This window comes from Nocardia sp. NPDC004068, from assembly GCF_042874315.1.
Taxonomy (GTDB): Bacteria; Actinomycetota; Actinomycetes; order Mycobacteriales; family Mycobacteriaceae; genus Nocardia.
In genome coordinates, this window is the sequence record NZ_JBIAMW010000013.1 from 1 (window position 1) to 56,614 (window position 56,614).

The 56,614-nt window shown below is 69.5% G+C and carries 52 protein-coding genes (1 of these 52 cut by a window edge); 34 read left to right on the forward strand and 18 right to left on the reverse strand.

The window, feature by feature from the left end:
* Positions 1-382 precede the first annotated feature (382 nt).
* The 3 genes from rnc (at position 383) to ACFYTQ_RS28385 (ending at position 3,353) form a co-directional block, all read left to right on the forward strand.
* Complete coding sequence (gene rnc / locus ACFYTQ_RS28375) at positions 383-1,096, forward strand: ribonuclease III (protein WP_387367541.1); 714 nt, start codon at positions 383-385, stop codon at positions 1,094-1,096.
* Between the two features lie 68 nt (positions 1,097-1,164).
* Positions 1,165-1,899: a response regulator transcription factor gene (locus ACFYTQ_RS28380; protein WP_387367544.1), complete on the forward strand. Its 735-nt coding sequence runs from the start codon at positions 1,165-1,167 to the stop codon at positions 1,897-1,899.
* Positions 1,896-3,353, forward strand: coding sequence for a sensor histidine kinase (locus ACFYTQ_RS28385; protein ID WP_387367547.1), 1,458 nt, complete (start codon positions 1,896-1,898; stop codon positions 3,351-3,353). Before ACFYTQ_RS28380 ends, ACFYTQ_RS28385 begins: the two co-directional genes overlap by 4 nt.
* Positions 3,354-3,379: 26 nt before the next feature.
* Here ACFYTQ_RS28385 and ACFYTQ_RS28390 read toward each other — a convergent pair whose 3' ends face one another.
* Positions 3,380-3,805 (reverse strand): HIT family protein, encoded by a 426-nt coding sequence (locus ACFYTQ_RS28390; RefSeq protein ID WP_387367550.1) that lies wholly within the window; start codon positions 3,803-3,805, stop codon positions 3,380-3,382.
* Between the two features lie 37 nt (positions 3,806-3,842).
* Here ACFYTQ_RS28390 and purD point away from each other — a divergent pair, with 37 nt between their 5' ends.
* Positions 3,843-5,120 carry a phosphoribosylamine--glycine ligase gene (purD, locus tag ACFYTQ_RS28395; protein ID WP_387367553.1) on the forward strand — a complete coding sequence of 426 codons (1,278 nt, stop codon included), beginning with the start codon at positions 3,843-3,845 and terminating at the stop codon, positions 5,118-5,120.
* Between the two features lie 5 nt (positions 5,121-5,125).
* Here the strand turns inward: purD and ACFYTQ_RS28400 are convergent, their stop codons facing one another.
* Positions 5,126-6,394, reverse strand: a complete 1,269-nt coding sequence (locus ACFYTQ_RS28400; RefSeq protein WP_387367556.1) for a M23 family metallopeptidase — start codon at positions 6,392-6,394, stop codon at positions 5,126-5,128.
* Positions 6,395-6,507: 113 nt separating this feature from the next.
* Between ACFYTQ_RS28400 and ACFYTQ_RS28405 the strand changes: the two genes are divergently transcribed.
* The 5 genes from ACFYTQ_RS28405 to ACFYTQ_RS28425 all read left to right on the forward strand — a co-directional run bounded on the left by ACFYTQ_RS28405 (position 6,508) and on the right by ACFYTQ_RS28425 (position 11,537).
* Positions 6,508-7,674: a pyridoxal phosphate-dependent aminotransferase gene (locus tag ACFYTQ_RS28405; RefSeq protein WP_387367559.1), complete on the forward strand. Its 1,167-nt coding sequence runs from the start codon at positions 6,508-6,510 to the stop codon at positions 7,672-7,674.
* 177 nt (positions 7,675-7,851) lie between these two features.
* Complete coding sequence (locus ACFYTQ_RS28410; protein ID WP_387367562.1) at positions 7,852-8,538, forward strand: TetR/AcrR family transcriptional regulator; 687 nt, start codon at positions 7,852-7,854, stop codon at positions 8,536-8,538.
* A gap of 11 nt (positions 8,539-8,549) precedes the next feature.
* Positions 8,550-9,971 (forward strand): adenylosuccinate lyase, encoded by a 1,422-nt coding sequence (gene purB, locus ACFYTQ_RS28415; protein ID WP_387367564.1) that lies wholly within the window; start codon positions 8,550-8,552, stop codon positions 9,969-9,971.
* Between the two features lie 8 nt (positions 9,972-9,979).
* Complete coding sequence (locus ACFYTQ_RS28420) at positions 9,980-10,411, forward strand: HIT family protein (RefSeq protein ID WP_387367567.1); 432 nt, start codon at positions 9,980-9,982, stop codon at positions 10,409-10,411.
* A 166-nt stretch (positions 10,412-10,577) separates the two neighbouring features.
* On the forward strand, positions 10,578-11,537 hold the full coding sequence (locus ACFYTQ_RS28425) for an alpha/beta hydrolase (RefSeq protein ID WP_387367570.1): 960 nt from the start codon (positions 10,578-10,580) through the stop codon (positions 11,535-11,537).
* Positions 11,538-11,593: 56 nt separating this feature from the next.
* Here the strand turns inward: ACFYTQ_RS28425 and ACFYTQ_RS28430 are convergent, their stop codons facing one another.
* Positions 11,594-11,809: a DUF397 domain-containing protein gene (locus ACFYTQ_RS28430; RefSeq protein WP_387367573.1), complete on the reverse strand. Its 216-nt coding sequence runs from the start codon at positions 11,807-11,809 to the stop codon at positions 11,594-11,596.
* Positions 11,810-12,378: 569 nt separating this feature from the next.
* Here ACFYTQ_RS28430 and ACFYTQ_RS28435 point away from each other — a divergent pair.
* The 3 genes from ACFYTQ_RS28435 (at position 12,379) to ACFYTQ_RS28445 (ending at position 15,624) form a co-directional block, all read left to right on the forward strand.
* Positions 12,379-12,591 (forward strand): hypothetical protein, encoded by a 213-nt coding sequence (locus ACFYTQ_RS28435; RefSeq protein WP_387367576.1) that lies wholly within the window; start codon positions 12,379-12,381, stop codon positions 12,589-12,591.
* A 71-nt stretch (positions 12,592-12,662) separates the two neighbouring features.
* A complete protein-coding gene (locus ACFYTQ_RS28440) occupies positions 12,663-14,798 on the forward strand; it encodes a S9 family peptidase (protein ID WP_387367579.1) in 2,136 nt (711 codons plus the stop codon).
* Positions 14,799-14,922: 124 nt separating this feature from the next.
* Entirely contained in the window at positions 14,923-15,624 is a 702-nt protein-coding gene (locus ACFYTQ_RS28445) for a DUF2334 domain-containing protein (RefSeq protein WP_387367582.1), read from the forward strand.
* A 349-nt stretch (positions 15,625-15,973) separates the two neighbouring features.
* On the opposite strand, the gene ACFYTQ_RS28450 is transcribed toward ACFYTQ_RS28445, so the two are convergent.
* The gene (locus ACFYTQ_RS28450) at positions 15,974-16,936 is read right to left on the reverse strand and encodes a LysE/ArgO family amino acid transporter (protein ID WP_387367585.1); all 963 of its coding nucleotides are present in this window, start codon (positions 16,934-16,936) and stop codon (positions 15,974-15,976) included.
* Positions 16,937-17,009: 73 nt separating this feature from the next.
* Between ACFYTQ_RS28450 and ACFYTQ_RS28455 the strand changes: the two genes are divergently transcribed.
* Entirely contained in the window at positions 17,010-17,897 is an 888-nt protein-coding gene (locus tag ACFYTQ_RS28455) for a LysR family transcriptional regulator ArgP (RefSeq protein WP_387367588.1), read from the forward strand.
* Between the two features lie 142 nt (positions 17,898-18,039).
* A complete protein-coding gene (locus tag ACFYTQ_RS28460) occupies positions 18,040-19,410 on the forward strand; it encodes a dipeptidase (protein ID WP_387367591.1) in 1,371 nt (456 codons plus the stop codon).
* On the opposite strand, the gene ACFYTQ_RS28465 is transcribed toward ACFYTQ_RS28460, so the two are convergent.
* Complete coding sequence (locus ACFYTQ_RS28465) at positions 19,407-20,051, reverse strand: MBL fold metallo-hydrolase (RefSeq protein ID WP_387367594.1); 645 nt, start codon at positions 20,049-20,051, stop codon at positions 19,407-19,409. The two genes, ACFYTQ_RS28460 and ACFYTQ_RS28465, sit on opposite strands and share 4 nt — an antisense overlap.
* An 87-nt stretch (positions 20,052-20,138) precedes the next feature.
* Here ACFYTQ_RS28465 and purS point away from each other — a divergent pair, with 87 nt between their 5' ends.
* Both purS and purQ read left to right on the forward strand, forming a co-directional pair.
* Positions 20,139-20,372 (forward strand): phosphoribosylformylglycinamidine synthase subunit PurS, encoded by a 234-nt coding sequence (purS, locus tag ACFYTQ_RS28470; protein ID WP_387367597.1) that lies wholly within the window; start codon positions 20,139-20,141, stop codon positions 20,370-20,372.
* Positions 20,369-21,046 carry a phosphoribosylformylglycinamidine synthase subunit PurQ gene (gene purQ, locus ACFYTQ_RS28475; RefSeq protein WP_387367600.1) on the forward strand — a complete coding sequence of 226 codons (678 nt, stop codon included), beginning with the start codon at positions 20,369-20,371 and terminating at the stop codon, positions 21,044-21,046. The genes purS and purQ overlap by 4 nt, the downstream gene beginning before the upstream one ends.
* A gap of 54 nt (positions 21,047-21,100) precedes the next feature.
* On the opposite strand, the gene ACFYTQ_RS28480 is transcribed toward purQ, so the two are convergent.
* On the reverse strand, positions 21,101-22,171 hold the full coding sequence (locus ACFYTQ_RS28480; RefSeq protein ID WP_387367603.1) for a substrate-binding domain-containing protein: 1,071 nt from the start codon (positions 22,169-22,171) through the stop codon (positions 21,101-21,103).
* A 47-nt stretch (positions 22,172-22,218) separates the two neighbouring features.
* On the opposite strand from ACFYTQ_RS28480, the gene ACFYTQ_RS28485 reads away from it, so the two are divergent.
* Both ACFYTQ_RS28485 and ACFYTQ_RS28490 read left to right on the forward strand, forming a co-directional pair.
* Entirely contained in the window at positions 22,219-22,656 is a 438-nt protein-coding gene (locus ACFYTQ_RS28485) for a MarR family winged helix-turn-helix transcriptional regulator (RefSeq protein ID WP_387367606.1), read from the forward strand.
* A gap of 316 nt (positions 22,657-22,972) precedes the next feature.
* On the forward strand, positions 22,973-24,253 hold the full coding sequence (locus ACFYTQ_RS28490) for a M18 family aminopeptidase (RefSeq protein ID WP_387367609.1): 1,281 nt from the start codon (positions 22,973-22,975) through the stop codon (positions 24,251-24,253).
* 250 nt (positions 24,254-24,503) lie between these two features.
* Here the strand turns inward: ACFYTQ_RS28490 and ACFYTQ_RS28495 are convergent, their stop codons facing one another.
* Positions 24,504-25,808 (reverse strand): glycosyltransferase 87 family protein, encoded by a 1,305-nt coding sequence (locus ACFYTQ_RS28495; RefSeq protein WP_387367612.1) that lies wholly within the window; start codon positions 25,806-25,808, stop codon positions 24,504-24,506.
* A gap of 144 nt (positions 25,809-25,952) precedes the next feature.
* On the opposite strand from ACFYTQ_RS28495, the gene purL reads away from it, so the two are divergent.
* The 4 genes from purL (at position 25,953) to ACFYTQ_RS28515 (ending at position 31,311) form a co-directional block, all read left to right on the forward strand.
* The gene (purL, locus tag ACFYTQ_RS28500) at positions 25,953-28,244 is read left to right on the forward strand and encodes a phosphoribosylformylglycinamidine synthase subunit PurL (protein ID WP_387367615.1); all 2,292 of its coding nucleotides are present in this window, start codon (positions 25,953-25,955) and stop codon (positions 28,242-28,244) included.
* A 57-nt stretch (positions 28,245-28,301) separates the two neighbouring features.
* A complete protein-coding gene (locus tag ACFYTQ_RS28505) occupies positions 28,302-30,059 on the forward strand; it encodes an alpha/beta hydrolase (RefSeq protein ID WP_387367618.1) in 1,758 nt (585 codons plus the stop codon).
* Positions 30,060-30,171: 112 nt separating this feature from the next.
* A complete protein-coding gene (locus tag ACFYTQ_RS28510) occupies positions 30,172-30,861 on the forward strand; it encodes a CPBP family intramembrane glutamic endopeptidase (RefSeq protein ID WP_387367621.1) in 690 nt (229 codons plus the stop codon).
* A gap of 63 nt (positions 30,862-30,924) precedes the next feature.
* Positions 30,925-31,311, forward strand: coding sequence for a sterol carrier family protein (locus tag ACFYTQ_RS28515; RefSeq protein WP_387367624.1), 387 nt, complete (start codon positions 30,925-30,927; stop codon positions 31,309-31,311).
* A gap of 6 nt (positions 31,312-31,317) precedes the next feature.
* On the opposite strand, the gene ACFYTQ_RS28520 is transcribed toward ACFYTQ_RS28515, so the two are convergent.
* A complete protein-coding gene (locus tag ACFYTQ_RS28520) occupies positions 31,318-32,637 on the reverse strand; it encodes a YhgE/Pip domain-containing protein (protein WP_387367627.1) in 1,320 nt (439 codons plus the stop codon).
* A gap of 112 nt (positions 32,638-32,749) precedes the next feature.
* On the opposite strand from ACFYTQ_RS28520, the gene purF reads away from it, so the two are divergent.
* The 5 genes from purF to ACFYTQ_RS28545 all read left to right on the forward strand — a co-directional run bounded on the left by purF (position 32,750) and on the right by ACFYTQ_RS28545 (position 39,943).
* Positions 32,750-34,354: an amidophosphoribosyltransferase gene (purF, locus tag ACFYTQ_RS28525; protein WP_387367630.1), complete on the forward strand. Its 1,605-nt coding sequence runs from the start codon at positions 32,750-32,752 to the stop codon at positions 34,352-34,354.
* 166 nt (positions 34,355-34,520) lie between these two features.
* Positions 34,521-36,104, forward strand: a complete 1,584-nt coding sequence (locus ACFYTQ_RS28530; protein ID WP_387367633.1) for an ABC transporter substrate-binding protein — start codon at positions 34,521-34,523, stop codon at positions 36,102-36,104.
* An 86-nt stretch (positions 36,105-36,190) separates the two neighbouring features.
* Positions 36,191-37,201: an ABC transporter permease gene (locus ACFYTQ_RS28535; protein WP_387368038.1), complete on the forward strand. Its 1,011-nt coding sequence runs from the start codon at positions 36,191-36,193 to the stop codon at positions 37,199-37,201.
* Positions 37,201-38,190, forward strand: coding sequence for an ABC transporter permease (locus ACFYTQ_RS28540; RefSeq protein WP_387367635.1), 990 nt, complete (start codon positions 37,201-37,203; stop codon positions 38,188-38,190). The genes ACFYTQ_RS28535 and ACFYTQ_RS28540 overlap by 1 nt, the downstream gene beginning before the upstream one ends.
* Positions 38,183-39,943 carry an ABC transporter ATP-binding protein gene (locus ACFYTQ_RS28545; protein ID WP_387367638.1) on the forward strand — a complete coding sequence of 587 codons (1,761 nt, stop codon included), beginning with the start codon at positions 38,183-38,185 and terminating at the stop codon, positions 39,941-39,943. The genes ACFYTQ_RS28540 and ACFYTQ_RS28545 overlap by 8 nt, the downstream gene beginning before the upstream one ends.
* 170 nt (positions 39,944-40,113) lie before the next feature.
* Here the strand turns inward: ACFYTQ_RS28545 and ACFYTQ_RS28550 are convergent, their stop codons facing one another.
* Together ACFYTQ_RS28550 and ACFYTQ_RS28555 are read right to left on the reverse strand one after the other, a co-directional pair.
* Positions 40,114-40,716 carry a TetR/AcrR family transcriptional regulator gene (locus tag ACFYTQ_RS28550; protein WP_387367641.1) on the reverse strand — a complete coding sequence of 201 codons (603 nt, stop codon included), beginning with the start codon at positions 40,714-40,716 and terminating at the stop codon, positions 40,114-40,116.
* Complete coding sequence (locus ACFYTQ_RS28555) at positions 40,703-41,569, reverse strand: alpha/beta fold hydrolase (protein WP_387367644.1); 867 nt, start codon at positions 41,567-41,569, stop codon at positions 40,703-40,705. Before ACFYTQ_RS28555 ends, ACFYTQ_RS28550 begins: the two co-directional genes overlap by 14 nt.
* Positions 41,570-41,737: 168 nt before the next feature.
* Here ACFYTQ_RS28555 and purM point away from each other — a divergent pair, with 168 nt between their 5' ends.
* A complete protein-coding gene (gene purM / locus ACFYTQ_RS28560; RefSeq protein ID WP_387367647.1) occupies positions 41,738-42,829 on the forward strand; it encodes a phosphoribosylformylglycinamidine cyclo-ligase in 1,092 nt (363 codons plus the stop codon).
* Positions 42,830-43,064: 235 nt separating this feature from the next.
* Here purM and ACFYTQ_RS28565 read toward each other — a convergent pair whose 3' ends face one another.
* From ACFYTQ_RS28565 to ACFYTQ_RS28580, 4 genes are all read right to left on the reverse strand, one after another.
* On the reverse strand, positions 43,065-43,277 hold the full coding sequence (locus tag ACFYTQ_RS28565; protein ID WP_387367650.1) for a DUF3073 domain-containing protein: 213 nt from the start codon (positions 43,275-43,277) through the stop codon (positions 43,065-43,067).
* 175 nt (positions 43,278-43,452) lie between these two features.
* Entirely contained in the window at positions 43,453-44,415 is a 963-nt protein-coding gene (locus ACFYTQ_RS28570; RefSeq protein ID WP_387367653.1) for an asparaginase, read from the reverse strand.
* 107 nt (positions 44,416-44,522) lie between these two features.
* Positions 44,523-45,200 (reverse strand): MOSC domain-containing protein, encoded by a 678-nt coding sequence (locus tag ACFYTQ_RS28575; RefSeq protein WP_387367656.1) that lies wholly within the window; start codon positions 45,198-45,200, stop codon positions 44,523-44,525.
* A complete protein-coding gene (locus tag ACFYTQ_RS28580; RefSeq protein ID WP_387367659.1) occupies positions 45,197-46,312 on the reverse strand; it encodes a YgfZ/GcvT domain-containing protein in 1,116 nt (371 codons plus the stop codon). Before ACFYTQ_RS28580 ends, ACFYTQ_RS28575 begins: the two co-directional genes overlap by 4 nt.
* A 203-nt stretch (positions 46,313-46,515) precedes the next feature.
* On the opposite strand from ACFYTQ_RS28580, the gene ACFYTQ_RS28585 reads away from it, so the two are divergent.
* From ACFYTQ_RS28585 to ACFYTQ_RS28610, 6 genes are all read left to right on the forward strand, one after another.
* Positions 46,516-47,397: an aminodeoxychorismate lyase gene (locus tag ACFYTQ_RS28585; RefSeq protein ID WP_387367662.1), complete on the forward strand. Its 882-nt coding sequence runs from the start codon at positions 46,516-46,518 to the stop codon at positions 47,395-47,397.
* 109 nt (positions 47,398-47,506) lie between these two features.
* Positions 47,507-48,955, forward strand: a complete 1,449-nt coding sequence (locus tag ACFYTQ_RS28590) for a cytochrome ubiquinol oxidase subunit I (RefSeq protein ID WP_387367665.1) — start codon at positions 47,507-47,509, stop codon at positions 48,953-48,955.
* 11 nt (positions 48,956-48,966) lie between these two features.
* Positions 48,967-50,049, forward strand: coding sequence for a cytochrome d ubiquinol oxidase subunit II (cydB, locus tag ACFYTQ_RS28595; RefSeq protein WP_387367668.1), 1,083 nt, complete (start codon positions 48,967-48,969; stop codon positions 50,047-50,049).
* 2 nt (positions 50,050-50,051) lie between these two features.
* The gene (gene cydD / locus ACFYTQ_RS28600; RefSeq protein WP_387367671.1) at positions 50,052-51,725 is read left to right on the forward strand and encodes a thiol reductant ABC exporter subunit CydD; all 1,674 of its coding nucleotides are present in this window, start codon (positions 50,052-50,054) and stop codon (positions 51,723-51,725) included.
* Positions 51,722-53,305, forward strand: a complete 1,584-nt coding sequence (locus ACFYTQ_RS28605; RefSeq protein ID WP_387367674.1) for an ATP-binding cassette domain-containing protein — start codon at positions 51,722-51,724, stop codon at positions 53,303-53,305. Before cydD ends, ACFYTQ_RS28605 begins: the two co-directional genes overlap by 4 nt.
* A gap of 322 nt (positions 53,306-53,627) precedes the next feature.
* Complete coding sequence (locus tag ACFYTQ_RS28610) at positions 53,628-54,209, forward strand: Uma2 family endonuclease (protein ID WP_387367677.1); 582 nt, start codon at positions 53,628-53,630, stop codon at positions 54,207-54,209.
* A gap of 3 nt (positions 54,210-54,212) precedes the next feature.
* On the opposite strand, the gene ACFYTQ_RS28615 is transcribed toward ACFYTQ_RS28610, so the two are convergent.
* The 4 genes from ACFYTQ_RS28615 to ACFYTQ_RS28630 form a co-directional block, all read right to left on the reverse strand.
* Complete coding sequence (locus ACFYTQ_RS28615) at positions 54,213-54,869, reverse strand: FABP family protein (RefSeq protein ID WP_387367680.1); 657 nt, start codon at positions 54,867-54,869, stop codon at positions 54,213-54,215.
* A 158-nt stretch (positions 54,870-55,027) separates the two neighbouring features.
* Positions 55,028-55,333: a DUF1416 domain-containing protein gene (locus tag ACFYTQ_RS28620; protein ID WP_387367683.1), complete on the reverse strand. Its 306-nt coding sequence runs from the start codon at positions 55,331-55,333 to the stop codon at positions 55,028-55,030.
* Positions 55,334-55,338: 5 nt separating this feature from the next.
* Positions 55,339-56,172, reverse strand: coding sequence for a sulfurtransferase (locus ACFYTQ_RS28625; RefSeq protein WP_387367686.1), 834 nt, complete (start codon positions 56,170-56,172; stop codon positions 55,339-55,341).
* Between the two features lie 30 nt (positions 56,173-56,202).
* Positions 56,203-56,614: the 3' portion of a DUF4395 domain-containing protein gene (locus ACFYTQ_RS28630; protein ID WP_387367689.1), read on the reverse strand. Its footprint extends 89 nt past the window's final position; only the last 412 of its 501 coding nucleotides appear in the window; its start codon lies beyond the right edge, outside the window; its stop codon occupies positions 56,203-56,205.

Genomic DNA, 56,614 nt, shown 5'->3' on the forward strand with positions numbered 1-56,614 from the left:
GGGCCGGTTGACTCCGATCGAATTCGAAACCATCATGTCCCCAGCAGCCCGACAGGCTGCCTAACCACTGTCACCCAAACGTGCAGCAGCCCCCTCCGCGGCCGTGCGCTGGATTGTTCTTGCTACCGATGGTGCATACAAACCTCTTGCATCCCTTGGCATTTCGTGGCGTGAGGTTGCTGGCTTCGACTCCGCCGATCTCTCCCAGCTCCTGGCTCGGTGCCACCGCTGGGAGGCTGATGCCGACCCACACGGCGTGATGATGCCTCGCTCCAAGCGACACGACGACAAGACCATCGTCGTTGCCCGTCCCTAGTCGGCCTCAGGACAACTCACGGCCGCGAAAATATTATGGGCTCAGAGACGGAAAGGGGGGATTGTCGTGACCGAGGAGCAGCCCGATCGAACCGGCCTCATCGAGGCATTGGGTGTCCCCGTCGAGGACGAGTTGTTGACGCTCGCGCTGACACACCGATCCTTCGCCTACGAGAACGGCGGTGTGCCGACCAATGAGCGGCTGGAGTTCCTCGGGGATTCTGTTCTGGGACTGAGCATTACGGAATTCCTGTATCTCCGGCATCCCGAGCGGACCGAGGGGGAGCTGGCGAAGATTCGGTCGCGGGTGGTCAATATGCATGCGCTGGCGGAGGTGGCTCGGGGGTTGGGGGACGGGGGGCTCGGGCCGCATCTGCGGTTGGGGCGGGGGGAGGAGTTGACCGGGGGGCGGGACAAGTCGAGCATTCTCGCCGATGGGATGGAGTCGCTGTTGGGGGCGGTGTTCCTCGAGCACGGGATCGAGGTGGCGCGGCGGGTTGTGCTGCGGTTGTTCGCGGATCTGCTGGAGCGGGCCGCGAAGATGGGGGCGGGGCTGGACTGGAAGACCAGTCTTCAGGAGTTGACCGCCGAACGGGGGCTCGGGGTGCCGAGTTACGAGGTCACCTCCACCGGGCCCGATCACGACAAGGAGTTCACCGCGAGGGCCGTCGTCGGCGGGGTCGCCTACGGTAGCGGGGTCGGGCGGTCCAAGAAGGAGGCCGAGCAGAACGCCGCCGGGGCCGCGTATGCCGCGCTTTCCCCGGACGGCGGCGAGCCGTAGCGACGCTCCCAGGAATCTCCCAGCGTGTGCTCAGCCGGGGTTGCGGTGGGGCGGGGAGGATGAAGGCCATGAACGCTGTGCCTGATCGGGCGCCCGAGGCTCGGGTGCTGGTGGTGGATGACGAGCCGATGATCGTGGAGTTGTTGTCGGTGAGTCTGCGGTATCAGGGGTTCGAGGTGGCCAGTGCGGGGAACGGGGCCGAGGGGTTGGATCGGGCCAAGACGTTTCGGCCGGATGCGCTCATCGTCGATGTGATGATGCCGGGGATGGACGGGTTCGGGTTGTTGCGGCGGCTGCGGGCCGATGGGATCGAGGCGCCCGTGTTGTTCCTGACCGCGCGTGACGAGGTCGAGGACAAGGTCACGGGGCTGACGTTGGGGGCCGACGACTATGTGACCAAACCGTTCAGTCTCGAGGAGGTCGTCGCGCGACTGCGGGTGATTCTGCGGCGGTCGGGACACGCGGTCGACGAGCGGAAGTCCTCGCGATTGACATTCGAGGACATCGAGCTGGACGACGACACGCACGAGGTGTGGAAGGCGGGGGAGCCGGTGTCGTTGTCGCCCACCGAGTTCACGCTGTTGCGGTACTTCATGGTCAACGCGGGCACGGTGCTGAGCAAGCCGCGCATCCTCGATCACGTCTGGCGCTACGACTTCGGCGGGGAGGTCGGGGTCGTCGAGACCTACGTGTCCTACCTGCGCAAGAAGGTCGACACGGGCCCGGATCGGCTCATCCACACGCTGCGCGGCGTGGGCTACGTGATGCGCGCGCCCAGCCGCAGCAAGTCCTCGGCCAAATGAGCGATGTGCGGCGGGCGGTCGCGCGTCGTCTGGCGTCGGTGCCGCTGCGCGTGACCCTGGTGGTCGCGTTGGTGTGCCTGGCGGGGCTCGGGCTGCTCGTGTCCGGCATCGCGGTGACCTCGGCGATGCAACGGGTGCTGCTCGACAGCGTCGACCGGCAGATCGTCCAATTGGCCAGGGGCTCGGCCGATTCCAACCGGCCGCCGCCACCGCGACCGTCGTTCGATCGCAACTTCATCCCGTTCTACGTCGACGTCAAGGACGCGTCGGGCAACCAGATCCGGCTCGAGGCGCCCGACCGCAACTCCACTCCGGAGATTCCGGCCGACCTCGATCGGCACCCGAGAACCGTTGGCTCCGTGGGTGATTCGAGTATGCACTGGCGCGTGGTGCGGGTCGTCTCCCCGCAGGGCACGACATCGACTGTGGCGCAACGCCTCAACGAGACCGAGAACATCGTGGACCGGCTGATCGGCCTCCAGGTCGTCGTCGGCGCGATCGTGCTGGTGGCCCTCGCCGCGGTGGCGCAACTGGTGATCCGGCGCAGCCTGCGCCCGCTGCGCGAGGTGGAGAAGACCGCCGCCGACATCGCGGGCGGCGACCTGGATCGGCGAGTTCCCGTGCGCAACACCAACACCGAGGTCGGTCGACTCTCGCAATCGCTGAACGGCATGCTCACCCAGATCCAGCACGCCTTCGCCGCGACCGAGGCGTCGGAGGAGGCGGCCCGCCGGTCCGAGGCCAAGATGCGCCGCTTCGTCGCCGACGCCAGTCACGAACTGCGCACGCCGCTGACCACGATCAAGGGTTTCGCCGAACTGTATCGGCAAGGGGCGCTTGACGATCCGGCCATGTTCTCCGACCGCATCGAACGCGAGTCGAACCGAATGAGCCTGCTGGTCGAGGATCTGCTCATGCTCGCGCGCCTGGACGCGCAACGTCCGCTGGAGCGGCGTCCGGTGGATCTGCTCGCGCTGGCCAGCGACGCCGTGCACAACGCGCGGGCGGTCGACACCGCGCAGCGACCCGAGGGACCCGGACGTCCGATCGATCTCGAAATCCGTTCCGGCCCAGGCACTCTGGAGATTCCGGGCGACGAGCCGAGGCTGCGGCAGGTGCTGGCCAATCTGGTCAACAACGCCCTCATCCACACCCCGCCGAGCGCGTCGGTGACCGTCCGGCTGACCCCCGACGAGGACCACGTCCTGGTCGAGGTCGCCGACACCGGCCCCGGCCTGCCGCCCGATCAGGCCGAGCGCGTCTTCGAACGCTTCTACCGCACCGACACCTCCCGCAGCCGCGACAGTGGCGGCACCGGCCTGGGCCTGTCCATCGTCCAGGCCCTGGTCGCCGCGCACGGCGGCACGGTGTCGGTGACCAGCGCCGAGGGCGCGGGGACCACCTTCACCGTGCGGTTGCCGCGCCGCGTCGAGTCGGGTACATCGGTGGCGTAGCGGTTGCCGCGGCGGGCGCCCTCGGCTCAGTCCGGCACGTTGGCCCCGTAACCGAGATCCCGCAGCGCCTGCTTGATCTTGGCCTGCGCCTCGTCGAGGGATTCCTTGCTCGGCTCGGGATCGGCGCCGGAGATGTCGAAGTCGCTCAGTTCGAACGCCGGGAAGACGTGCAGGTGCAGATGCGGCACCTCGAGTCCGGCGATGAGCAGGCCCGCGCGGGGCGCGTCCCACGCGGCGCGCACGGCCCGGCCGATCTTCTGCGCGACCGCGGTCAGCCGCGCGAACGTCTCCGGGTCGAGGTCCTGCCACTGGTCGATCTCCGCACGCGGCACGACCAGGGTGTGACCCTGGGTGACCGGGGCGATGGTGAGGAACGCGACGAACTCGTCGTCCTCCCAGACGAACCGTCCGGGCAACTCGCCCGCGATGATCGCACTGAAAACAGAAGCCATGGGGCGAGTCTATGGGCCTACCCCTAAGCTGTCGTGCGTGCGCGTACTCGTCATCGGTTCCGGAGCCCGTGAACACGCCCTGGTGGAGGCCCTGCGCCGCGATCCGGGGGTGAGCGCGATCTGCGCGGCGCCCGGTAACCCGGGGATCGCCCAGCACGCCGAGGTGCGCGCGGTCGATCCGTGCAGCGGCCCCGAGGTGGTCGCGCTGGCCCGCGATTTCGCCGCCGATCTGGTGGTGATCGGACCCGAGGTGCCGCTGGTGCTGGGTATCGCCGACGCGGTGCGCGCGGCGGGCATCGCCTGTTTCGGGCCGTCGGCCGACGCCGCGCGGATCGAGGGGTCCAAGGCGTTCGCCAAGGACGTGATGGCCGCGGCCGGGGTGCGCACCGCACACAGCGAGATCGTCGACCACCCCGGCGAACTCGACGCCGCGCTGGACCGTTTCGGCCCGACCTGGGTGGTCAAGGACGACGGGCTGGCCGCGGGCAAGGGCGTGGTCGTGACCGCCGACCGTTCGGCCGCCCGCGACCACGGGGCCGAACTGCTCGAGCAGGGTCATCCGGTGCTGCTGGAATCGTTCCTGGACGGGCCCGAGGTGTCGCTGTTCTGCCTGGTCGACGGCGAGACCGTGGTGCCGCTGCTGCCCGCGCAGGATCACAAGCGGGTCGGCGAGGGCGACACCGGGCCCAATACCGGTGGGATGGGCGCGTATACGCCGCTGCCGTGGCTGCCCGAATCGACGGTCGCCGAGATCGTCACCGACATCGTGGAACCCGTTGCGGCCGAACTGGTTCGGCGCGGGGTACCGTTCTCCGGGCTGCTGTACGCCGGGCTCGCGATCGGGCAGGCCGGGCCCGCGGTGGTCGAATTCAATTGTCGCTTCGGCGATCCCGAGACCCAGGCCGTGCTGGCGCTGCTGGACAGCCCGCTCGGCGCGCTGCTGCACGCCACCGCCACCGGCACCCTCGACCAGGCCGAGCCCCCGCGCTGGCGCGACGGCGCGGCCATCACTGTCGTGCTGGCCGCGGAGAACTACCCGGCCCACCCGCGCAAGGGCGATCTGATCACCGGCACCGAGGCCGCCGAGCCGAATACCGAAGTGCTGCATGCCGGTACGGCCCTGCGCGAGGACGGCGCCCTGATCTCCGCGGGCGGCCGCGTCCTCAATGTGGTGGCCACCGGCGCCGATCTCGCCGAGGCCCGCGCCCACGCCTACGACCGCATCGAGCGAATCAAGTTGCCCGGCAGCCATTTCCGCGGGGACATCGCGCTGGCGGCGGTCGAGGACCGCATCTCGGTGCCGACCCGGGCGTAACGCGGTCAGCCGACGCGGATACCGTGCACGGCCAGCCAGGGCTGCGGGTCGACGTGCTGGCCGTTGATGAGGACCTCGAAGTGGAGGTGCGGGCCGGTCGAGTCGCCGCGATTGCCGACGCGGGCGATTTGCTGGCCCGCGCGGACGCGTTCGCCGACCGAGACCGAGAAGTCGTACATGTGGCCGTAGACGGTGATGCTGCCGTCGTCGTGGCGGATGCGCACCCAGAGGCCGAAGCCCTGGGCGGGGCCCGCGTCGATGACGGTGCCGTCGGTGACGGCGTAGATGGGGGAGCCGATGGGGGCGGCGATATCGATGCCGTAATGGAAAGTGCCCCAACGCTGTCCGTAGCCGGAGGTGAACATGCCGATGGCCGGGAGCGCGAATCCGCCGCCGCCGGGCAGGATCGCGCCGGGCGGGACGCCGCCGGGTAGCGAGGTCGCCGGCCCGCTGAGCCACGGCTGCGGGGTTCCGGCGATCGCGGCGGCGGCCTCGGCCTTGGCGCGGTCGAGGGTCGCGCGCGCCGCGGCCGCCACCACCTGGGCCTCGCGCAGCCGCTCGCCGTTGTTGATGGCGTTGAGGTAGCGCTTGGACGATTCTGCGGACGCCCGCACCTGGAGCGGGTACGCGACGGGAACCAGTTGCGCGCTACCGGGAGCGGGTGAGTCCGAGACCGGTCGGGGCGCGACCCCGTCGGCCGCCGCGAACAAAGCGACCACGGCCACCCCGGCCACCAGCACCCGATGTTCCGCGACCCATGCCCGTGACCGAACGGCGGACTCCCGCAAGGCCGGTCGTGGATCGCTGAGAATCCGCTCGCGCCAATCGATTTCGGCGACGCGACGACCGCCCGCGCGAACCCACGCCGACGCGCGCGTCACGGCCGCCGCAGCGGCGTGGGAAGCCCGTCGAACCGGCATGTCCTGTCGATCTTCTCGGCGCACATGCCGCTCGGGTTCCCCGCCCCCGCCCGATTCATGTCCCGCCTCACCGTCCGGATCAGGCCCGCGGTTCGTGTCCGTGTGCGAGTCGTCGGAGGTGTCGGCCTGGACGCTCGTGTTCTCATGCGAGTCATCGGAGGCGTCGGCCTCGAGGCTCGTGTCCACGCCCTGCTCGTCGGAGGCGTCGGCCTCGAACCTCCTGCCCGCGCTCGGGTTCTCGGATTCGGGCCGCCGGGGGCGCCCATCGGTCCGGCGCAGGGTGGTTCGCCAGTCGGGCCGGATCACGATCCAGCCCCCCTCGTACGGCCTCGCGCGGCGTGCCCGGTCAGGCATTCTGCCGACGATAACAGGACAATTGCCCAATACGCAGGAGGGGCGGGCAGAACTCAGGGTGGTCTCAGGAATAGTTCGGGCGCGTCGCCGCCGGGTGTTTTACTGTCGTCGGAGTGCGTAGTGAATCCCGACGGTCGACCGTGCCCACCTTCTACGTCATGGACGTGTGGAAGGCCGCCGCCGAACGCGCCCGCACCCACGGCGACGTCCTCGTCCTCGCCGCCGGTCAACCGTCCACGCCCGCACCCGTTCCCGTATTGCGCGCCACCCGGTCCGCGCTCGAGACCGAATTGCTCGGCTACACCGAGACTTTCGGCATCCTGCCGCTGCGCGAGGTGATCGCCGAGCATCACCGCCGCACCTACGGCTACGCCGTGCACGCCGACGACGTGGTGGTCACCACCGGCTCCTCGGGCGCGTTCACGCTGATCTTCCTGGCCGCCTTCGACCCCGGCGACACCGTGGTGGTCGCGCGCCCGGGCTACCCGGCCTACCGAAACACCCTGGCCGCGCTCGGCTGCCGCGTGATCGAACTCGACTGCGGCCCCGAGCATCGCTTCCAGCCGACGGTCGCCATGCTCGAGGCCCTCCCCGAACCGCCCGCGGGCCTGATCGTGGCCAGCCCGGCCAACCCCACCGGAACCATGATCGCCCCCGCCGAACTCGCCGCCCTGGCCCGCTGGTGCGACGCGCACGGCACGCTGCTGATCTCCGACGAGATCTACCACGGCATCGTCTATTCGGGCGTCGACACCGAACCCACCTCCTCGGCCTGGCAGACCTCGCGCGAGTCGGTGGTGATCGGCTCGGTGTCGAAGTACTTCTCCATGACGGGCTGGCGCCTGGGCTGGATGCTCGCCCCGCCCGCGCTGCGCCCGGCCCTGCAACGGCTGGCCTCGAACATGACCGTGTGCCCGCCCGCGATCTCGCAGTACGCCGCGCTGCACGCCTTCGGCCCGGAGGCGCGCGCCGAACTCGACGGGCACGTGCGCCGCTACGCCGAGAACCGCGCCCTGCTGCTCGAGGGCCTGCCCAAACTGGGCATCACCGATCTCGCGCCGGCCGACGGGGCGTTCTACGCCTACGCCGATATCGCCCACCTGACCGACGATTCGACGCGCTGGTGCGCGGATCTGCTGGCGCACACGGGCGTGGCCCTGGCACCCGGCATCGATTTCGACACCCGCAATGGAAACCATACGGTTCGTATCTCTTTCGCGGGTGCGACCGCCGAAATCGAGGAGGCACTCGCCCGCCTTGGCCGATATCTCGAGTCGTGAGCCCGGCTGTCGCGCAAAGACTTTCCGGTCTCGCCCACCCGCGTCGCCGGAATGCGGTAGAAAAACTAAGGTTGCGTTTTCAACCCCGACGGCGTTGTCGGCTCCGGCGCACTTGAATTCCCATGGATCGCACCGATTTGGCACGGATGAACCGATGATGACTGGCACGATGACACGGTGATCACCGCGACGACCCCGAAAGGCGAAAGGCGTCGCCAGGCTCTGGTCGCGGCCGCGGCCGAGTTGTTGCTCGAGGGTGGTTTCGAGGCGGTCCGGCACCGCTCGGTGGCCACCCGCGCGGACCTCCCGCTGGCGTCCACGACGTACTACTTCGAATCGCTCGAGGATCTGATCGCGCGCGCGGTCGAGTTCAGCGGCAACGCGGAGCTCGAGGCCATGCGGCGACGGGTGGGCGAGGTGACCCATCGCCGCCGCGGCGCGGAGGCGACCGTCGATCTGGTGCTCGACCTGCTGGTCGGCGCCGACGGGCACGACGAGCGCGGCCGCCTCATCGCCCGCTACGAACGCTCGGTGGCCTCGGCCCGGCACCCCGAACTCCGCGAGGTGCAGCTCCGACTACGCAGCCAGCTCGACGAGCTGCTGGCCGAGGTGCTGCGCCGATCCGATCGGGCGGTTCGGATCGAACAACTCCGGCGGCTGGTGGCCGTGGTGGACGGCGCGGTGGTCGCCGCCCTGACCGAACAGGATCCCCAGCCGCGCCGGGTCGCCCGCGGCGCGCTGCTCGAGTTGATCGACGTGATCGCGCCCCCCGCGCGCGGGCCCGAGCCCATCGGCGCGAGCGCCGACGGCGGCCGCGGCCGACCGCTGACCTCCGACTCCGGGGGCCCCTCGTACTCCCACTAAACTGGCTGCCCGTGAGCCCAGTCCCGAACGTCCTCGCCACCCGTTACGCCAGCCCCGAATTGGTGCGGCTGTGGTCGCCCGAGCACAAGATCGTGCTGGAACGGCGGCTGTGGCTCGAGGTGCTGCGGGCGCAGGCCGACCTCGGGGTGGACGTGCCCGCGGGCGTCGTCGAGGACTACGAACGGGTGCTCGAACAGGTCGATCTCGCCTCGATCGCCGAGCGCGAGCGGGTGACCCGCCACGACGTGAAGGCGCGCATCGAGGAGTTCAACGCCCTCGCCGGGCACGAGCACATCCACAAGGGCATGACCAGCCGCGATCTCACCGAGAACGTGGAACAGCTACAGATCCGGCTCTCGCTCGAGCACGTGTACGCGCACGGCGTCGCGGTCGCCGCGCGGCTGGCCGAGCGGGCCGCCGAGTACCAGACGCTGGTGATGGCGGGCCGCTCGCACAATGTCGCCGCACAGGCCACCACGCTGGGCAAGCGATTCGCCTCGGCCGCCGACGAATTGGTGATCGCGCTGACCCGGCTGCGCGAGCTGATCGACCGATACCCGTTGCGCGGCATCAAGGGTCCGATGGGCACCGCGCAGGACATGCTCGATCTGCTCGGCGGCGACGCCGCCAAACTGACCCAGCTCGAACAGCGGGTGGCCCGGCATCTGGGCTTCGCGTCGGTGCTGACCAGCGTCGGGCAGGTGTACCCGCGCTCGCTCGATCACGACGTGCTCTCCGCGCTGGTCCAGATCGGCGCTGGCCCTTCGTCTTTCGCGCACACCGTGCGGCTGATGGCCGGGCACGAACTGGTCACCGAGGGTTTCCAGCCGGGGCAGGTGGGCAGTTCGGCCATGCCGCACAAGATGAACACCCGCTCCTGTGAGCGCGTCAACGGCCTGCAGGTCGTGCTGCGCGGTTACGCCTCGATGGCCGCGGAACTGGCCGGGGCGCAATGGAACGAGGGCGACGTGTTCTGCTCGGTGGTGCGCCGCGTCGCGCTGCCGGACGCGTTCTTCGCCGTGGACGGCATGATCGAGACGTTCCTGACCGTCCTGGCCGAATTCGGCGCCTACCCGGCCGTCATCGACCGCGAATTGGCAAGGTACCTGCCGTTTTTGGCGACCACGCGCATTCTCATGGCCGCCGTGCGCGCCGGCGTCGGCCGCGAGACCGCGCACGAGGTCATCAAGGAGCACGCGGTGGCCGTGGCGCTGGCCATGCGCGAACAGGGCCGCGAACCCGATCTGCTGGACCGGCTCGCCGCCGACGACCGGTTGCCGCTCACGCGCGCGGATCTCGATGCGGCCCTTGCCGATCGGTCGGCGTTCATCGGCGCGGCGCGGACGCAGGTGACCGATGTCGTCGCGCAGGTGCAGAAGCTGGTCGACGCCGATCCCGAGGCGGCCCGGTACACCCCGGCCCCGATCCTGTAGCGCGACATATGAACCCGTACACGATCTTCGCCGATATCGTCGCCGGGCGCGCGCCCGCCTCCAAGGTGTACGAGGACGAGGACACGCTGGCGTTCCTGGACATCCGGCCCATGACGCCCGGACATCTGCTCGTGATTCCCAAGACACCCGCCCGCAGCCTCGCCGAACTCGATCCGGACATGGGCGGCAAGCTGTTCCGGGTCGGGCAGCGGCTGGCGGCGGCGCTGCGGGAGTCCGAGGTGGGCTGCGACGGGGTGAACTTCTTCCTGGCCGACGGGGTGACCGCGGGGCAGGAGGTCTTCCATGTGCATCTGCACGTCATCCCGCGCACGCCGGGGGACGGATTCGGGTTGCGCGGGCGTCCGACCTCGCCGCCGCGGGCCGATCTGGACTATCTGGCGGCCTCGATTCGCGGGGCGCTGGAGCGCGCCGACCAGTGAAGTTTGCTGGCTGAATGCCAGTTCGCCAATCCGTTCCCTTCGCGGTGATCCTGGGTTACTTTTGTTGATGTTGATCATCGGCATCGCGTAACGCGGAACCCGGCCGTGGCGTCGCGCTCTCGTTTCCGCTGCCGAGCCGAGCGGTGGGGGCGATGGAGGTGGGGAGATGCGGCGACATGCCGTTGCTGTGGTGGTGCTCGCGGTGACCCTGGGCGTGCTGGTTCCGTGGGCCGGGCGGCTGCCCCGCGCGGCCGCGGCCCGGCTCGTCGGCATCGATGAACTCGGGCCGACGCGGTCGGCCGTCTTCGTCGACTCCCCGGCCATGGGCCGGACCGTGCAGGTCCAGGTGCTGCATCCGCCCGGCGGCGGCGAGCGGCCCACCTACTATCTGCTCGACGGCCTCGATCCGGGCGACCGGCAGAGCACCTGGACCAACGCCACCGACGCCGAGCGGTTCTTCGCCGACAAGAACGTCAATGTGGTGTTGCCGATCGGCGGCCAGGCCAGTTACTACACCGACTGGCAGAGCGACGATCCGCGTTTCGGCCGCTACCGCTGGGAGACCTTCCTGACCCGCGAACTGCCCCCGCTCATCGACAGCGCCTTCGACGGCAACGGCGTCAACGGGATCGGCGGGCTGTCGATGGGCGGCATCGCGGCCTTCGTGCTCGCCGCACGCAATCCCGAGCTGTACACCGCGGTCGCCGGATACAGCGCCTGCCCGGACCTCGGGCTGGCCCAGGGCGCGATGCTGTTCTCCATCGCCAATCGCGGCGGCAACCCCGGCAATATGTGGGGCCCGCCCGGCGGCCCGGCCTGGGCCCAGCACGATCCCGCGCTGCTCGCGGACCGCTTGCGCGGCAAGACGATCTATCTGTCCACCGGCACCGGCATCCCCGGACCCCACGAGACCGAGATCAAACCCCAGCTCCCGGAGAACATCTTCTTCGGCGGCCCGATCGAGGCGGCCGTCGACGGGTGCGTCTCGGCCTTCGAACAGCGCCTGCGCGCGTTGAGCATTCCGGCCCGGGTCGACCACAGCGCGGTGGGAACGCACTCGTGGTCGTACTGGCAGGACACCCTGCACGTGTCCTGGGGTGCCCTGGCCCCCGCTTTGGGTGCGTGAGGGCCGCTGTCCCAGGCCCATCTTCGACGCGATGGCCGAGGCGCGGAGGCGGCGAATTATGTTCCCGGGCGGTTGAATTCGCCGTCCTTGGCGCCCGCGACGAAGGCGCGCCATTCGCCCGGGGTGAAGATCAGCACCGGGCCGTCGGGTTTCTTGGCGTCGCGCAGGCCGATATTGCCGCTGGCGAGGAAGGCGACCTCGACGCCGCCGGTGCCGTCGCCGCTGCGGTGCCACACGGCGTCGGGTTCGATCTCGCGATTCTTCTGTTCCACGCGTGCTCCTGTCGATGCGGTTTCATCCCGAGCGGGGGAGCGATCACACCCGGCCCCCGGGGCTAGACAGTAGTCAGTGGAATCCGCGCGCGGGGCCCGTTTGATTGGACATTCAACAATCGCTTTGTGTTATCCGCGATCACATTTCCGAGACACTTGCGAAATGTCGCATAATTGGGCCCGCGCTTGTGGCAAGCGCCGAGCCGCCGGGCCGCGACCCTGTGGTGATGAACACATGGTGACGCGCCCGGTATCGCCGGGGAGAGTCCGACACGCCAGCGAGGCGATGCGCCGACGCGCCGACGAGCCCCGGGACCTGCGGCGGCTGACGTGCCGGTTGGGGAGAAACGTCCGTTCCCGGAGCGGCGGCGATGCCACCGGGACCGCCCACGGCGGTATTTACCGCGCGATCCCGACAATTCTCCTGGTTTACCCGGCAACCGAATCGGAAACACAGACCACTGTGGCTGATTTACGGCGTCGAGCGGACCGCGTGGGTCGAGCCGACCCGGCGTCCCCGAATTGTGTGACCGGCCACATTCCACGCACGACCCAGGATGGAGCACCGCATGGCACCCGTCTTCGACAGTTGCGCGGTGGTGCCCCGGCACCTCACCGTCGAGCAGGCTCACAACATCTTGCACATCCACCGCAGCTGCCCCACCGACCAATGCCCACGCCGTAAGGCCGCCGTCTACTTCCTGATGGACGCGCGCCGGGTGCCGCGGGCGAACGACCGCGCCCCCCGCCCGTCGGCGCGGCGAGCCACCGGACTGTCATAGCGCGCGGCGGATCCGCCACGACACAGCGACCTGCCCACGAAGCTCGCGTGTCGCCCGTTACGGTGGAGCGCATGGCTCTCGACAGCGGTCCCGCAACGATCCCCGTCGCCAAGAAGGTGCCCACCGAGCGCGTGCATCACGGCGACACCTTCGTCGACGAGTACGAATGGCTGCGCGACAAGGACGATCCCGAGGTGATCGCCTACCTCGAGGCCGAGAACGCCTACACCGAGGCGCGGACCGCGCATCTGCAACCCTTGCGCGACCGTATCTTCGACGAGATCAAGTCCCGCACGCTCGAGACCGATCTGTCCGTCCCGGCCCGGATGGGCGACTACTGGTACTACTCCCGCAGTTTCGAGGGCAAGCAGTACGGCGTGCACTGCCGGTGCCCGATCGACGATCCGAACGACTGGACGCCCCCGCGGCTCGAGGCCGATACCGCTCCGGCGGGCGAGGAGATCCTGCTCGACAGCAACGCCCTCGCCGAGGGGCACGACTTCTTCGCCCTCGGCGCCTTCTCGGTCAGCCACGACGGGACGTTGCTCGCGTATTCGGTCGACACGGTCGGCGACGAGCGATATGTGTTGCGGTTCAAGGATTTGCGCAGCGGTGAGCTGCTCGGTGACGAGATCCCGGGCACCGCGCCGGGGGCGACCTGGTCGCTGGACGGCAGCCACGTCTTCTATCAGACCGTCGACGAGTCGTGGCGGCCCGACACGGTGTGGCGGCATCGGCTGGGGACCGCCTCGGACGCCGACGTGCGGGTCTTCCACGAGCCCGACGAGCGTTACTGGGTGAGCATCGGGGCCAGCCGGTCGGAGAAGTACCTGATGATCTGGGTGGGGTCGAAGATCACCAGCGAGGGCTGGGTGCTCGAATCCGACGATCCCGAGGGCGAATTCCGGGTGCTGCTGCCGCGCCGCGAGGGCGTGGAGTACTCGGTCGAACACGCGGTGATCGGCGGGCGCGACCGGTTTTTGATCCTGCACAACGATGTCGTGGACGGGGTGAAGGCGGAGAACTTCGTGCTGGCCGAGGCGCCGGTGGACGATCCGGCGGCCATGACGCTGCTCGTCGGGCATCGCGACGACGTGCGGCTCGAGGACATCGACTGTTTCGCCGATCATCTGGTGTTGTCCTATCGGCGCGAGGCGCTGCCGCGAATCGCGGTGTGGCCCTTGACTTCCGAGGGCTACGGCGAGCCCAAGGAGCTGGAGTTCGGGCTGGAGCTGTTCTCGGCCGGGGTGGGCGCGAATCCGGAGTGGTCGCAGCCGACGCTGCGGATCGGGGTGACCTCGTTCATCACGCCCATGCAGGTGTTCGACTACGTGCCCGCTACGGGAGAGCTACTGCTGCGCAAGGAACAGCCGGTGCTCGGCGGGTACGATCCGGCCGATTACGAGCAGCACCGGGACTGGGCGGTGGCCGAGGACGGCACCCGGGTGCCGATCTCGATCGTGCGGCGGCGGGATCTGCCCGCGGGACCGAAACCGTTGCTGCTCTACGGATATGGCTCCTACGAGGCGAGTATCGATCCCGGGTTCTCGGTGTCGCGGCTGTCGCTGCTGGATCGGGGGATGGTGTTCGCGGTCGCGCACGTGCGCGGCGGCGGCGAGATGGGCCGGTTGTGGTACGAGCACGGCAAGACGCTCACCAAGAAGAACACCTTCACCGACTTCGTCTCCTGCGCAAGACATCTCATCGACAGCGGGCTCACCGCGCCGGACCGGATGGTCGCCGACGGCGGCAGCGCGGGCGGGCTGCTGATGGGCGCGGTGGCCAATCTCGCCCCGGAGTTGTTCGCCGGGATCCTCGCCAACGTGCCGTTCGTGGATCCGCTCACCTCGATCCTGGATCCGTCGCTGCCGCTGACCGTCATCGAATGGGACGAGTGGGGAAATCCCTTGGCGGACAAGGAAGTCTACGAGTACATGAAGTCCTATTCGCCGTACGAGAACGTGGCGGCCAAGGACTATCCCGCGATCCTGGCGATCACCAGCCTCAACGACACCCGCGTGCTGTACGTGGAACCCGCCAAGTGGGTGGCGAAACTGCGCGCCACCAAGACCGGTGACGCGCCGCTGCTGCTGAAGACGGAGATGACGGCCGGGCACGGCGGGGTCAGCGGGCGGTACGAGAAGTGGAAGGAAGTGGCGTTCGAGTACGCGTGGGTGCTGGATACGCTCGGGCTCGCCGAGGCTTAGGGCGCGCCCGGCTCGAGTGTTCGTCGCCGCGTCACCCGATCAGAACGGGGTGGTCATCTGCCCCCCGCACAGTGGATGGACGACCGGCATCGGCCGGTGAACAGCACGAACAGGGGGTTCACCCATGCGCGCGCACCTGATCGTCTCGGTGTCGGGAATCCGCGACACCACCCGGGAAGCGGCGATGAGTTTCGCCGCGGAGATGGACCAGCGTGAGGTTCCGCTGTCGCTGCTGGTCGCCCCTCGCCTCAAGGGCAAGTACCGGCTGACCGAGGACCCCGCCACCCGCGACTGGCTGCGCCAGCGCCGGGCGGGCGGGGACTCGATCGTCCTGCACGGCTACGACCAGGCCGCGACCAAGACCCGCCGCTCCGAATTCGCCGCCCTCCCCAAACACGAGGCCCGCCTGCGCCTCATGGCCGCCGACCGCGTCATGGAACGCGTCGGCCTGCGCACCCGCCTGTTCGCGGCCCCCCGCTGGAACGCCTCCGAAGGCGCCCTCGCCGCCCTCCCCGACGTAGGCTTCCGCCTCGCCCTCACCCTCTCCGCCGTCCACGACCTCGACCGCGGCACCACCCAACGCTCCTGGGTCCACGGCATCGGCGAAGGCTTCCGCGCCGAACCCTGGTGGTGCCACGCCCTGGTCATGAGCGCCGCCCGCACCGCCCGCCGCGGCGGCCTCCTCCGCCTGGCCGTCTCCGCCGCCCAACTCTCCCGCTCGGCCCCCCGCCAAGCCCTCCTCGACGCAATCGACCTGGCCCTGTTCCACGAGGCAGTCCCCGACGTCTACACCTGGCACCCCCACCCCACCGCCCACGCCGCTTGACCCCTTCTCTCCGCCCCAGGCAAACCTCTTGAGGCTTGTTCGGCACCTCCGGGCACGGGGCCGAACCCAGCCGCACCCCTCCAGGCTTGTTCGGCACCTCCGGGCTGGGGGACGAACCCAGCCGCACCCTTTATTCGAATCCGCACACGTTCCACAGCCCTGAAACGGGTGCGAATCCAAACAAGGTGTGCGTCCGCGGGTGCTGCTCTCGAAAGAGGTTGTGCACCTCCGAGGTTGGACGAACCCAGCCGCACCCTTTATTCGGATTCGCACCCCTTTCAGAGCTCTGCAAGGGGTGCGAATCCGAACAAGGGGTGCGGCTGAGTTGGTGTGCTTGGGGGTGTGGGCTTCAGGGGAGGAGGGTTAGGGCGAGGGTGGTCATGGTCAGGGCTATGGCGGTGTCGAGGATTCGCCAGGAGGTGGGGTGGGCGAAGAGGGGGCGGAGGAGGCGGGCGGCGTAGCCGAGGGTGGTGAACCAGAGGATGCTGGCGGTCATGGCGCCTGCGGCCAGGTACCAGTGGTGGGGGGTGTGGGTGGCGGCGTAGGAGCCCAGTAGGACGACTGTGTCCAGGTAGACGTGGGGGTTTAGCCAGGTGAGGGCTAGGGCTGTGAGCAGGGTTGCGGTGCGGGTGGGGGTTGGGCGTGGAGGGTGAAGTGTTGTAGCCGAGGAGATTTGGCCTGCGACCATCGAGGGTGGATGGCAATCATGCGATGACGCGGTGACGTTGCCCGAGCCGAGATCCGTTGTGGTCGAGGAGCCTTGGCTGTGGATGGCTGGGGATAAGTGGCGACCGGGCGATGAATCGGCGAGCGGTGAGTTGAGTTTCGCTGGGGGCGGGAAGCTTTGGCTGTGAACGCTCGGGTACCGATGCGACGGGTCGATGACGTTGCCCGAGAGGCTGCGGGTGACGTGCTCATCAGTGGTGGACCGGCGCGATGTGAACTCATCGGCCGGGATGGTTTCCGCGCCCCCACCGCCGTTCGGTTCGAGGTCCCCATCAGGAATGAGGCTCGTGGCCTTGAAGGCGCGGCGGAGGGCCAGAGCGGCGTAGGCGAGGAGGAAGGTGGCGCCCGCGTAGTGGGCGATGGTGAGGATGGTGGGGTTCGAGGTGATGAGAGTGCCGAAGCCTGCGACGCCGGCGGTGATGAGGGTGAGATCGGAGAGGGCGCAAACCGCTACCACCAGGAGGACGTGTTCGCGGCGGATGCCCTGGCGGAGGACGAAGACGTTCTGGGCGCCGATGGCGACTATGAGGGAGAGGCCGAAACCCAGGCCGGACAGGGCTGCCAGGGCGGCCGCGGAGACGTTCACGTTTTTCGACGTTATGGGCCTGATGTGGTCGGGTCCAGCTAAAGATTTTCACGCATCATTAGAATTTCTCAGCATGGATCTGCAACTGGATCAGCTCCGCGCGTTGGATGCCGCGACGGCGGAGGGGACCTTCGAGGCCGCGGCGCGGCGGCTGCGGGTGACGCCCTCGGCGGTGAGTCAGCGGATCAAGGCGCTCGAGATGGCGGTCGGCCGAATCCTGTTGCAGCGCACCAAGCCTGTGCGTGCCACCGAGTCGGGGCTCGCGGTGCTGCGGCTGGCTCGGCAGATCGAGTTGCTCACCGGCGACACCGCACGCGAATTGGGTTCTGGGACAGCGCGATCCGGGGAGCGGATCCGAATTCCTCTGGCCGTCAACGCCGATTCCCTCGAATCCTGGGTGATGCCCGCCCTCGCCGACGCCCCGGCGGGCGTCTGCTTCGAGATCCACCGCGAGGACGAGGAACACACGATCGGGCTGCTGCGCGACGGCACCGTCATGGCCGCCATCACCGCCGCCGCCGAACCGGTGCAGGGCTGTACCGTCCGCAAACTCGGCGCCATGCGCTACCGCGCCATGGCCACACCGGAATTCGCCCGCGCGTGGTTCGCCGAGGGCGCCACGGCGCGCGCGTTCGCCGCCGCCCCGGTCGTCGTCTTCGACCGCAAGGACGATCTCCAGGACCGTCTCATGCGCCGCCGCGCCCGCCGCCCCCTCGACCCACCCCGCCACTACATCCCCTCCTCCTCCGGTTTCGCCGAGGCCGTCCGCCTCGGCCTCGGCTGGGGCATGCTTCCCGACCTCCAGGCCGAATCCGACCTGCGCTCCGGCCACCTGGTCGTCCTCGACCCGTCCCCGCACATCGACGTCCCCCTCTACTGGCAGCAGTGGCGCCTCGACTCCCCCGTACTGAGCGCGATCGCCGACACCATCGCCGCGGCGGCAGCCGCGTCGCTGCGGTGAGGGGCAGAGTCGTGAGCGACATCGCGGGGACGATCACGGCTGCGTGCGGGTGAATCCGCCGCCGAGGACGGTCCCCGTCATCCGAGCGCCGAATGGGCGGTGACCACATCGCCCCCATGAATCGAATGGCAGAGTGGACCCCATGACCGACATCTCCGAGGCATCCGCCCTGCGGGAACGGGTGCGGGCGCTCATGCCCAGGGCGAAAAGTGATCTGGCCGAGTTGGTTTCGTATCGATCCGTGTACGACCCGCGGGTGTTTCCGATCGAGGAGTGTCGGCGGGCCGCGAGGTGGACGCGGGATGCCTTCGCCGACGTGGGGCTGGCGGAGGCGGAGTTGTACGAGACGTCGGACGGGAGTGAGGTCGTGGTCGCGCGGCATCCGGCTCCGGCGGGGGCGCCGACGGTGCTGTTGTACTGCCATTACGACGTGCAGCCGCCCATGGACGAGGATGCGTGGATCAGTCCAGCCTGGGAGCTCACCGAGCGCGACGGGCGGTGGTACGGGCGTGGGGCGGCGGACTGCAAGGGCAACCTCGTCGCGCACCTCACGGCTTTGCGCGCGCTGCGGGAGACTTTGGGAGACAACGGATTTCCGGTCGGCGTCACGCTGGTGGCCGAGGGGTCGGAGGAGCAGGGCACCGGGGGGATGGAGACGTTCGTCCCGGCCCATGCCGAGCTGCTGCGTTCCGACGCGCTGGTGATCGGGGACTGCGGGAACTTCGCGCTCGGCGTTCCCACCCTCACCCAGACGTTGCGGGGCATGGTCAGCGTGGTGCTGACCGTGGAAACCCTTGCGGGGCCGCTGCATTCGGGAATGTTCGGCGGCGCGGCGCCCGACGCGCTGGCCGCGCTGATCCACCTGCTCGCCTCCATGCGCGACGAGCACGGCAACACCACCATCGCCGGTCTGCCCGCCGATCAGCGGTGGGCGGGCGAGCAGTACCCGGCCGATCGGTTCCGGGTGGACGCGGGGGTGCTCGACGGGGTCGAATTGCTCGGGGACGGCACCGTCGCCGACATGATCTGGGCACGCCCGGCGCTCACCGTGATCGGCATCGATGTGCCGCCGGTCGTCGGCTCCGCGGCGGCCATCCAGCCCACCGCGCGGGCCCGGCTGAACCTGCGCATCCCGCCGGGCATCGAACCCGAACAGGCGTTGAAAGCCCTTACCGCGCATGTGGATTCGCATATCGGGCGGAGCGCGCGGGTCACCCTCGAGACCGAGGGACTCGCCGCGCCCTTCCGCGCCACCACCGGCGGTTCCGCCCGCCGGGCCATGGAGGCCGCCTTCCACACCGCCTTCGGGCGCGCCTCGACCACGCAGGGACAGGGCGGGTCCATCCCGCTGTGCAACACCTTCGCCGAGACCTACCCGGACGCGGAGATCATGTTGCTCGGCGTCGAGGAACCGAAGTGCCTCATCCACGCCCCGAACGAGAGCGTGGACCCGGCCGAACTCGAGCGCATCGCGCTCACCGAGGCGTTGTTCCTGCTGAACTACGCTCGCTAGAACTCGGCGTGGTCCTCCGGCTCGATCACCTTGAATTCGGTGTCGGGCGGCCCCATTTCGGCCAGGCGGCCGAAGTAGATGCCCTGGGCCCCGTCCGCGATGATCCCGTAGTGGATCGGTACCGCGGTGCGGGGCGCCACCGCGCGCAGGTAGTCCACGGCCTCGCTGATCCGCATCCACGGCGCGACCGAGGGCAGGCCCAGCACGCCGACGGGCACCGGCGGCACCCACAGCGAGTCGCCCGGATGCACGAACTCCGCCGGATCGTCGGGCGTGCCCAGTTGGAAGACCGTGTTATCGATCACGGGAATGTCGGGGTGGATGACCGCGTGCCGACCGCCGCCGCCGGTGATCTGCACCTTGCCGACGGTGAGCACGTTCCCGGCGTGCACGGCCTGCCACTCGCCGCCCCGCTGCTGCGCGGTCTGCGGGTCGGCGAGCAGCGTGGCCTGCGGGTTCTTCTCGATCAGCGCATCGATCCGGTTGACGTCGATGTGATCGGGATGCTGATGGGTGATCGCGATCGCGTCGAGCCCCTCGATGCCCTCGAAGCCGTGCGAGAAGGTGCCCGGGTCGAACAGGATCTTGGTGTCGTGGAGTTCGACGAGAACGCAGGAATGTCCGAAGTGGGCTATGCGCATGGGTTCACGGTATACCCGGCTCGGCGCGGGCGGCCCGCCCCGACTACGCTGGCCAGGTAATCCCCCACCAGCGTGAGGAGCAAGCGCGTGGCACGAGTCGTGGTCGAGGTGATGCCGAAGGCCGAGATCCTGGACCCGCAGGGGCAGGCCATCGTCGGCGCCCTCGGGCGCCTGGGCTTCCCGGGCGTCTCGGATGTCCGGCAGGGCAAGCGATTCGAACTCGACGTGGACGACAGCGTCAGCGACGCCGACCTCGAGAAGATCGCCGAGAGCCTGCTCGCGAACACGGTGATCGAGGACTGGAAGGTGGTGCGGCTGTGACCGCCCGCATCGGGGTCATCACCTTCCCCGGCTCGCTCGACGACGTCGACGCCGCCCGCGCGGTGCGCTTGGCTCAGGCCGAGCCGGTGAGCCTGTGGCACGCCGACGCCGACCTGAAGGGCGTGGACGCCGTGGTCGTGCCCGGCGGCTTCTCCTACGGCGACTATCTGCGGGCGGGTGCCATCGCCCGGTTCGCGCCGGTGATGGGCGAGGTCGTCGCCGCGGCCGCCAAGGGTCTGCCGGTGTTGGGGATCTGCAACGGTTTCCAGGTGCTCTGCGAGGCCGGGCTGTTGCCGGGCGCGCTCACCCGCAACGAGGGTCTGCACTTCATCTGCCGCGACGAGTGGCTCACGGTCGAGCGCACCGATACCGCGTGGACCTCCCGCTACGAGCAGGGCGCGCAGATCCTGATCCCGGTCAAGAACGCCGAGGGCCGCTATCAGGCGTCGCGACAGGTGCTCGACGAACTCGAGGGCGAGGGCCGGGTGGTGTTCCGTTATGCCGGTGACAACCCCAATGGGTCGCAGCGTGGTATCGCCGGGATCTGCTCGGCCGACCGCCGCGTCGTGGGCCTGATGCCGCATCCGGAGCACGCGACCGAGCCGCTGACCGGCCCGAGTGACGACGGGCTGGGGATCTTCCTGTCGGTGCTGGACTCGCTCGTCGCGGCGTAGGGTCCGTTCGGTCGGGCGATTCGGTTGTCGCCGTGCGGGATTCGCTCGGCGGGACTAGTGGACGCTGTCGACGATGTGCAGGTCCACGCCCACGGCGCGGGCGATGCGGGCGTTGAACTGCATAGAGTGATTGCCGCGGAAAGTCCTTCCGCCCGAAGGGGTTTCGAGGGTCACGCCGGTCTCCAGGGCGGCCTGCATCCGGGAGACCTCGAGCGAACCGCAGCTGTGCGCGAGTGACTGCATGGTGTACATCGCCTCGTAGCCGGTGTTGCCGAAATAGGTGAGCTGCGGGGCGAAGGTGCCGTGCAGGCGGTGGTAGCGGGCCAGCCGATCCGGATCGCCGCTGCGGTCGTTCGGGAAGAAGCTGGACACGATGTAGAGGTTGTCGTTGGCGGTGGGTCCGGCGGCCAGCAGCACGCCCTCGTCGATGCCGGGGCTGACCCGCACCTGATGGTCGGCGCGGCCGGTTTGGGCGAACTGTTGGTTGAACCGCACCGCGTCCGTACCCACGAGCAGCAGCACGATGCCGTCGGCGTCGTCGAGGCGGCGGTCGCGCAGGAACGCGCCGAAGTCCTCGGTCCCCAACGGGAAGTACTTCTCCATCGTGACCGCGCCCTGATGGGCCCGGCGCACGGCCCGGCCGGTGGCCATCGGCCAGATGTAGTCGTTGCCGACGATGGCCCAGCGGCGCACGCCGAACTGCCGTTCCAGCCAGGCCATCGCGGGCAGGATGTGCCCGGCCGGGTTCTCGCCGATCATCAGCACGCCCGGCGGCTCGTTCGGCAGATCCTCGTGGGTGGTCGCGAACAGGTAGGGCACCCGGCCGTCGGCGGCGCGGGCGACCGCGCGGCGCACCGCCGAGATGTGCCAGCCGGTGATCGCGTCGACCATGCCGGTCGCCAGCAGGGCCGAAACCTCCCGGGCCACCTCGCGCGGCGCGCGGCCCCCGTCGACCGTGGTCACGCGCACCTCGCGGCCGAGAATTCCTGTGCCACTGTTGATTTCTCCGACGGCGAGCGCAATTGCGGCCTCGCAGGACGGTGCCACAATTCCCGCCGGGCCCTGGAGCGGAACGATGTTCAAGACTTCGATCACGTCGTCCGGACTCTCGCTGAACGGGAACATTCGGTACCCTCTTCTTGTCCGAGCGAAAATGATGGGCGGGTTAAAATATGTCGACCATTCTAAGCGGCTTTTCCACTTTGCATGGAGCGCTGCGCGCCGCCGAGCGCAGTTGGCTGCGTCACCTCGATGCCGCGTTGTGCGCGAGGCAGCTTTCAGCAGACCAGTGGTCGATGCTGTCCAATTTGTCCGACCAGGCCGGGATCACGATGAGCGAGCTTGCTGCCCGTTCGCAGCTGCCGCCCTCGTCCGCGACCCGCCACGCCGACGCGCTGGCCGAGCGCGGGCTGATCTTCCGGATCGCCGCCGAGGACGACCGTCGTCGCATCCTGATCGGGCTGACCAAGCGCGGCGCCGAGTTGGTCGACTCGGTCCGGGCCGAGGAGCGGCGCGCCGAGGAGGACCTGCGCAAGCGGATCGGGGCGCGCAACCACACCGACCTGATGCGGCTGCTGGAGCTCGTCGCGGAGATGCCGGTGGCCGACTGAGGTTCGGCGGTTGCCCGGTGCTTGCCTTCCGTAACTATTGATCCGGCGCTCTTTCTTGTCGGGGAGTGTAAGAGCTCTGGAACTTATTGCCGAAGTGTGAGTGCGGGTCAGGAATTGTCGGCGCGATTCCCGGGCCGTTAAGCGTTGCCGTCGGAATTCATCCCATGTCCCTTTCCCGAGCCGCCGGAGCGCCGGCCGGGAAAGGGGCGAACGGGACGAGATCGCATTCCCTGAGGCGCATTTCTCGGCATGTTAACGTGCACATTCCTTCCGGGTGGTACCTGTTCCGGTCCGCGGGGTGTCTAGGATCGCCGGTATGCCGGTTTCCACCTCAGCGACGGCGACCGGGCTGTGCGCCTTCGTCGACGCGTCGCCGTCCCCGTTCCATGTCGTGCGTACCGTCGCGGCCGAGTTGGCCGCCGCCGGGTTCACCGAACTGCCCGAGTCGCGGCCGTGGGCCGACGCGGGGGTGGGGCGGTACTTCGTCGTGCGCGGGGGGTCGCTGGTGGCCTGGGCGGGCGCGGCGGCCGACGCGGCGGGGGCGTTCCGGGTGGTGGGGGCGCATACCGACAGTCCGAATCTGCGGGTGAAGCAGCATGTCGATCTCGCGATCGCGGGGTGGCAGATGGTCGCGCTCGAGCCGTACGGCGGGGTGCTGCTCAACTCGTGGCTGGATCGGGAGTTGGGGGTGTCCGGGCGATTGACCGTTCGGTCCGGAAAAGGCATGGGGCACACGCTCGTTCGGATCGATGAGCCGTTGTTGCGGGTGCCGCAGTTGGCGATCCATCTGGCCGAGGATCGGCGCGGGGTCACGCTCGATCCGCAGCGGCATGTGAACGCGGTGTGGGGAGTGGGGGACGAGCCGCGGTCGCTCCTGGACTACGTGGCCGAGCGGGCCGGGGTGGCCGCGGACGACGTGCTGGGCTGGGAGCTCATGACGCACGATCTGTCGCCGAGCCGGTTGGTGGGGCGGGATCTGGATCTGGTGAGCGCGCCGCGGCTGGACAATCAGGGGACGTGTTACGCGGGGCTGCAAGCGTTTCTGGCGGCCGCGGAGAGCGCGGGTGCGGTGACGCCGGTGCTGGCCATGTTCGATCACGAGGAGGTGGGCAGTCAGTCGGAGCGTGGCGCGCAGTCGGATCTGCTGCCCGCGGTGTTGGAGCGGATCGTGTTGGCGCGCGGCGGTGGGCGGTCGGAATACCTTGCGGCGCTTGCCGGTTCGGTGTGCGCGTCCGGTGACATGGCGCACGCGACGCATCCGAACTATCCCGAACGGCACGAGCCCCTGCACCGCATCCGCGTCAACGGCGGCCCGGTCCTCAAGGTCAACCAGAACCTCCGCTACGCCACCGACGCCGTCGGCACCGCCGCCTTCGCCCTGGCCTGCGCCGAGGCCGAGGTTCCGCTGCAACGCTACGTCCACCGCGCCGACCTCCCCTGCGGCAGCACCATCGGCCCCATGACCGCCGCCCGCACCGGCATGCCCACCGTCGACGTCGGCGCCCCCCAACTCGCCATGCACTCCGCCCGAGAACTCATGGGCGCCCACGACATCCCCGCCTACGCCGCCGCCCTGGCCGCCTTCCTCACCCCCTGACCCCCACCCCAGCCGCACCCCTTGTTCGAATCCGCACCCCTTTCAGGGCCCTGCAACGGGTGCGGATCCGAATAAAGGGTGCGGCTGGGTTCGCTCAACCCCGGAGGTGTACAGCCTCTCTTGGTATGCCAGCTCAGCCGCACTCTTTGTTGGGATCCGCACCCTCTTCAGGGCCCTGCAACGGGTGCGGATCCGAATAAAGGGTGCGGCTGGGTTCGCTCAACCCCGGAGGTGTACAGCCTCTGGGGGGTTAAGGGGTTGTGGGGGTGGGGGATTGGGGGCGGAGGGCGCCTAGGGTGAGGATGGTGACGGTGGTGAGGACGTAGGAGCTGCCTAGGAGTTGTTGCCACCAGGACCAAGTGAGTTCGGCGTCGTGGTGGTGGGGGAGGAGCCATTGGGGGCCGATGAGGAAGAGGAGGGTCATCGCGATGGTGGCGAGGCGGAGGGTGGGGGTGCGGTGGCCTCGGGTGAGGGCGTCGGCGGTGATCAGGAGGGCGGGGGCGATCCAGACCCAGTGGTGGGACCAGGAGACGGGGGAGATCAGGAGGATGGCGGCGGCGTTGACGATCAGGGCGGCGGGGTGGCGGTCGGCGGCGATGAGGCGGCGCATCCAGACGGCGGCGAGGACCAGGACCGCGAGGGAGGACAGGAGCCAGACGGCGATGGCCGTGGAGTCCGAGACGCCCAGGCGGAAGGCGAAACCCTTCAGCGACTGGTTGCCCGCGAACTGCGGGGGGCCGATGCGGCCCGTGTCGAGCATGGTGTGGAACCAGTAGTTCGCCGAGTCGTGCGAGAACAGCAGGAAGCCCAGGGCGATCGCGCCCGCGGCGGAGAGCAGCAGGGTGAGGATGGCCTTGGCGGGTTCGCCGCGCAGGACGGTGCGGTCGCCGCGCAGCAGCGCGCGCCAGTCCAGGCAGAGCAGGAAGTACAGCAGGTACCCCGCCGGAATCAGCTTGACCGACACCGCGATTCCGATGAGCATGCCGCGCGGCCAGAAGGGCTTGCGCACCAACGCGTCCAGGGTGACCGCGGCCATGAGAACCAGATTGATCTGCCCGAAGTTGTAGGTCTGACGGATCGGCTCGGTCAGGTCGAACAGCGCGATCGCGCCGATCACCAACGCCCACTTGGTGGTTCGATCCAGATTCGGCCGCAGCCGGCTCAGCACCACCCAGAGCGTGAGACCCAGGCTGGTGATCGAGGTGGCCAGCACCAGCACCTCGGCCCAGTGCAGCGGCATGAGGGCCAGCGGTGCGAAGAACAGCGCGGCCAGCGGCGGGTAGGTGAACGGCAGCCCGATCCCGGCCACCTTGGGCATCGGGCCGTAGAGGTCGCCGCCGTCCAGCCAGACCCGGGCGCCGTTGCGGTACACCTGGAGATCGATGTAACCGTGCCATTGCTTGGTCAGCACCGACACGATCGCCGAGGCCACGAACAGCGCCGAGGCAACTATCAGCAAACGTCGTTGGCGCGCCGCCAGATTCGCGGTGGACTGCCGAGCCGAATCCGTCACGGGCAGTTCGTCCGGATCCGCGACCCTGGATCGATCATTCACGCGCTAAGGGTATCGGGTCCGGGGAACGCGCTGGCCGCGACGGGTGCGGTCAAGGCCCGGAGGCGGCAGCTCGCGTAACCACGTAGGGCCGAGCATCCGTCGCCATGTGCGTGAGCCCGGTCGGCCACCGATTAGACTGCGCCTGTGACAGCCCACGTCGACACCGTCAGCGCCGCCGCAGCAACCCCCGATACCGCCCAGCCCTACAAGGAACTCGGTCTCAAGGACGACGAATACGCCCGCATCCGGGAGATTCTCGGCCGCCGGCCCACCGACGCCGAGCTGGCGATGTACTCGGTGATGTGGAGCGAGCACTGCTCCTACAAGTCCTCCAAGGTGCACCTGCGCTACTTCGGCCAGACCACCACCGACGAGATGCGGCGGTCCATGCTGGCCGGGATCGGCGAGAACGCGGGCGTGGTCGACATCGGCGGCGGCTGGGCCGTGACGTTCAAGGTGGAGAGCCACAACCACCCGTCCTACGTGGAGCCCTATCAGGGCGCGGCGACCGGTGTGGGCGGCATCGTGCGCGACATCATGGCCATGGGCGCGCGGCCGATCGCGGTGATGGATCAGCTGCGGTTCGGCGCGGTCGACCACCCCGACACCCGTCGCGTCGTGGACGGCGTGGTGCGCGGCGTGGGCGGCTACGGGAATTCGCTCGGTCTGCCGAATGTGGGCGGCGAGACCGTATTCGACCCGTCCTATCAGGGCAACCCGCTGGTGAACGCGCTGTGCGCCGGGGTGATGCGGGTCGAGGATCTGCATCTGGCGTTCGCGTCGGGCGCGGGCAACAAGATCGTGCTGTTCGGCGCGCGGACCGGCCTCGACGGCATCGGCGGGGTGTCGGTGCTGGCGTCGGACACCTTCTCCGGGGACGAGTCCGGCACCGGCCGCAAGAAGCTGCCGAGCGTGCAGGTGGGCGATCCGTTCGCGGAGAAGGTGCTCATCGAATGCTGTCTGGAGCTGTACCACGCCGGGCTCGTGGTCGGCATCCAGGATCTCGGCGGGGCCGGATTGGCCTGCGCCACTTCGGAACTCGCGGCGGCCGGCGACGGCGGTATGCGCGTCGAACTCGACCGGGTGCCGTTGCGCGCGGCCGATATGACGCCCGCGGAGATCCTGTCGAGCGAATCGCAGGAGCGCATGTGCGCGGTCGTCACCCCGGACAATGTGGACGCGTTCATGGCGGTCTGCGCGAAGTGGGACGTGCTGGCCACCGTCATCGGCGAGGTCACCGAGGGCGATCGGCTCGTGATCACCTGGCACGGCGAGACCGTGCTCGACGTGCCGCCGCGCACGGTGGCCCACGAGGGCCCGGTCTACGAGCGCCCGGTCGAGCGGCCCGCCGAACAGGACGCGCTGATCGCCGACACCCCGGACGCCCTGGCCCGCCCGTCGACCGCCGACGAACTGCGGGAAACCCTGCTGACCATGGTGTCCAGCCCGCAGCTGTGCAGCCGCCGCTGGATCACCGAGCAGTACGACCGGTACGTGCGCGGCAACACCGTGCTGGCCGAGAACGCCGACGCCGGGGTGGTCCGCATCGACGAGGAGTCCGGCCGCGGCATCGCGCTGGCCACCGACGCCTCGGGCCGCTACACCAAACTCGATCCGTACGCGGGCGCGCAGCTGGCGCTGGCCGAGGCGTACCGCAATGTCGCGACCACGGGCGCGACGCCCAAGGCTGTCACCAACTGCCTCAACTTCGGCTCCCCCGAGGATCCCGGCGTGATGTGGCAGTTCCAGCAGGCCGTGCGCGGGCTCGCGGACGGCTGTGTGGCCCTGGGCATTCCGGTGACCGGCGGCAATGTCAGCTTCTACAACCAGACCGGGCAGACGGCCATCCTGCCGACGCCGGTGGTCGGCGTGCTCGGCGTCATCGACGACGTGCACCGGCGCATCCCGACCGGATTCGGCACCGAACCGGGCGAGACGCTCATTCTGCTCGGCGAGACCCGCGACGAGTTCGGCGGTTCGATCTGGGCGCAGGTCGTCCACGATCACCTCGGCGGCGTGCCGCCGCGCGTCGACCTGGCCCGCGAACGGCTGCTGGCCGAGGTGCTGACCGCGGGCTCGCGCGACGGAATGATCAGTGCCGCACACGATCTCAGCGAGGGCGGGCTGGCGCAGGCGGTCGTGGAGGCGGCGCTGGCGGGCGAGACCGGATGCCGGGTACTGCTTCCCGAGGGCGCCGACCCGTTCGTGACGCTGTTCTCCGAATCGGCCGGGCGCGTGCTGGTCGCGGTGCCGCGGTCGGAGGAGACCCGCTTCACCAAGATGTGCACCGCGCGGGAGCTGCCGTGGACGCGCATCGGCGTGGTGGATCAGGGTTCGGATTCGGTCGAGGTGCAGGGGCAGTTCTCGATCACCCTGGCCGAACTGCGCGAGGCGCACGAGGGCACGCTGCCGCGGCTGTTCGGGCACGCGCAGTAGCGCTCCTCACGCCGTGACATCCCCGGGTTGGCGGCTCCCGCCCCGCATACTTGACGGATGCTCGACACCGCCGACACCCTGACGACGCTGCGTGCCCGCGGCGCCGTCGTGGCCCGGCGCGGCGCGCTACTGGCGCGGCGGGTCGAGAAGGACGTCATCGGCCTGAACTATGTCGGCTTGGTGGTGGCGACGCTGTTCTTCGCGTGGTCGGTGACACCGTCGCTGCTGCCGCGCGACTGGTTGTTCCAGGGGCTGATCAGCGGTCTCAACGCCGCGATCGGGTACGGCGTGGGTTGTGTCCTGGAATGGCTGTTCCGCAAGTGGGTGCGGCCGCACATCCCGCTGGCCGCGCCCGCGCTGCGCTGGCGGTACCTGATCAAGGTGGCCGTGCTGGCCCTGTGCGTGCTGGCGGCGATCTGGATGCTGGTGCTGTCGGCGGACTGGCAGCGGCAGATCTACGCGCTGATGGATATGGAGGGCACGACCCGGGCGGCGTATCTGCGCACGGGCGCGCTGAGCCTGGCGGTCGGGGCGATCGCGGTGGCGGTGTATCGGACCGTGCGGGAGACCGTGCGGTTCCTGGCGCGCCAGCTCAGCCGGTGGGTGCGGATTCCGCCGCGGTTCGCGCCGACCGTGGGGGCGATCGTGTTGATCGTGCTGGTGGTGACGCTGTTCAACGGTGTGGCGACGCGGGCGTTCTTCGCGGTGGCCAACTCCGCGTTCAGCGTGCGCAACGACAAGATGACGCCGTACGCGGTGCAACCGGTGAAGGCCGAAAAGTCCGGCAGCCCGGCGTCTTTCGCGAAATGGGACACGCTCGGTTCGGAGGGGCGCTGGTTCGTCTCGCACGGACCCGACGCCTTCCGGATCGGCGCGGTCTCGGGAACGCCCGCGCGCGAACCGATTCGAGTGTACGTGGGGCTGGATTCGGCGAAAGACGATGTGACGCAGGAGGATCTGGCGGTCGCCGAACTCGAGCGGACGCACGCCTTCGACCGCAAGGTGCTGGCCGTGGTGACCACCACCGGAACCGGGTGGGTCAACTCCGAGACGGCCGACTCGCTCGAGTACCTGTACCACGGCGACACCGCGATCGCGGCCTCGCAGTACTCGTATCTGCCCAGCGTGCTGTCGTTCCTGGCGGACCGGCAGAAGGTGGCCGCGGCCGGGAAGAAGATGTTCGACGCCATCTACGCCGCCTGGTCGCGCAGGCCGCCGGAGTCCCGGCCGAAGCTGCTGGTGTACGGGGAGAGCCTGGGCTCGCAGGGGTCGGAGGCGGCCTTCGACGGGCTGGCGGATCTGCGCGGCAAGGTGGACGGGGCGTTGTGGGTCGGGCCGCCGAACTCGAACCGGCTGTGGGAGCAGTTCGTCTCGCGCCGCGATCCCGGCACGCGCGAGGTCGAACCCGTGTACGCCGACGGGCTGGTGGTCCGATTCGCCTCCACCGCAACGGATCTGGACAAGCCGTCGGCGGATTGGCGGCGGCCGCGCATCGCCTACCTCCAGCACGCCTCCGATCCGATCGTGTGGTGGTCGCCCAATCTGATCTTCTCGCAACCGGATTGGCTGTCCGAGCCGCGCGGGTCGGATGTGTCCACCCAGATGCGGTGGTGGCCGTTCGTGACGTTCTGGCAGGTCGCCGCGGATCTCACCAATGCCCAGGCCGTCAGCGCCGGACACGGCCACAGTTACGGCACGCTGGTGCTGGACGGCTGGGCCGCGATCGCCCCGCCGCCGGACCTCACGCCCGAGAAGGTCGAGGCCATCCGCACCCAGGTCGAACTGTCGGCCGCCTACGAACGGGCCACCAAATGAATTCGCGTCGCGAGACGAAAGTCGTTGCGGCCCCGCGGTTCAGCCTTGCCGAACAGGGCGGGCCGCCGCGCCCTGCGGCAGGCGCCCATGCCGCGCCGCGGAGGATGGGCGGGTGACCGGGGTAGCGAGGACGGGCGGGAGGGCGACCGGCGGCCCGATCGCGCGACGGTTGCCGCGGGTCGTCGTCGCGGTGGGTGTCGCGCTGCTGTGGCACAACGTGCTGCTGCCGCGCCTGAACGCGGGCATTCGCGTGCGAACCGTGGCCAGCGCGGCCTTCGCCACCGGCTACGCTCGCGCGTTCGGCACGGGCGTCCGGTGGGGCCGACCGGCCCGGCATCCGCTCGCGACCTTCGGACCCCCGGCCGTCGTGGTCGCCGGATACGGTGTGGCGCTCGCGGTTCCGGCCTTGCGAGCACGGCTGGCCGGATTCGCCTCCCGCGCGCCCGAGGTCTCCCGCGCCGAATGGGTGGCCGTGCACATTCCGCTGGGCACCGTCTACAGCGAGGAGCTGATCTTCCGCGGCACCCTGGATCCGCTGCTCGACGAGCTGGCCGGTCCTCGCCTCGGATTATGGCTCGGCGCAACGACTTTCGGGCTCTGGCACATCGCCCCCGCCCGCGCGGCCGGAGACAGCGTGCCCGCCTCGGTGCTCGGCACCGGGTCGTCCGGCCTGCTCCTCGGTTGGCTCGCCCGACGCACCGGCGGCATCCTCGCCCCGGCACTGCTGCACCTGGCCGTCAACGGGGGCGGTGCGCTCGCCCCCGCCTTGGCCGCGCCGCACGGCCACTCGCCGAGAACGTAGCGCCGGGTGAATGTCTTCGGGCTGGTCGAGAGGTCGGGATCGGGGCGGCGATAGTCTCGGGGCGTGGCTCGACGACCGGATGTGGATCCCGCCGCGGTGCGCGAGTCGCTCGCGGTGGTGGGGGATTGGTTGCGTGACGGGGATGCGCCCGTGCCCGCGCGCGCGGAACTCGCGGCGGCCGTGCGGAATTCGGCGCGGGCGCTGGCGGGGAACGCGCCGGGGCATTCGGTGGAGGTGCGGGTGCCGCCGTTCGTGGCGGTGCAGTGCATCGAGGGGCCGCGGCATACGCGGGGGACGCCGCCGAATGTGGTGGAGACCGATCCGCGGACCTGGTTGTTGCTGGTGACGGGGCTGGCGGAGTTCACCGAGGCGGTGGAATCGGGGGCGGTGAGCGCGTCGGGGACCCGGGCCGCGGAGCTGGCCCGGTGGTTGCCCCTCGTGCGGTTGTGATCGGGTTCAGGCGGCGGGGCGGCGTTGCAGGCCCTTGCGGTCGTAGAAACGCGTGATCACCAGGCCCAGGACGACGCCGATGGCCAAGCCCAGCACGGTCATCCAGATGCCGCGGGTGGCGCCCGCCGCGCCGCTGCCGCCGAAGTAGAGGATCGATCGGACGCCGAGGAACACCTGGTGCATCGGCTCGAAGTTGGCCAGCCAGCCGAAGTACTTCGGCGTCGCCTCGATCGGCACGGTGCCGCCCGAGGACGGCAGGCCCAGGATGATGAACACGATCAGGTTCACGATCAACCCGGCCGTGCCGATGGCCGCGAGCACCGAGGTACAGGTGAAGCCGACCGCGAGGATCACGAACGCCCCGTACAGGTACAACGCCAGCGGCTTCTCGATCGGCATGCCCAGCGCCTTGCCGATGCCCAGGAACGCCCCCGACACGAGCGCGGACATCACCGCCACCGCCGCCCACTTGATGAGCAGCGTGCGCACCCGCGAGATCGGCGTGCGCGGATAGTGCACGTACCACGGCCCCCACTCGGTCGGCAGATAGCCGAGCGCGGAGTCGATGAGCTGATGGATGATCATCGCGCCGACCATGCCGACCAGCAGCAGCAACAGGCTGTAGAAGAACGCGGTCAGCCCCTCACCCGAACCGCCCGGCAGCGGCCGGTACTGCTCGATAGTCACATCGATCGGATGGGCCAGCGTGATCCGGGCGGCCCCGGACAGCTCCGGCGCGGGCGCGCCGCCCGGCGTCGCCTTCAATTGTGCCGCAACCTGTTCGGTGAGCTGCTTGCCGACCTGCGCGTCGACCTGGGTGAGCGCCTCGTCGCCGAAGCGTTGCAGGATGGCCGTCGCGAACGCGCCCATCCGCGGATTGGTCTGCAGGGTGATGATGGGCCGTTCGATATCGCCCGCGACCACGCTGCCCACGCCGAGATTGCCCAGCCGCTTGGAGAAGTCGCCCGGAATGACGATCGCCCCGTAGATCTGGCCCGACTGCATCTGCAACTGCGCCTCGTTCAGGCCGAGCACCCGCAGATCGATCTTGTCGGCGGGCACCGCCTGCCGCAGCCCGTCGACGACCTGCTTGCCGAAGTCGACCTCGCGCTGCTGCCCGTTCATGTCGAGCTTGTCGCCCACATCGAGATCGACCAGCGCGACGGGGAAGTCGTGCAGATTCTTCTCCGGGTCCACGACGTAGTCGAGATACATCACGCCCAGCAGCGAGGCGAGCAGCGTCACCACGATGATCGGGAAGGTCCAGCGGATCGGGGTCAGACGCCGGGGAGTCGAACCGGCATCCGCGCTCTCGGTGGTCGGCACGGTCGCACCGTAGCAGCAAACGGTCTGCCATCCGGATGATCCCGCCGGAGGTTTCCGCCGGGTGACCCGTAGAATGATCGTTGCCCCCAGCCCGCCGAACAGGGAGCAAACGGTGACCAACGCCGATCTGTCGGTCCGAAGCCCCAACCTGCTGCTTTCCGAGCCCGCGTGCCCGCCGCACCCGGCCCCGGATCAGGACGAGAACGAACCCCGCGAGGAGTGCGGGGTGTTCGGTGTCTGGGCTCCGGGCGAGGATGTGGCCAAGCTCACCTACTACGGTTTGTACGCGTTGCAGCACCGCGGCCAGGAGGCGGCGGGTATCGCCGTCGCCGACGGTCAGCAGGTGCTGGTGTTCAAGGATCTGGGCCTGGTGAGCCAGGTCTTCGACGAGCAGACGCTGGCGGCCATGCCCGGCCACGTCGCCATCGGGCACTGCCGGTACTCCACCACCGGATCCACCACCTGGGAGAACGCCCAGCCGATCTTCCGCACCACCGCGGTCGGCACCGGAATCGCGTTGGGCCACAACGGAAATTTGGTCAACACGGCCGAATTGGCCGCGCGCGCACGGCAATCCCGGCTGCTGTCCAACCGGCTGCCGGACGGCTCGATCGCCGCCACCTCCGACTCGGACGTGATGACCGCGCTGCTGGCGCACGCCGCCACCGACAAGAGCATCGAGCAGGCCGCGATGGAACTGCTGCCGACCCTGCGCGGCGCGTTCTGCCTGACCTTCATGGACGAGCACACCCTCTACGCCGCGCGCGATCCGCACGGTGTGCGGCCGCTGTGCCTGGGCCGGCTGGACCGTGGCTGGGTGGTTGCCAGCGAGACCGCGGCGCTCGATATCGTCGGCGCCTCGTTCGTCCGCGAGATCGAGCCCGGCGAACTGCTGGCGATCGACGCCGACGGGGTGCGCTCGCTGCGCTTCGCCGCGCCCGAACCCAAGGGCTGCGTCTTCGAGTACGTCTACCTCGCCCGCCCGGACAGCACCATCTCCGGCCGTTCGGTGCACGCCACCCGCGTGGACATCGGCCGCCGCCTGGCGCAGGAGCATCCGGTCGAGGCCGATCTGGTCATCCCGGTGCCGGAGTCGGGCACCCCGGCCGCGGTCGGCTACGCCCAGGGCTCGGGCGTCCCCTACGGGCAGGGCCTGATGAAGAACGCCTACGTCGGGCGCACCTTCATCCAGCCCAGCCAGACCATCCGGCAGCTGGGCATCCGCCTCAAGCTGAACCCGCTGCGCGAGGTGATCCGCGGCAAACGCCTGATCGTCGTGGACGATTCGATCGTGCGCGGCAACACCCAGCGCGCGCTCATCCGGATGTTGCGCGAGGCGGGCGCGCTGGAGATCCACGTGCGGATCGCCTCCCCGCCGGTGAAGTGGCCGTGCTTCTACGGCATCGACTTCGCCTCGCGCGCGGAGCTGATCGCCAACGGCGCGGGCACCGAGGACTCGCTCGAGGAGATGGTCGAGAACGTGCGCCGCTCGATCGGCGCGGACTCGCTCGGCTACATCTCGCGTGAGGGCATGATCGCCGCGACCGAACAGCCCGCCTCCCGGCTGTGTTCGGCCTGCTTCGACGGCGACTACCCGATTCCGCTGCCCACCGAGGCGGCCATCGGCAAGAATGTCCTCGAGGGAATGCTCAGCGGCAAGTCGGAGTCGGAACTGTTGGGCGACAACGCCAACGCGAGCGCGCTCAGCCGCCCCTGAACCCTCTTCCTGGGCGTTTGACCAGGCTCTGAAACTAATTGTTGCGAAACGCAACATATCCGCAACGCCGTGGCGGTACTGTCCCCGCCATATCGAAGTTCACCGCTGACGCGTGCGGCCCGCGATCCGGGCCGCGCGCGTCGCGATGCGAGAAGTTGGGACAGTCATGCGAAGCAAATGCCTTGCGTTGGTAGGGGTTGCGAGTCTCACCCTGGTGGCGTTGACGGGATGCGGTTCCGGGCGCACCGGGGACGGCGGCGACAAGGGACTGGTCATCGGGACGACCGACAAGATCTTCTCCCTGGACCCCGCCGCCGCGTACGACCAGGGTTCGTATGTGCCGGAGACGCAGGTCTACCAGCATCTGATGAACTTCGCCCCCGGTGACACCACGCCCAAGCCCGATGCCGCCGACAAGTGCGAATTTACCACGCCGACCGTCTACACCTGCACGCTGAAGCCGGGGCTGAAGTTCGCCAACGGCGATCCGCTCACCGCGCGCAGCGTCAAGTTCTCCTTCGACCGGATGTTGAAGATCAACGATCCCAACGGCCCGGCCGCGCTGCTCGGCAATCTGGACAAGACCGACATCGTGAACGACAGCACGGTGGCCTTCACCCTCAAGGCCGCCAACGATCAGACCTTCCCCGCGATCCTGCCCACCCAGGCCGGGCCCATCGTGGACGAGAAGGTCTTCCCCGCCGACAAGATCATGGACGACACCGCGATCGTGGCGGGCAAGCCGTTCTCCGGGCCGTACACCATCTCGAGTTACGACAAGAACAAACTCGTTCAGTACCAGGCGAATCCGGACTACAACGGGCTGCTCGGCAAGCCGAAGACGAGCACCGTGACCGCCAATTACTACGCGTCCAGCGACAACCTCAAACTGGACATCCAGAACGGCACCATCGATGTCGCCTACCGCAGCCTGACCCCGACCGATATGGAGTCGCTGCGCAACAGCGACAAGGTCACCATCCACGAGGGCCTCGGCGGCGAGCTGCGCTACATCGTGTTCAACTTCAACACCATGCCGGGCAACACCCCCGAGCAGAAGCTGGCCGTCCGCAAGGCCATGGCGTCGAGCGTCGATCGCGACGCGCTGTCCACCCAGGTGTACAAGAACACCTACACTCCTGCGTATTCCTTTGTGCCGCAGGGCTTCCCGGGCGCGACCGAAGCGTTCAAGGACCTCTACGGGGCCAAGCCCGACAAGGCGAAGGCCGCCAAGTTCCTCGCCGACGCGGGCGTGGCGACGCCGGTGCAGATCAACCTCCAGTACAACCCGGATCACTACGGCTCCTCCAGCTCCGAGGAGTACGCGGCGGTGAAGACCCAGCTCGAGGCGACCGGGCTGTTCAAGATCAACTTGCAGTCCACCGAGTGGGTGTCCTATCAGAAGGAACGCGCCCGCGACGGCTATCCGGTGTTCCAGATGGGCTGGTTCCCGGACTACCCGGATTCCGACGACTACCTGACCCCGTTCTTCGCGCCGAACAACTTCCTGCAGAACCACTTCGAGGATCCCGCGATCACCGCCGCGCTCGCCGCCGAGGTGACCCAGCCGGACAAGGACAAGCGGGTCGCGCAGATCCAGCAGATCCAGCGGGACCTGGCCGAGAAGCACATTCCGACGCTGCCGCTGCTGTCGGGTAAGCAGATCGCGGTCGCGACCAAGAGCGTGCAGGGCGTCGACTCGACCCTCGATCCGTCGACCAAGTTCCGCTACGGCGTGCTGAGCAAGTGAGTACGGCGGCGGTCGAGCAGGAGCCGCCCACCCCGGCTCCCGCTCCACGGAAAGGTTTGGCGCGCAACGGTTCCCGCTACGGCGCCCTGGTCCGCTACCTGGGCGTGCGGCTGCTGCTGATCGTGCCGACGGCGTGGATCCTGGTGACGATCGTGTTCTTCCTGATGCGGGTGGTGGGCGATCCCATCAGCGCCGCGCTGGGCGGGCGGCTGCCACCGGATCAGATCGAGGCCCGCAAGGAGGCGGCCGGATTCAACCGGCCCATCCTGAGCCAGTACTGGGACTACATCTCGGGGCTGGCTCGCGGGGATTTCGGTCGCTCCCAGGACAATCGGGCCCTCGGCGACATCATCGTCAGCTACGGCGCGGCCACGCTGGAGCTGGTGGTGTGGGGGCTGCTGGTGGCCTTCCTCGTCGGGGTGCCGCTGGGCCGGTACGCGGCCCGGCGGCGGGACAAGGCCGCCGACGTGGGGCTGCGGCTGTTCGCGATCCTGGTGTACGCGGCGCCCGTGTTCTTCGTGGGGTTGCTGCTCAAGCTGGTCTTCGCGGTGCAACTGGGCTGGCTGCCGGTGGCCGGGCGGGCCAGCACCGGTGTGGAGTTGGCGTTGCAGCACGTCTCGCCCAAGACCAACATCCTGGTGATCGACGCGATCCTCTACGGCGACGGCGGCTACCTGTGGGACGTGGTGAAACACGCGATCCTGCCCGCCGTCGCGCTGGGCCTGCTGACCGCGGGGGTGTTCCTGCGGCTGGTGCGGATCAATCTGATCCAGACCCTGCGCAGCGATTTCGTCGACGCCGCGCGGGCCCGCGGGCTGAGCGAGCGAATCGTGGTGGGGCGGCACGCCTTTCGCAACGCGATGATTCCGATCGTGACCGTGATGGGGATGCAGATCGCGATGATGCTGGGCGGCGCGGTGCTGACCGAGATCACCTTCGAGTGGAAGGGTCTGGGGTATCAGCTCGCGCAGTATCTCCAGGCCCGCGACTTCGTCGCGGTGCAGGGGATCGTGGCGTTCCTCGCGCTGGTGGTCGCGGTCATGAGTTTCGTGGTGGACGTGCTGGTGGCGCTGATCGATCCGCGGGTGAGGTTCTGATGACCGCCCCCGAACTGATCGCCGCCGAACCGGCGCTCGTCCCGCCGGTGCCGCGCCGGGGGCTGCCGGGCCTGCGGCTGTTCACCATGACCTCCGGATTGCAGCGGGCCACGCTGATCTTCGGACTCGGGCTGGTCGGGTTGTTCGTGCTCGTGGCGGTGTTCGCGCCGCTAATCGCGCCGTACGACTTCGCCCAGATCTCCGATCACGGAACGGATTTCGCGCGGCAGCAGGCGCCCTCGGCGCAGCACTGGTTCGGCACCTCGGTGCGCGGGGAGGACGTGTTCTCCCGCGTGGTGTACGGGGCGCGAACGGCGTTGTGGGTCATCGCGATATCGCTGGTGCTGTCGCTGATCGTCGGCGTGCCGCTGGGTCTGCTGTCCGGCTACGTCGGGCGCTGGGTGGACCGGGTGCTGGTGTTGTTCATGGACGCCATGTACGCCTTCCCGACGCTGTTGCTGGCCATCGTGGTCTCGATCGTGGTGGCGGGCGGCCAGTCGTCGAGTTTCGGCGGGGTGCTGTCGGCGGCCGTGGCGATCACGGTCATCTATGTGCCGCAGTACTTCCGGGTGGTGCGCAACGCGACGGTCGCGGTGAAGACCGAACCGTACGTCGACGCCGCGCGGGTCACCGGGGCGCCGATCGGGCGAATCCTGTTCCGGCACATCTTCCCCAACGTCACCCAGTCGCTGCCGGTGATCATCACCCTCAACGGCTCGGAGGCGATCCTGACGCTGGCGGCCCTGGGGTTCCTCGGCTACGGCATCGAGCCCACCCAGGCGTCGGAGTGGGGGTACGACCTGAACAAGGCGCTGGCCGACGTGTCGAACGGGATCTGGTGGACCGGGGTGTTCCCGGGCGTGGCCATCGTGCTGGTGGTGCTGGGCATGACCCTGGTCGGGGAGAGCCTCAACGAGGTGCTCAATCCGCTGCTGCGCACCCGCCGCGGGGTCGCCGCGCCCGCCGCCGAGGAGGGTTCGGATGACTGAAACCGTTGCGCCGCGGCGGGATCCGGCGCTGACCGTGCGGTCGCTGTCGGTGACGTTCGCGACCGACGCCGGGGCCGTGCACGCGGTCTCCGACGTGTCCTACGAGGTCTTCCCCGGCGAGGTGCTGGCCGTGGTCGGCGAGTCCGGCTCGGGGAAGTCGGTCAGCTCGCGCACGGCGCTGGGCCTGCTGCCCGAGACGGCGCGGGTGCGCGGGCTGGTGACGGTCGGCTCCGACACCATCACCTCGATGTCGGACAAGCAGCTGACCGCCCTGCGCGGCGGCGCGATCTCGATGGTGTTCCAGGAGCCGGGCGCGGCGCTGGATCCGCTGTTCACCGTCGGTTTCCAGATCGGCGAGGCGCTGCGGGCGCATCGCGAGCTGAGCCGGTCCGCGGCCAAGGCGCGGGCGGTCGAGTTGCTGCGGCTGGTCGGGCTGCCCGATCCGGAGCAGCGGGTGGACTTCTACCCGCATCAGCTGTCGGGCGGGCAGAAGCAGCGCGTCATGATCGCCATCGCCATCGCGTGCGAGCCGAAGGTGATCATCGCCGACGAACCGACGACCGCCCTGGACGTGACCGTGCAGGCCGAGATCCTGGAACTGCTGCGGGATCTGCGCGACCGGCTGGGCGCGGCCATCGTGCTCATCACCCACAATATGGGCGTGGTCGCCGACCTCGCCGATCGGGTGGTCGTGATGCGCGCCGGGCGGGTGGTCGAAACCGCATCGGTGGACGACCTTTTCGCGCATCCGGCCGAGCAGTACACCCGCGATCTGCTGGCCGCGGTACCGCATCTGGGGGCGGGGCTGCGCCCGACCGACGGACCGATGTCTCCCGTCGCGCCGCAACCGGAGACGGGGATCTCCGCGATCACGGCCGAACGGCCCGCCGCCGAGAATCCGGCGGTGACCGCGGACGCCGAGGTGGTCCTCGCGGTCTCGGATCTGGTGGTCGAGTTCCCGGGCGCGCTGGGCCGGGCGGCCTTCCGGGCCGTCGACGGCGTCGACCTCGAGATCCGGCGCGGCGAAACCCTCGGTCTGGTGGGCGAATCCGGATCGGGCAAGTCCACGATCGGGCGCTGCGTGGCCGGTTTGCAACGCGCGTCCGCCGGGCGGATCACCGTTCTCGGGCAGGAGTTGACCGGGCTGTCGGAGCGCCGGCTGCGGCCGGTGCGCCGACGGCTCGGCGTCGTGTTCCAGGATCCGGCGACCTCGCTCAATCCGCGAATGACCGTGGGGCAGTGCGTGGCCGAGCCGCTGCTGGTGCATCGCACCGCCAAGGGCGCGGAGCTGCGTGCCCGGGTGCGGCGGCTGCTCGACGACGTGCAACTGCCCGCGGGTTCGGAAAACCGCTACCCGCACGAACTTTCGGGCGGGCAGCGGCAGCGGGCGAGCCTGGCGCGGGCGCTGATCCTGGATCCCGATCTGCTCATCGCGGACGAGCCGACCAGCGCCCTGGACGTCTCGGTGCAGGCGACGGTGCTCGAGCTGTTCGCGCGGTTGCAGCGGGAACACGGGTGGGCGTGCCTGTTCATCAGTCACGATCTGGCCGTGGTGGATCAGCTGGCCGGGCGGATCGCGGTGCTGCGCAACGGTTCCGTGGTCGAGCAGGGCACCCGCGACGAGATCCTGCGCGACCCGACCGAGGAGTACACGCAGCGGCTCGTGGCGGCGGTCCCCGTGCCCGATCCGGTGGAACAGCGGCGGCGCCGGGCGGCCACGGCCGCCATGTTCGCGAGCGACCACAGCGGGTAACCTGCCCGCAGACCTCCGCCGCCGTCATGGCGGGGGACCGAACCGGTTGTGCCGCCGGGGAGTTCGCCCCGAACGAACTTCCCGGTGTGCCCGGCACGACCGGTCCCGGGGAACACCCGGTCCGACGGCCGGTGCCGGACGCCGTCGACCGGGTGTTCGCCGTATCCGGGTCAGCCCCGCAGCACGCCGCTCAGCAGCAGCAACACCGATTGCTCGGTCTGGAGCGCGGCGGTCTCGGGATCCTCGGCGTGGGCGATGATCATGCCCGCCTCGGTGACCGCGCTGAGAATGAGCTGGGCCAGCACCCGGACCGGGGCGTGCGCGATCAGGCCCGCCCGGTCGGCCTCCTCGAGCATCCCGGTGATCAGGCCGAGGCCGTGGCGGCTCTCGAGTTCGCGCCAGCCCTGCCAGCCGAGCACGGCCGGGCCGTCGGACATGGCGATGCGCAGCGTCTCCGGGCGGCGGCACAGGGTGAGGAAGGCGCGCAGCCCCGCGGCCATCGCGGCCCGCAGATCGGCCGGGTCGGGCAATTCGGCCACCGCCCTGGTGATCTCGGCGGTGTTGTCGGCCTCGAGCTGTTCGAGCACGGCCACGAACAGGCCGCGTTTGTCGCCGTAGTGGTGTTGCAGCGCGCCCCGGGTGACCCCGGCCGCGGCGACGATCTCCGCGGCCGACACCCCGGCGTACCCGCGTTCGGCGAACAACCGGCGACCGGCCTGCTCGAGGGCGGCGCGGGTGGTGCGGGAACGGTCCTCCTGACTACGTCGCGGCATGCAGCCGAGTGAACTCCACGATCAACTCGGTCAGCAACTCCGGCTGGTCCTCGGCGATGAAGGTGTAGGAATCGTCGATCAACCGCAGTTCGGCGCGGGGCAGATCGGCGGCCAGCCGTTCGGCGAACGACACCTTGAACGCCTTGTCCTCGCGCGCCCACGCCAGCAGCACCGGCAGGTCCAGGGTGGGGAACCGCTCGGCGGCGGCGAGGGTGTAGCGCTTGTGGATCCCGCGCAGGAACCGGCGCAGATCCGCGCGGATCGCGGCGGACTCGCGGCTGGGCCGCAGATAGGAGTCGACGATCTCCGGGGCGACGGGACGCTTTGCCACCAGGCCGAATCCGAGCGGCGAGCGTTGCAGCGCCCGCAGCCGCATCGCGACGGTGGCGAGGGTGACCACGCCCGGCACGGCCGCGAGCAGCGGCAGCGGCTTGAACGGCATGGGCAGGAACTCGTCGTAGGCGTCGCAGTCGGTGAGCACCACCCGGCCGACGCGAGTTCGGTTGCGGGTCAGCATGATCTGCGTGATCGCGCCGCCGGTGTCGTTGGCGACGAGGGTGACCTCGCGCAGATCGAGCCGCTCCAGGAACGCGGCGAGCAGATCCGCGGCCCCGGTCGGGGTGAGATCGGCGTCCGGCATCGGGATCGAATGCGAGCCGAACGGCAGATCCGGGGCGAGGCAGCGATGGCCCGCCGCGGCCACGCCGGGCACCACCTTGCGCCACAGATCGGCGTTGACCAGCAGGCCGTGCACGAAGACGACCGGTGCGCCGGAACCGGTCTCGTGATAGTTGACGCGGCCGCCGGGCAGCTCCACCTGGTGGGCCGGGCCGAGTTCGGGGCTGATTCCCATGATGTCCTCCGGGAATTGAGGGGTGGGGACGAGCCCAGACTCACATACATTCCGAATGTATGTCAACCGTTTTCGTTCGCCGGGCTGGACAGGTGCAGTCTCGTTATCCGTCTCCGGTAGCGTGATCAGGCATCTATCCGCCGATTCGGTTTGGAGCTTTCCCCGAAAATGACTGAGCAGACCCCGAGTGTGGACAGCCCGGTTGGTGGCGCCTCGTACGCCGCGGCCGGCGTGGATATCGAGGCCGGCGACCGCGCGGTCGAGCTGTTCGCGCCCCTGGCGCGCAAGGCCACCCGGCCCGAGGTGCAGGGCGGACTCGGCGGATTCGCCGGACTGTTCGCGCTCAAGGGTGGCTATCGCGAACCGCTGCTGGCCGCCTCGACCGACGGGGTCGGCACCAAGATCGCGGTCGCGCAGGCGATGGACAAGCACGACACGGTCGGCCTGGATCTGGTCGCCATGGTCGTCGACGATCTCGTGGTCTGCGGCGCGGAACCGCTGTTCCTGCAGGACTACATCGCGGTCGGCAAGGTCGTGCCCGAGCGCGTCGCGCAGATCGTGGCCGGGATCGCCGAGGGCTGTGTGCAGGCGGGGTGCGCCCTGCTCGGCGGCGAGACGGCCGAACATCCGGGGCTGATGGGCGCCGACGACTACGACATCTCCGCGACCGGGGTGGGCGTGGTCGAGGCCGACGCCGTGCTCGGACCCGATCGGGTGCGGCCGGGCGACGTGGTGATCGCCATGGGTTCGTCCGGGCTGCACTCCAACGGCTACAGCCTGGCCCGCAGGGTGTTGCTGGAGATCGACCGGATGTCGCTCGCCGGGCACGTCGAGGAGTTCGGCCGCACGCTCGGCGAGGAACTGCTCGAACCCACCCGGATCTACGCCAAGGACTGCCTGGCCCTGGTCGCGGAGACCGATGTGCGGACCTTCGCCCATGTCACCGGCGGCGGGCTGGCCGCCAACCTGGCCCGGGTGCTGCCCGCGGGGCTGGTCGCCGAACTGGATCGCGGCACCTGGAATCCCGCGCCGGTGTTCAAGATGATCGCCCAGCGCGGCCGGGTCGACCGGGCCGAGATGGAGAAGACCTTCAACATGGGCGTCGGCATGGTGGCCGTGGTCGCGCCGGAGGATTCCGATCGCGCCCTCGCGGTGCTGACCGCGCGGCACATCGAATGCTGGACCCTGGGCACGGTGAAGAAGTCGCGGGACGCCGACGGGGAGCGCGTGTCGCTGGTGGGCGAGCACCCCCGGTTCTGAGCCGGACCCTCGGTTTTCGCGGTTCCCGGGAGCGGGGGCCGCGAAAACCGTTCGGGCACACGGTGATACGACGCTCGTCGAGGCGGCGGCCGGTATGCGCAGCAGACGCCGAAACGGATGCGGGCGAACCTTCAGCTATGCGGATCGGGACTCGCGGAGGCGAGGGCGCCGGATTCACATCGACGTGCGAAGGGGGAGGCCATCTCAGGCCTCCCCCTTCGCATATCGATCCGGGTCAGCGGCGCCAATCGTCGTCGTAGTCGTCTTCCTCCCAGCGCGACTGCGCGTCGTCCGCGTCGTGCTCGTCGGAAAGCACTCCACCGCGCTGCTTGTCGCGGGAGTGTCCCGAGAGCTCGCGCTGAAGGCTCGCGAAGTCGGTCGTCGGCGAGCTGTACTTGAGCTCGCGGGCGACCTTGGTCTGCTTTGCCTTAGCCCGGCCACGGCCCATGGCTGACCCCCTCGCGTCACTGCGGGGCGGCCTGGGGTGGTTTGGCGGCCCCGTTCGAATTAATACTCTTCCTGACAGACACTTTAGCGTGTGTCCGGCGGTCGCGCTTCCAGGAGTGGGGGATGACTCGGGAACTGGCCGAGTTTGCCCGGTTGTCGCCTCTGCCGCGCGAGCCTCAGAATACGCCGGGAATCGCCCGAATCACACCCACCCTGGCACCGCCGCCGAGCACGGGCGGGGCCGCCAAATCCGCGTGCGCCGCGGTCCATTCGACGCCCATCCGCTGGAGAATCGCCTGCGTCAAGGGCATCCGCGCGCGGTCGTGCCCGTCGTCGATCTTGTAGGCGAAGGCCCGGCCGTCCGGCAGCGCGCCCGCGTGCACCCCGTCGGCGCCGATCTTGCACACCAGTCCGGGAGTGGCGGTCATGGTCAGCAGATCGGGTCCGTCCGTGCCGGAAATCACTCGCGGATGCGCGCGGATGGCGTCGGCGACCCGGCGTTGCGGGGATTCGGGAGCGGCGGTGGCGAATCCGGCGTACGCGCGGGCCAGATTCACCAGCGACACCGGCACGATCGGCAGACCGCAGCCGTCGATGCCCAGATCGGTCTCCGGTTCGCCGGTGAGTTCGACGATGGTGGCGGTCACCGCGCGTTGCAGCGGGTGGGCCGGGTCCAGGTAACCCCGCCGGGGCCAGCCGTTGATCGCGCAGGTGGCGAGCATGGCGGCGTGTTTGCCCGAGCAGTTCATATAGATCCGGCGGGCCGCGGCGGCGCGGTCGGATCCGGCCAGGGCGGCCGCCCGGGCCACCTCGTCGGAGGGCAGGTCGGGCGGGCACTCGAGCTGATCCTCGGTGTGGCCGAAGCGGTCGAGCAGCCGCCGCACCAGGCGCACATGGTCGGGTTCGCCGAAGTGCGAGGCGGTGGCGATGGCCAGCTCGGCGTCGTCGACGGGCCGAAAACCGTTGCGCACCAAGGCGATCGCCTGCATCGGCTTATTGGTCGAACGCGGGAAGATGGGCGAGTGCACCGCGCCGAGTGTGAGCGTGGGTTCGCCGTCGGCCCCCAGGATCACCACCGACCCACGATGCACGCACTCGCGGAAGCCGGAGCGCACGACCTCCACGAGGTCCACGCTCATCCGCCCGTCCGCCCCACCGAGGTTGGGATCCGTTCCGGCCGTGGCCGGTGGTACGGGGCCGGGCGTATGTCGGTCCGTTCCCGCGGCTGCCGGTCGTACGGGGTCGGTCATGCGTCGGTCCGTTCCGGCCAGCGGCGGGCGTGGCGGGCGATCTGCATGCGGATGTCGTCGGAGATGGTGGGCTCGGCGGTCAGGAGCAGGCGCAGGCGGTCGGGGTCGGCGCCGGTGAAGACGTCGCGGACGGTGACGCCGTGGTCGGGGATGTGCTCGACGCGGACCTCGTCGCCCGCGCCGATGCTGCCCTCGGTCAGGACGCGCAGGTAGGCGCCGGTGTCCGCGCGCAGGGTGAATCGTTTGACCCAGTGGGTCTCGCCGCTGACGTGGCCGAAGGTCGCGCAGGGCACGCGCGGGGCGCTCACCTCGAGCAGGGCGTCGCCGATCGACCAGCGCTCGCCGACCACCGCGTCGCTCACCGGCAGACCGCTGACGCGCAGGTTCTCGCCGAACCAGCCGTGGGCCAGGTCCCGATCCAGTTCCGCGCCCCAGCGCCGCGCGTCCTCGTCGGCGTAGGCGTAGACGGCCTGATGAATTCCGCCGTGGTCCTTGGTGTTACAGACGTGATCGCCCGCGAGGCCGAGCGCGTGCGCGCGAATCCGCCCGGGCGCCGGACGCTTATCGATCGCGGTGCGGCCGACCCGGCTGACCTTGGCGGGCAGCTCCCGTTCGGCGTGCACGACGCACACCGCGAGCACGCGACCGGTCTGCCCCACCGCGCGGTCGCTCATCGGCCGCGCAGCCGGTCGACGGCGACGCGGCCAGCCTGGGGCTCGTCGTCGGCGGGGACGGAGTCGGGATCGATGGAGGCCGCCATCGGCCCGGCGGTGAGCCGGGTGTCCACCGGGACGGATCGCTTCACGAGGGCCAGCGCGATCGGCCCCCACTCGAAATGGTCGACGATCGTGCCGAGGCGGCCCACCGCGCGGCCGTCCGCGGTGACCGGATCGCCGGGGGCGGGCCGGGCGTCGGCCGAACCGTCGAGATGCAGCAGCACCAGGCGACGCGGCGGTTTGCCGAGGTTGTGCACCCGGGCGACTGTCTCCTGGCCGCGGTAGCAGCCCTTGTTCAGGTGCACCGCACCGTATTCGGTGACGTCGCCGATCCAGTTGGCCTCGTGCGGGATGGTCCGGTCGTCGGTGTCGACCCCTATCCGCGGGCGCAGCGCCGCCACCCGCAGCGCCTCGTAGGCCCACATGCCCGCGGGTTCGGCGCCCGCGTCGGTGAGCCGGGACCACCAGGTGGGCAGTTCCGCGCGCGGGATCACCAGGTCGAGGGATTCGCTTGTGGGCCAAGGCATCCGGCGCGCGAAGCCGCCGGTGGGCAGGCGCCTCGCGGCGTAGGTCTCGGGCAGTTCGGCGATGCCGAGCGCGGCGAGCAGCGAATCCACCTCGGGGCCCAGCAGACTCAGCACGGCGTACTCGGGTCGCGCCTCGGGATTCGCGTCGGCCCAGAAGACCATCTTGCGCAGGTAGTCCAGCAGGTCCGGACCGCGTTCGCCCTCGGTGTCGAACCACAGCGTGTCGTCCAGATCGGTGAGCACGAAGTGGTGCAGCACCCGGCCGTTGAGGTCCAGATCCAGATTCTCCGCCGAGCGGCCGTCGGCCAGATCGGCGATGTGCTGGCTGGAGATGGTGTGCAGCCAGGTCAGGCGCTCGCGGCCGGTGATGGAACCGACGAATCGGTGCGAACGGTCGACCACCGCCACGCGCTGCGCGGCGGCCCGCTGTTCGGCGAAGGGGTCGCCGTAGTGCCACGCGACGGCGGCGTCCGGGGTGTCGGGCGGGCCCGCGACGGCCCCCGGCACGATCAGTAACGGGCTGGGCGGAAGAACCACGGACACGTCTCAACAATAGGTGCTGGGTCGGGTCGCGCGCCCGAGGTGGTCGATCGCGCCCGCTGCTGCGCGATTGCTTCATGCGCGAACAACCGGTCAGATGTGATGGGTATCACGCATAATTGTGATTTTCCTTCGGTTCCCGATCCCCGAATTCGGCGGGTTCGGTCGCCCCTCACGAGCGGGCCCGTTCGCCTAGGCTTCCTCGCATGGTGGATCGAGTTCTGGTGACCCTCGACGGTGTGGTCCGAAATCCCGACGAGCCGTCGATTCATGCGGACGACATCGGCGTGCTGCGGGGCGACGGTGTGTTCGAAACAGTGCTGGTGCGGGACGGTAAGGCGAACGCGCTCGAATTGCATCTGGCCCGCCTGCGCCGATCGGCCGAGGCATTGGATTTACCCGAACCCGATCTCGGCCGGTGGCGCGGCGCGGTGGAGGCCGCGGTCAAGGAATGGGGCAGCGACCGGGAGGGAATGCTGCGCCTGGTCCTGACCCGGGGCCGCGACGGCGTCGCCGGGCCGGGCGGCACCTCGTTCGCGCTCGTGGCGGCCGTGCCGGAACGTGTGAATCGGGCTCGCGCCGAGGGCGTTTCGGTGATCACGCTGACGCGGGGCATCTCGGTCGATCTCGCCCAGAACGCGCCCTGGTTGCTGTTCGGCGCGAAAACGTTGTCCTATGCCACGAATATGGCGGCCCTGCGTTTCGCCGAACGCATGGACGCCGACGACGTCATTTTCACCACCACCGAACATCGCGTCCTGGAGGGGCCGCGATCGACCGTGGTGATCCAGCGCGACAAAGAACTGCTCACCCCGCCCGCCCGCAGCGGAGTGCTGCCCGGCATCACCCAGCGCGCGCTGTTCGCCGAGGCGGAGAAGGCGGGGTGGAAGTGCCGCTACGAATCGTTCTTCACCGCCGATCTCATTACCGCCGAAAGCGTCTGGCTGCTGGGCAGTGTCACCCTCGCCGCCCGCGTCGCGTCGCTCGACGGATTGCGGATGTCGCCGCCGGACTGTGCCGAGGAGATCGTCGAACTCGTCGACCGCGGCGTCGCCCGGGAGTGGAAACTCGGCGACTGGACGCCGTAGCAAACCGGTGGCGAAACCCCCCGGAGTGTCGTGACCCAAGACTCGTTGTGCGTGGTTCCATCCGGCGTAGCCTTTACTACGACAGGTCGTAGTACGGCAGGAGGGCCGGATGAACGTCGTCGACGTCTCGCGTTGGCAGTTCGGGATCACCACCGTTTATCACTTCATCTTCGTGCCGCTCACCATCGGCCTCGCGCCGCTGGTCGCCGCGATGCAGACCGCCTGGGTGATCACCGGGCGGGAGCGTTGGTACCGGCTGACGAAGTTCTTCGGGAAGCTGTTCCTGATCAACTTCGCCCTCGGCGTGGTCACCGGCATCGTGCAGGAATTCCAGTTCGGGATGAACTGGAGCGAGTACTCCCGCTTCGTCGGCGACGTGTTCGGCGCGCCGCTGGCGATGGAGGGGCTGGTGGCGTTCTTCCTGGAGTCGACGTTCCTCGGCCTGTGGATCTTCGGCTGGACGCGACTGCCGAAACTCGTTCACCTGGCGACGATCTGGTTGGTGGCCATCGGGGTGAACGCCTCGGCGTACTTCATCATCGCGGCCAACTCGTTCATGCAGCATCCGGTCGGCGCGCACTTCAATCCCGAGACCGGTCGCGCGGAGCTGCACAGCATCTGGCAACTGCTCACCAACAACACCGCGCTGGCGGCCTTCCCGCACGTGGTGGCGGGCTCCTTCCTCACCGCGGGCACCTTCGTCGCCGGGATCGGCGGCTGGTGGATGGTCCGTCACGTCCGGCGCGGGGATGTCGGTGCGGCGCGGGAGATCTGGCGGCCCGCCGCCCGGATGGGCATGTGGGTGATCCTGCTGGCCGGGGTCGCGCTGGTCTACACCGGCGACGTGCAGGGCAAGCTGATGTTCAAACAGCAGCCGATGAAGATGGCCTCGGCGGAATCGTTGTGCCACAGCCAGACCGACCCCGACTTCTCGGTGCTGACCGTCGGCACGCACAACAACTGCGACAGCGTGAGCCACGTGCTCGAGGTGCCGGGCGTGCTGTCGTGGCTGGCGGAGGGCAGGTTCAGCGATGTGCGACTGGAGGGCGTCAAGGACCTTCAGGTCGCCTACAACGAGAAGTACGGGCCCGGTGACTACCGGCCCAATCTGTTCGTCACCTACTGGACCTTCCGGGCCATGATCGGCTGGGCGGCCGGATCGGCGGCCATCGCGCTGCTCGGCTTCTGGGTGACCCGGCGCGGCCGGGTGCCGGGAGCGCGGTGGTTCGCGTGGCTGAGCCTGCTCGCCATACCGACGCCGTTCCTGGGCAACAGCGCGGGCTGGGTGTTCACCGAGATGGGCCGCCAGCCGTGGGTGGTCGCGCCCAACCCGACCGGTGACCTCGACATCCGAATGACGGTGCAGCAGGGCGTATCCGGGAACGCCGCGGGGACCGTGCTGTTCTCGCTGATCGTGTTCACGCTGCTGTACGGGGCGCTGGCGGTGGTGTGGTTCTACCTGATGCGCCGGTACGTGGTCGCGGGGCCGGAGGAGACGCCGCCCGAGGAGACCGAGGCCGCCGAGGCCGCCGTCGAGAAACTGTCCTTCGCGTACTGAGGAGTGCGGTGATGAGTCTGCCGGAATTCTGGTTCCTGTTGATCGGGGTGCTGTTCACCGGGTACTTCCTGTTGGAGGGCTTCGACTTCGGGGTCGGCATGCTGATGCCGGTGATCGGTCGCGGCGACGAGAACCGGAAACGGGCCGTGCTCAACACGATCGGGCCGGTGTGGGACGGCAACGAGGTGTGGCTGATCGTCGGCGGCGGCGCGATGTTCGCGGCGTTCCCCGAGTGGTACGCGAGCCTGTTCTCCGGGTTCTACCTGGCGCTGCTGCTGATCCTGGTGGCGCTGATCGTGCGGGCGGTCGCCATCGAGTACCGCGGCAAGATCAACGATCCGCGCTGGCGGTCGTGGTGCGACGCGGCCATCGTCTTCGGCTCCTATGTGCCCGCGATCGCGTGGGGGCTCGCCTTCGCCAACATCGTGCACGGGGTGAAACTGAACGCGCACAAGCGGATCGAGGGGAATCTGTTCGACCTGTTCGGCCCCTACGCGCTGCTGGGCGCGGCGGCGACCGGACTGCTGTTCGCGCTGCACGGGGCGGTGTTCATCGGCCTGAAGACCGGCGGCGAGGTGCGCGCGCGGGCCGATCGGATCGCCCGGACGCTGCTGGTTCCGGTGGTGGTCGTGGTGGGCGCGTTCGGTCTGTGGACCCAGCTCGCCTACGGCAAGGGCTGGACGTGGATCCTGTTGGGACTGGCCGTGTTCGGGCTGGTGCTGGCCGGGGCCGCGGTCCTGCGCGGCCGGGACGGATGGGCGTTCACGGGGACCGCGCTGACCGTGGTGGCGGCGGTCGCGCTGCTGTTCGGCGCGCTGTTCCCGCACGTGCTGCCCTCGACCATCGATGCCGCCTACGGGCTGACCGTGGACGGGCGCGCGATCGACGGGCACGCCACGGTGAGCGCGTCCTCGACGCACTACACGCTGGTCGTGATGAGCTGGGTGGCCGTGGTGCTGACCCCGGTCGTCGTGCTCTACCAGGGCTGGACGTACTGGGTGTTCCGCAAGCGCATCACCGCCGAGCAGATCCCCGCGCCCACCGGGCTGCCGTTCCGCGCGGCCGCCCCCGCCGCGGAGCCGGTGCGGGACTGATCATGGCTCGCCCGATCGACCCCCGGCTGTGGTGGTACGCCCGCTCGGCGCGCCGGTATCTCGTTGTGAGCGTGGCGCTTTCGCTGGTGATCACGGTGTGCGTCGTGGTGGCGGCGCTGGCGCTGGCGTCGGTGCTGGCCGGGGTGATCACCGATCCCGGGCGGCGGAGCCTGGGCGCGTGGTCCGGGACCGTGGCGGTGTTCGCGCTGGCGGTGGCGGGCCGGGTGGCGGCCACCTGGTGGCAGTCCCGGCTCGCGCACCGCGCGGGCGCGCGAGTGGTGGCCGAGCTGGAGGGCGCGGTGCTGGCGGCGGGGGCGGAACTGCCGCCGCGCGAACTCGATTCGCGGCGGGGCGAATTGGCGGTGGTGGTCGGGAACGGGTTGAGCGGGCTGCGGGCCTATCTCACCGGGTATCTGCCCGCGCTGTTGCTGGCGGTGCTGGTGCCCCCGATCGTCTTGGCGGTCATCGCGTTCCACGATGTGACGGCCGCGGTGATCATTCTGATCACGCTGCCGCTGATCCCGTTGTTCATGGTGTTGATCGGGCTCATGACGCAGGGGCGGGCGGCGGCGACGCTGAGCGCCGCCACGCGGCTGTCGGAACAACTGCTGGATCTGTTCGCGGGGATGCCGACGCTGCGGGCGCTGGGCCGGGAGACCGGGGGCGACGGCGGGCCGACCATGGTGACGCGGGTGCGCGCGCTGGGGGAGGCGTTGCAGCGGCGGACGATGGCGGCGCTGCGGGTGGCGTTCCTGTCGTCCATGGTGCTGGAGCTGTTGGCGACATTGTGCGTCGCGCTGGTGGCGGTGTCGATCGGGATGCGACTGGTGTTCGGGCACATGGGGTTGTACGCCGGGCTGGTCGGGTTGATCCTGGCGCCGGAGGTGTATCTGCCGTTGCGGGCGGTGGGAGAGCGGTTCCACGCGGCGCAGGACGGGGTGGCGGCGGGGGAGCGGGCGTTCGCTGTGCTGGAAGACGATGCGGGGGAAGCTTTTTCGGCGGGATCTCGGGATCTGCCGGAGTTCCTGGGGCACATCGAGATTCGCGATCTGGCGGTCGAGTCCCGCGACGGGTTCGCGCCCGAGGGGCTGTCCGCGGTCCTGCGGCCCGGCGCGGTGACCGTACTCGCCGGGCCCAATGGCAGCGGCAAATCGACCGCGCTGCAAGCGATTCTGGGGTTGTTGACGCCGGATCGGGGAAGCGTGCTCGTGGACGGCGTCCCGGTGCGGGAGCTGGAGCCCGATCGGTGGTGGGGACGGCTGGCGTGGCTGCCGCAACGGCCCGTGCTGATGCCGGGTACGCTGCGGGAGAACCTCGAACTCTACGGGGCCCGGGTCGACAAACTCGGAGACGCCTGCGCCGCAACGGGTTTCGATCACGTACTGCGGGACCTGCCGGACGGATGGGACACCCCCGTCGGCACCGGCGGTCTGGGCCTGTCGCTGGGGCAACGGCAGCGCTTGGCCCTCACCCGCGTACTGGCCGCCGATCGGCCGGTGCTGTTGCTGGACGAGCCCACCGCGCATCTCGACGCCGACACCGAGGCCACCGTGCTGGCGGCGCTCACCGCACGGGCACGGGCCGGTGCGACCGTCGTCGTGGTGGCGCACCGGCCGTCGATTCTGGCCCTCGCCGATCACACGGTGCCAGTGCGCGCGGGGGTGGTGGCGCGATGAGTCTCCGGCGGATGTGGCGGCTGTTGGAGTTGTCGCCGGGGCGGGTGGCCGTCTCGGTGCTGTGGGGTGTGCTGGCGCTGGGCAGCGGGCTGGGGTTGGCGGCGTTGGCGGCCTGGTTGATCGCGCGGGCGTGGGAGATGCCGCCCGTGCTGGATCTGAGCGTGGCCGTGGTGGCCGTTCGGGCCCTGGGGATTTCGCGCGGGGTGTTCCGGTACGTGGAGCGGCTCGCCACCCACGATGTGGCCCTGCGGGCGATGACGACCGCGCGGGCCGCGGTGTACGGGACGCTCGCCCGCGCCGACGTGTGGCGCGGGCGGGCCCGGGACGCGGAGGATCCGACGCGGCTGCGGCGGGGGGAGCTGCTGACCCGAACCGGCGCCGATATCGACGATCTCGGGGTCGTCGTGGTGCGGGCGCTGGTGCCGATCGCGGTGGCCGGTGTGGTGTCGGCGGGCGCGGTGGGGCTGCTGGCGACCATCTCCCCGGCGGCGGCGCTCGTGCTCGCGGCCGCGCTGGCCGTGGCGGGGATCTTCGCGCCGTGGCTGTCGGCGCGGGCCGCGGGGGAGGCCGAGGAGGCGGTGCGGGCGGATCGGGGAGAGTTCACCGCGGCGGCGGTCGCCGTGCTCGATCACGCGGCCGAATTGCGGGTCGCCGGACGGCTTTCCGAGGCGATGGACCGCGCGCGGGCGGCCGGGCGGCGGGCGGTCGCGGCGGAGGACCGGGCCGCCTCGCACAGCGCCTGGGCCGCCGCCGCGACGCCGCTGTCGATCGGGGTCAGCGTGCTGGGCGCGCTGCTCATAGGAATCCTGTTGTACGGCAACGGTTCCGCCCCGCCCGCGCTCACGCCGATGGCGCTGACCGTGCTGGTGCTGCTGCCGTTGTCGGCCTTCGAGGCGGTGGCCGCGCTGCCCGCCGCCGCGCAGGCGCTCACCAAAGGCCGTGCGACACTTGCCCGGATCGAGGCGCTGGAACGGCACGCCGAATCACCCGAACCCCCGCCGCGCGCACTGCCCGCACTGCCCGGCGGTAGGCGGATCGCGGTCGTCGGCCCGAGCGGGGCGGGTAAGACGACCCTGCTGATGACCTGGGCAGGGCTGTTCGACACCCCGCGCCCCGGCGTCACGTTCTTCGCCGAGGACGCCCACCTGTTCGGCACCACCGTCCTGGAGAACCTGCGCGTCGCGCGCCCCGACCTCACCGCCGAGGCCGAAACCGCCCTGCGCGCAGTCGGTCTCGGCGACTGGCTGGACTCGATCCCCGACGGCGTGCACACCGATCTGGTCGGCGGGGCCGCCGCGGTCTCCGGCGGCCAGCGCCGTCGCCTCCTGCTCGCCCGCGCGCTGATCTCGCCCGCCCGCGTGCTGCTGCTCGACGAACCGACCGAACACCTCGAGGACGCCGCCGGCGCCGACCTGCTGCGCGCGCTCCTCGACGAGCACGGCGGCCTGGTCGAGCCGGATCGCACCGTGGTCGTCGTCACCCACCGGCTACCGGCGGATCACCGCGCCGACACGATCGTCACCCTCGACGCCGCCGGCCGCGCCACCGTGCGCGACCGTGTTCCGGCAAACCCCCGCTGACCTGCCTTTTCGCCCTCCGAGAAAATCCGTTGCCGAGCCCCGCCGCAGTGACTAGATTCGTTTGTACACGGGAAAGGAGGTGGTTCGAAGAATGAGTATTTCGAGGACACGTGAGGTGGCTGTCAGCTAGGCGCCACCGCTGCACAACGGATTCCCGTTCGCGCGAGCGCACAGCGAATCCCAGGCAGCCACCCGACCCCCGAGCCCCCGATGAGTCCGATCGGGATCGCGCGAGATTCCGGTCTCCGCGATAAGGCTCGGGGGTCGTTCCATATTCGGGCATGGGCCGCGTCGCGCGGCCGTGTGCCTTAGGCTCGAGGCCATGACGACTCTGGCTGTGCCGCAGTGGTTGATTCCGCCGACGGGTGGGTTCACCGTCGAGCACTTCCTGCGATTGACGGGGTTGCCCAAACGGACCGAGCTGATCGACGGAAGTTTGATCTTCGTTGCGCCACAGACGAAGTGGCACAGCCGGGCGGTGCTGTTGCTCGAGGAGGAACTGGACGGGCAGGCCCCGGAGGAACTGCGCGCCGATTGGGAGATGGCGGTGAAACTCGACGATCGGCAGATGCCCGTCCCCGATGTCGTGGTGGTGACCGCGGAAGCCTATGAGCGCGACGAACCCTCGTCCTACTATCTCGCCGACGATGTGGTCATCGTGGTCGAGGCGGTGTCCCCGGATTCCGAGGATCGTGACCGCGACACCAAACCCGCCAAATACGCCAAGGCGCGGATTCCGCATTACTGGCGGGTGGAACGCGACGGCGCGAACGCGGTGGTGCACACGTTCCAATTGGATCCGAACGCGAATCGCTATACGGGCACGGGCATTTTCCACGATCGGCTGTATCTGACCGATCCGTTCGAGGTGGACATCGAACTGGCCGGGGTCGCGGCCCGCTGAGCGTCAGCCGATGTAGCGTTGCAGGCGGGCCGACAGGCGAGGCTTCAGAGCGCCGTCGGCCTCCACGCGCTCCTCGACGTAGCCGAGGTCACCGCCCTCGATGATGCCGTAGAGGCGCTTCGCCCCGCCCACCACCGCGCCGGACTGGCTGCGGATCACCACGTCGGTGGCCAGCTCCCAGGAGGACTGGGTGAGGGCCTGGCCGTAGAACAGTTCGACGATGCCGGAGCTGTGCGTGAGCAGCAGCTCGATCACCTCGTCGTCGCCGTCGATGCCGACCCGCCAGAAACCCGCCTCGCGCAGATCCGGGCCGCCGTAGGAGCCGTCGGATTCGATCACCCACGACCGGGATTCCCAGGACAGGTAGTCGCCGCCGTCGTGGGAGACCACGATCTGCTGACCGAAGTGGTAGTCGCCGCGCGCGGCGTCGTTGCCCTCGCCCTCGCCGCGCCACACGCCGACCAGCGGCAGCAGGGCGAGCATGGACGAACTCAGGTCCGGGCCCTGGCGCAGATTCGCGGTGTCGGTGGGCAGGGGCAGATCGGGCAGCTGCGGAATGTTGCGTGCCCCAGTGGATTTCGCGCGCTCGGCCGCCTCGGCGACCGCCTGGTCGCCGCTGCGATGCGCGTCTGTCGTGTTGTCGCTCGGTTCGTCGCTCACGACTCGGTGAACAGCCGGTAGAGGACGTAGAGCCCGAACCAGGCGATCAGGACGGAGACCAGAACCAGCAGAATCTCGAAGGCAAGGACCACGAGTGGAGTCTAACGAAACAGCCCCGGGAACAACGCTCCCGGGGCTGTTTCCTGTGACGTATCGCGCTACTTCGCCACCGTGACGTCGACGGTGTGGATACCCGCGCCCTCGGGCGTCACCTTCGCCGAGCCGTTGCCGGCCGACGACAGCGCGCGCACGGTCCACTCGCCCGGCGCGGCGAAGAAGCGGAAGTCACCGGTGCCCGAGGCCACGACCTCGGCGGTGAACTCGTCGCTCGAGTCCAGCAGCCGGACGAACGCGCCGCCGACGGGGTTGCCCTCGCCGTCGAGCACGCGACCGGTCAGCACGGTCTCCTTCTCCACGTCCACGTTGGCCGGTAAGGCCTGACCCTGGGTAGGTGCAGAACACATGTTGATTACGCTCCCAACTCGATCGGCGCGCCGACGAGGGAGCCGTATTCGGTCCAGCTCCCGTCGTAGTTCTTGACGCTCTGGTGGCCCAGCAGTTCGTGCAGCACGAACCAGGTGTGCGAGGACCGCTCGCCGATGCGGCAGTAGGCGATGGTCTCCTTGCCGTCGTCGAGGCCCGCGTCACCGTAGATCTGCTTCAGCTCCTCGTCGGAGCGGAAGGTGCCGTCCTCGTTCGCGGCCTTGCTCCACGGCACGTTGATCGCGCCGGGGATGTGGCCGGGCCGCTGGCTCTGCTCCTGCGGCAGGTGCGCGGGGGCGAGGATCTTGCCGGAGAACTCGTCGGGCGAGCGGACGTCGACCAGGTTCTTGCTGTTGATCGCGTCGATGACCTCGTCGCGGAAGGCGCGGATGGACAGGTCCTGGTCACCGGCCTTGTAGGTGGTGGCCGGGCGGTTCACCGCGTCCTGCGACAGCGGGCGGCCGTCGAGCTCCCACTTCTTGCGGCCGCCGTCGAGCAGCTTGACGTTCTGGTGGCCGTAGAGCTTGAAGTACCAGTACGCGTACGCGGCGAACCAGTTGTTGTTGCCGCCGTAGAGGACGACGGTGTCGTCGTTGGAGATGCCGCGCGCCGACAGCAGATCCGAGAACTGCTCGCGGTTGACGAAGTCACGCCGCACCGAGTCCTGCAGGTCCTGCTTCCAGTCGAGCTTGACGGCGCCCTCGATGTGACCCGTGTCGTAGGCGGAGGTGTCCTCGTCGACCTCGACGATCACGACGCCGGGGGTGTTGAGGTTCTCTTCGACCCAGTCTGCGGAGACCAGGACATCGGAGCGAGCCATGTTGTTCCTTTCGAGATGTGACTTGCCGGGCTAGGACGGGGAGTCGGTGGGGCGGGGGATCAGCCGCTGGACGAAGGGGTAGAGCTGGCAGCCCAGGCAGATGCCGAAGGCCGCGTTCAGGAACGCCGCGAACAGGGCGAAGGCGGTGAAGATCGTACCGACCAGGCCACTGCCGAACGCGAAGCCCAGGAAGGCGATCGCGGCGAACACGAAGCCCACCAGCTGGGCGAACCGCACGGGCGCGGCCGGTTCGGTCTCCGGCGCCGGGCCGACGCGCGGCGCGACCACCTTGGCGAACAGCCATCCATAGGGACTGCGCCGGGGACCGTTCAGCGCGCCGAGCGCGAAGACGACGGTCTGCACGCCGATCAGGACCGCGGCGAGCGGGGTCGAGAACGCGGCGGCGATCAGGACCAGCACGAGCACGCCGGTCGTGATCCAG

Coding starts and splice junctions, on each gene's coding strand:
- ACFYTQ_RS28585 (WP_387367662.1), top strand. CDS start 46,516: ATGGTGGATCGAGTTCTGGTGACCCTCGACGGTGTGGTCCGAAATCCC.
- ACFYTQ_RS28555 (WP_387367644.1), bottom strand. CDS start 41,569: ATGGGAATCAGCCCCGAACTCGGCCCGGCCCACCAGGTGGAGCTGCCC.
- cydD (WP_387367671.1), top strand. CDS start 50,052: ATGGCTCGCCCGATCGACCCCCGGCTGTGGTGGTACGCCCGCTCGGCG.
- ACFYTQ_RS28625 (WP_387367686.1), bottom strand. CDS start 56,172: ATGGCTCGCTCCGATGTCCTGGTCTCCGCAGACTGGGTCGAAGAGAAC.
- ACFYTQ_RS28385 (WP_387367547.1), top strand. CDS start 1,896: ATGAGCGATGTGCGGCGGGCGGTCGCGCGTCGTCTGGCGTCGGTGCCG.
- ACFYTQ_RS28550 (WP_387367641.1), bottom strand. CDS start 40,716: ATGCCGCGACGTAGTCAGGAGGACCGTTCCCGCACCACCCGCGCCGCC.
- ACFYTQ_RS28620 (WP_387367683.1), bottom strand. CDS start 55,333: ATGTGTTCTGCACCTACCCAGGGTCAGGCCTTACCGGCCAACGTGGAC.
- purM (WP_387367647.1), top strand. CDS start 41,738: ATGACTGAGCAGACCCCGAGTGTGGACAGCCCGGTTGGTGGCGCCTCG.
- ACFYTQ_RS28435 (WP_387367576.1), top strand. CDS start 12,379: ATGGCACCCGTCTTCGACAGTTGCGCGGTGGTGCCCCGGCACCTCACC.
- ACFYTQ_RS28590 (WP_387367665.1), top strand. CDS start 47,507: ATGAACGTCGTCGACGTCTCGCGTTGGCAGTTCGGGATCACCACCGTT.
- ACFYTQ_RS28440 (WP_387367579.1), top strand. CDS start 12,663: ATGGCTCTCGACAGCGGTCCCGCAACGATCCCCGTCGCCAAGAAGGTG.
- ACFYTQ_RS28425 (WP_387367570.1), top strand. CDS start 10,578: ATGCGGCGACATGCCGTTGCTGTGGTGGTGCTCGCGGTGACCCTGGGC.
- ACFYTQ_RS28490 (WP_387367609.1), top strand. CDS start 22,973: ATGCCGGTTTCCACCTCAGCGACGGCGACCGGGCTGTGCGCCTTCGTC.
- ACFYTQ_RS28605 (WP_387367674.1), top strand. CDS start 51,722: ATGAGTCTCCGGCGGATGTGGCGGCTGTTGGAGTTGTCGCCGGGGCGG.
- ACFYTQ_RS28575 (WP_387367656.1), bottom strand. CDS start 45,200: ATGAGCGACCGCGCGGTGGGGCAGACCGGTCGCGTGCTCGCGGTGTGC.
- ACFYTQ_RS28570 (WP_387367653.1), bottom strand. CDS start 44,415: ATGAGCGTGGACCTCGTGGAGGTCGTGCGCTCCGGCTTCCGCGAGTGC.
- ACFYTQ_RS28565 (WP_387367650.1), bottom strand. CDS start 43,277: ATGGGCCGTGGCCGGGCTAAGGCAAAGCAGACCAAGGTCGCCCGCGAG.
- ACFYTQ_RS28390 (WP_387367550.1), bottom strand. CDS start 3,805: ATGGCTTCTGTTTTCAGTGCGATCATCGCGGGCGAGTTGCCCGGACGG.
- ACFYTQ_RS28505 (WP_387367618.1), top strand. CDS start 28,302: ATGCTCGACACCGCCGACACCCTGACGACGCTGCGTGCCCGCGGCGCC.
- ACFYTQ_RS28455 (WP_387367588.1), top strand. CDS start 17,010: ATGGATCTGCAACTGGATCAGCTCCGCGCGTTGGATGCCGCGACGGCG.
- ACFYTQ_RS28445 (WP_387367582.1), top strand. CDS start 14,923: ATGCGCGCGCACCTGATCGTCTCGGTGTCGGGAATCCGCGACACCACC.
- ACFYTQ_RS28480 (WP_387367603.1), bottom strand. CDS start 22,171: ATGTTCCCGTTCAGCGAGAGTCCGGACGACGTGATCGAAGTCTTGAAC.
- ACFYTQ_RS28460 (WP_387367591.1), top strand. CDS start 18,040: ATGACCGACATCTCCGAGGCATCCGCCCTGCGGGAACGGGTGCGGGCG.
- ACFYTQ_RS28540 (WP_387367635.1), top strand. CDS start 37,201: ATGACCGCCCCCGAACTGATCGCCGCCGAACCGGCGCTCGTCCCGCCG.
- ACFYTQ_RS28485 (WP_387367606.1), top strand. CDS start 22,219: ATGTCGACCATTCTAAGCGGCTTTTCCACTTTGCATGGAGCGCTGCGC.
- ACFYTQ_RS28465 (WP_387367594.1), bottom strand. CDS start 20,051: ATGCGCATAGCCCACTTCGGACATTCCTGCGTTCTCGTCGAACTCCAC.
- ACFYTQ_RS28530 (WP_387367633.1), top strand. CDS start 34,521: ATGCGAAGCAAATGCCTTGCGTTGGTAGGGGTTGCGAGTCTCACCCTG.
- ACFYTQ_RS28400 (WP_387367556.1), bottom strand. CDS start 6,394: ATGCCTGACCGGGCACGCCGCGCGAGGCCGTACGAGGGGGGCTGGATC.
- cydB (WP_387367668.1), top strand. CDS start 48,967: ATGAGTCTGCCGGAATTCTGGTTCCTGTTGATCGGGGTGCTGTTCACC.
- ACFYTQ_RS28420 (WP_387367567.1), top strand. CDS start 9,980: ATGAACCCGTACACGATCTTCGCCGATATCGTCGCCGGGCGCGCGCCC.
- ACFYTQ_RS28380 (WP_387367544.1), top strand. CDS start 1,165: ATGAACGCTGTGCCTGATCGGGCGCCCGAGGCTCGGGTGCTGGTGGTG.
- ACFYTQ_RS28545 (WP_387367638.1), top strand. CDS start 38,183: ATGACTGAAACCGTTGCGCCGCGGCGGGATCCGGCGCTGACCGTGCGG.
- ACFYTQ_RS28610 (WP_387367677.1), top strand. CDS start 53,628: ATGACGACTCTGGCTGTGCCGCAGTGGTTGATTCCGCCGACGGGTGGG.